Origin of the sequence: Mesorhizobium sp. M0960, assembly GCF_040319055.1 — a bacterium.
Taxonomy (GTDB): domain Bacteria; phylum Pseudomonadota; class Alphaproteobacteria; order Rhizobiales; family Rhizobiaceae; genus Mesorhizobium.
The window spans coordinates 109,280-164,818 of record NZ_JAMYNN010000003.1 but is presented as its reverse complement, the minus strand read 5'-3'; the positions used below and the strand labels follow the sequence as shown (position 1 = coordinate 164,818).

The 55,539-nt window shown below is 62.9% G+C and carries 55 protein-coding genes and 2 tRNA genes (2 of these 57 only partly in view); 23 read left to right on the top strand and 34 right to left on the bottom strand.

The features are described 5' to 3' along the window. From NKH63_RS09080 to NKH63_RS09070, 3 genes are all read right to left on the bottom strand, one after another. Positions 1–1,182: the 5' portion of an undecaprenyl-phosphate glucose phosphotransferase gene (locus NKH63_RS09080; RefSeq protein ID WP_352481219.1), read on the bottom strand. 354 nt of this gene lie to the left of the window's left edge; 1,182 of the gene's 1,536 nt are visible here — the first part of the coding sequence; the start codon lies at positions 1,180–1,182; the stop codon falls past the left edge of the window. Between the two features lie 123 nt (positions 1,183–1,305). Continuing rightward, a complete protein-coding gene (locus NKH63_RS09075; protein ID WP_352481218.1) occupies positions 1,306–2,430 on the bottom strand; it encodes a glycosyltransferase family 4 protein in 1,125 nt (374 codons plus the stop codon). 12 nt (positions 2,431–2,442) lie between these two features. Beyond that, positions 2,443–3,006, bottom strand: coding sequence for a polysaccharide biosynthesis/export family protein (locus tag NKH63_RS09070; protein WP_023717305.1), 564 nt, complete (start codon positions 3,004–3,006; stop codon positions 2,443–2,445). Positions 3,007–3,261: 255 nt separating this feature from the next. Between NKH63_RS09070 and NKH63_RS09065 the strand changes: the two genes are divergently transcribed. After that, a complete protein-coding gene (locus tag NKH63_RS09065; RefSeq protein ID WP_352481217.1) occupies positions 3,262–5,517 on the top strand; it encodes a GumC family protein in 2,256 nt (751 codons plus the stop codon). Positions 5,518–5,538: 21 nt separating this feature from the next. Here the strand turns inward: NKH63_RS09065 and NKH63_RS09060 are convergent, their stop codons facing one another. After that, entirely contained in the window at positions 5,539–6,768 is a 1,230-nt protein-coding gene (locus NKH63_RS09060) for a GNAT family N-acetyltransferase (RefSeq protein WP_352481216.1), read from the bottom strand. Positions 6,769–6,857: 89 nt separating this feature from the next. On the opposite strand from NKH63_RS09060, the gene NKH63_RS09055 reads away from it, so the two are divergent. Continuing rightward, positions 6,858–7,916 (top strand): polysaccharide deacetylase family protein, encoded by a 1,059-nt coding sequence (locus NKH63_RS09055; protein ID WP_352481215.1) that lies wholly within the window; start codon positions 6,858–6,860, stop codon positions 7,914–7,916. Here NKH63_RS09055 and NKH63_RS09050 read toward each other — a convergent pair. Next, entirely contained in the window at positions 7,913–8,140 is a 228-nt protein-coding gene (locus NKH63_RS09050) for a DUF2842 domain-containing protein (RefSeq protein ID WP_023717309.1), read from the bottom strand. The two genes, NKH63_RS09055 and NKH63_RS09050, sit on opposite strands and share 4 nt — an antisense overlap. Positions 8,141–8,291: 151 nt before the next feature. On the opposite strand from NKH63_RS09050, the gene NKH63_RS09045 reads away from it, so the two are divergent. Further along, the gene (locus tag NKH63_RS09045; protein ID WP_352481214.1) at positions 8,292–9,386 is read left to right on the top strand and encodes a COX15/CtaA family protein; all 1,095 of its coding nucleotides are present in this window, start codon (positions 8,292–8,294) and stop codon (positions 9,384–9,386) included. Here the strand turns inward: NKH63_RS09045 and NKH63_RS09040 are convergent. From NKH63_RS09040 to speB, 3 genes are read right to left on the bottom strand one after another with little or no spacing between them, the layout of a single operon-like run. Then, positions 9,376–10,215 carry an aminoglycoside phosphotransferase family protein gene (locus tag NKH63_RS09040; protein WP_352481213.1) on the bottom strand — a complete coding sequence of 280 codons (840 nt, stop codon included), beginning with the start codon at positions 10,213–10,215 and terminating at the stop codon, positions 9,376–9,378. The two genes, NKH63_RS09045 and NKH63_RS09040, sit on opposite strands and share 11 nt — an antisense overlap. Beyond that, positions 10,216–11,142 carry an N-acetyl-gamma-glutamyl-phosphate reductase gene (gene argC / locus NKH63_RS09035; protein ID WP_352481212.1) on the bottom strand — a complete coding sequence of 309 codons (927 nt, stop codon included), beginning with the start codon at positions 11,140–11,142 and terminating at the stop codon, positions 10,216–10,218. A 22-nt stretch (positions 11,143–11,164) separates the two neighbouring features. Further along, entirely contained in the window at positions 11,165–12,172 is a 1,008-nt protein-coding gene (speB, locus tag NKH63_RS09030) for an agmatinase (RefSeq protein ID WP_352481211.1), read from the bottom strand. A gap of 303 nt (positions 12,173–12,475) precedes the next feature. Here speB and NKH63_RS09025 point away from each other — a divergent pair, with 303 nt between their 5' ends. Next, a complete protein-coding gene (locus NKH63_RS09025; protein ID WP_352481210.1) occupies positions 12,476–13,525 on the top strand; it encodes a glycerophosphodiester phosphodiesterase family protein in 1,050 nt (349 codons plus the stop codon). A gap of 108 nt (positions 13,526–13,633) precedes the next feature. On the opposite strand, the gene NKH63_RS09020 is transcribed toward NKH63_RS09025, so the two are convergent. After that, positions 13,634–14,506 carry an aldo/keto reductase family oxidoreductase gene (locus NKH63_RS09020; RefSeq protein WP_352481209.1) on the bottom strand — a complete coding sequence of 291 codons (873 nt, stop codon included), beginning with the start codon at positions 14,504–14,506 and terminating at the stop codon, positions 13,634–13,636. Between the two features lie 95 nt (positions 14,507–14,601). Between NKH63_RS09020 and NKH63_RS09015 the strand changes: the two genes are divergently transcribed. Next, complete coding sequence (locus tag NKH63_RS09015) at positions 14,602–15,558, top strand: LysR family transcriptional regulator (RefSeq protein ID WP_352481208.1); 957 nt, start codon at positions 14,602–14,604, stop codon at positions 15,556–15,558. Between the two features lie 22 nt (positions 15,559–15,580). Here the strand turns inward: NKH63_RS09015 and rpsI are convergent, their stop codons facing one another. The 3 genes from rpsI to NKH63_RS09000 all read right to left on the bottom strand — a co-directional run bounded on the left by rpsI (position 15,581) and on the right by NKH63_RS09000 (position 17,208). Beyond that, positions 15,581–16,063 (bottom strand): 30S ribosomal protein S9, encoded by a 483-nt coding sequence (rpsI, locus tag NKH63_RS09010; RefSeq protein WP_292054385.1) that lies wholly within the window; start codon positions 16,061–16,063, stop codon positions 15,581–15,583. Position 16,064: 1 nt separating this feature from the next. Next, positions 16,065–16,529: a 50S ribosomal protein L13 gene (rplM, locus tag NKH63_RS09005; RefSeq protein ID WP_023717317.1), complete on the bottom strand. Its 465-nt coding sequence runs from the start codon at positions 16,527–16,529 to the stop codon at positions 16,065–16,067. 214 nt (positions 16,530–16,743) lie between these two features. Further along, a complete protein-coding gene (locus NKH63_RS09000) occupies positions 16,744–17,208 on the bottom strand; it encodes a PaaI family thioesterase (protein WP_023717318.1) in 465 nt (154 codons plus the stop codon). Between the two features lie 149 nt (positions 17,209–17,357). On the opposite strand from NKH63_RS09000, the gene NKH63_RS08995 reads away from it, so the two are divergent. Genes NKH63_RS08995 through NKH63_RS08980 form a run of 4 tightly spaced genes read left to right on the top strand, consistent with a single transcriptional unit; the run spans position 17,358 to position 19,918 of the window. Beyond that, entirely contained in the window at positions 17,358–18,179 is an 822-nt protein-coding gene (locus NKH63_RS08995; RefSeq protein WP_023717319.1) for an enoyl-CoA hydratase, read from the top strand. A gap of 9 nt (positions 18,180–18,188) precedes the next feature. After that, positions 18,189–18,611, top strand: a complete 423-nt coding sequence (locus NKH63_RS08990) for a VOC family protein (protein WP_023717320.1) — start codon at positions 18,189–18,191, stop codon at positions 18,609–18,611. Positions 18,612–18,623: 12 nt separating this feature from the next. Then, positions 18,624–19,400 (top strand): AAA family ATPase, encoded by a 777-nt coding sequence (locus NKH63_RS08985; RefSeq protein ID WP_352481312.1) that lies wholly within the window; start codon positions 18,624–18,626, stop codon positions 19,398–19,400. Then, positions 19,397–19,918 (top strand): CoA-binding protein, encoded by a 522-nt coding sequence (locus tag NKH63_RS08980; protein ID WP_023717322.1) that lies wholly within the window; start codon positions 19,397–19,399, stop codon positions 19,916–19,918. The genes NKH63_RS08985 and NKH63_RS08980 overlap by 4 nt, the downstream gene beginning before the upstream one ends. A 55-nt stretch (positions 19,919–19,973) precedes the next feature. Here NKH63_RS08980 and NKH63_RS08975 read toward each other — a convergent pair whose 3' ends face one another. Continuing rightward, the gene (locus NKH63_RS08975; protein ID WP_352481207.1) at positions 19,974–21,446 is read right to left on the bottom strand and encodes a PLL family lectin; all 1,473 of its coding nucleotides are present in this window, start codon (positions 21,444–21,446) and stop codon (positions 19,974–19,976) included. 360 nt (positions 21,447–21,806) lie between these two features. On the opposite strand from NKH63_RS08975, the gene NKH63_RS08970 reads away from it, so the two are divergent. Further along, positions 21,807–23,090 (top strand): O-acetylhomoserine aminocarboxypropyltransferase, encoded by a 1,284-nt coding sequence (locus tag NKH63_RS08970; RefSeq protein WP_352481206.1) that lies wholly within the window; start codon positions 21,807–21,809, stop codon positions 23,088–23,090. Positions 23,091–23,095: 5 nt separating this feature from the next. Further along, a complete protein-coding gene (locus NKH63_RS08965) occupies positions 23,096–23,446 on the top strand; it encodes a cupin domain-containing protein (RefSeq protein WP_352481205.1) in 351 nt (116 codons plus the stop codon). A 34-nt stretch (positions 23,447–23,480) separates the two neighbouring features. On the opposite strand, the gene NKH63_RS08960 is transcribed toward NKH63_RS08965, so the two are convergent. Then, positions 23,481–24,728, bottom strand: coding sequence for a cytochrome P450 (locus NKH63_RS08960; RefSeq protein ID WP_352481204.1), 1,248 nt, complete (start codon positions 24,726–24,728; stop codon positions 23,481–23,483). 195 nt (positions 24,729–24,923) lie between these two features. Between NKH63_RS08960 and NKH63_RS08955 the strand changes: the two genes are divergently transcribed. Further along, a complete protein-coding gene (locus NKH63_RS08955; RefSeq protein WP_352481203.1) occupies positions 24,924–26,027 on the top strand; it encodes an NAD(P)/FAD-dependent oxidoreductase in 1,104 nt (367 codons plus the stop codon). A 4-nt stretch (positions 26,028–26,031) separates the two neighbouring features. On the opposite strand, the gene NKH63_RS08950 is transcribed toward NKH63_RS08955, so the two are convergent. Continuing rightward, the gene (locus NKH63_RS08950) at positions 26,032–26,622 is read right to left on the bottom strand and encodes a hypothetical protein (protein WP_352481202.1); all 591 of its coding nucleotides are present in this window, start codon (positions 26,620–26,622) and stop codon (positions 26,032–26,034) included. A 347-nt stretch (positions 26,623–26,969) separates the two neighbouring features. Here NKH63_RS08950 and NKH63_RS08945 point away from each other — a divergent pair, with 347 nt between their 5' ends. The 4 genes from NKH63_RS08945 (at position 26,970) to NKH63_RS08930 (ending at position 32,339) form a co-directional block, all read left to right on the top strand. Next, positions 26,970–27,599, top strand: a complete 630-nt coding sequence (locus tag NKH63_RS08945; protein ID WP_023674655.1) for an ATP-dependent Clp protease proteolytic subunit — start codon at positions 26,970–26,972, stop codon at positions 27,597–27,599. Positions 27,600–27,904: 305 nt separating this feature from the next. Continuing rightward, positions 27,905–29,179 (top strand): ATP-dependent Clp protease ATP-binding subunit ClpX, encoded by a 1,275-nt coding sequence (clpX, locus tag NKH63_RS08940; protein ID WP_006332719.1) that lies wholly within the window; start codon positions 27,905–27,907, stop codon positions 29,177–29,179. Between the two features lie 280 nt (positions 29,180–29,459). Then, positions 29,460–31,871: an endopeptidase La gene (gene lon, locus NKH63_RS08935; RefSeq protein ID WP_352481201.1), complete on the top strand. Its 2,412-nt coding sequence runs from the start codon at positions 29,460–29,462 to the stop codon at positions 31,869–31,871. A gap of 195 nt (positions 31,872–32,066) precedes the next feature. Then, the gene (locus NKH63_RS08930; RefSeq protein WP_006201846.1) at positions 32,067–32,339 is read left to right on the top strand and encodes an HU family DNA-binding protein; all 273 of its coding nucleotides are present in this window, start codon (positions 32,067–32,069) and stop codon (positions 32,337–32,339) included. 86 nt (positions 32,340–32,425) lie between these two features. Here the strand turns inward: NKH63_RS08930 and NKH63_RS08925 are convergent, their stop codons facing one another. Continuing rightward, entirely contained in the window at positions 32,426–33,448 is a 1,023-nt protein-coding gene (locus tag NKH63_RS08925) for an aldo/keto reductase (protein ID WP_352481200.1), read from the bottom strand. 184 nt (positions 33,449–33,632) lie between these two features. On the opposite strand from NKH63_RS08925, the gene NKH63_RS08920 reads away from it, so the two are divergent. Both NKH63_RS08920 and NKH63_RS08915 read left to right on the top strand, forming a co-directional pair. Next, positions 33,633–34,199 carry an SIS domain-containing protein gene (locus tag NKH63_RS08920; protein ID WP_023717330.1) on the top strand — a complete coding sequence of 189 codons (567 nt, stop codon included), beginning with the start codon at positions 33,633–33,635 and terminating at the stop codon, positions 34,197–34,199. Between the two features lie 5 nt (positions 34,200–34,204). Further along, the gene (locus tag NKH63_RS08915) at positions 34,205–34,948 is read left to right on the top strand and encodes a creatininase family protein (RefSeq protein WP_352481199.1); all 744 of its coding nucleotides are present in this window, start codon (positions 34,205–34,207) and stop codon (positions 34,946–34,948) included. Between the two features lie 7 nt (positions 34,949–34,955). Here NKH63_RS08915 and NKH63_RS08910 read toward each other — a convergent pair whose 3' ends face one another. The 4 genes from NKH63_RS08910 to NKH63_RS08895 all read right to left on the bottom strand — a co-directional run bounded on the left by NKH63_RS08910 (position 34,956) and on the right by NKH63_RS08895 (position 39,113). After that, positions 34,956–35,264: a hypothetical protein gene (locus tag NKH63_RS08910; RefSeq protein WP_352481198.1), complete on the bottom strand. Its 309-nt coding sequence runs from the start codon at positions 35,262–35,264 to the stop codon at positions 34,956–34,958. A 3-nt stretch (positions 35,265–35,267) separates the two neighbouring features. Further along, a complete protein-coding gene (locus NKH63_RS08905; protein WP_352456619.1) occupies positions 35,268–36,185 on the bottom strand; it encodes a carbohydrate ABC transporter permease in 918 nt (305 codons plus the stop codon). A 13-nt stretch (positions 36,186–36,198) separates the two neighbouring features. Beyond that, positions 36,199–37,320, bottom strand: a complete 1,122-nt coding sequence (locus tag NKH63_RS08900) for a carbohydrate ABC transporter permease (RefSeq protein WP_031193505.1) — start codon at positions 37,318–37,320, stop codon at positions 36,199–36,201. Between the two features lie 128 nt (positions 37,321–37,448). Continuing rightward, entirely contained in the window at positions 37,449–39,113 is a 1,665-nt protein-coding gene (locus NKH63_RS08895; RefSeq protein WP_352481197.1) for an ABC transporter substrate-binding protein, read from the bottom strand. A 293-nt stretch (positions 39,114–39,406) separates the two neighbouring features. Between NKH63_RS08895 and NKH63_RS08890 the strand changes: the two genes are divergently transcribed. The 3 genes from NKH63_RS08890 to rbsK are packed head-to-tail and all read left to right on the top strand — an operon-like array spanning position 39,407 to position 41,895. Continuing rightward, entirely contained in the window at positions 39,407–40,465 is a 1,059-nt protein-coding gene (locus NKH63_RS08890) for an ABC transporter ATP-binding protein (protein WP_352456634.1), read from the top strand. Between the two features lie 31 nt (positions 40,466–40,496). Next, on the top strand, positions 40,497–40,949 hold the full coding sequence (locus NKH63_RS08885) for an RbsD/FucU family protein (protein ID WP_352481196.1): 453 nt from the start codon (positions 40,497–40,499) through the stop codon (positions 40,947–40,949). Between the two features lie 4 nt (positions 40,950–40,953). Continuing rightward, a complete protein-coding gene (rbsK, locus tag NKH63_RS08880) occupies positions 40,954–41,895 on the top strand; it encodes a ribokinase (protein WP_352481195.1) in 942 nt (313 codons plus the stop codon). Between the two features lie 187 nt (positions 41,896–42,082). Here the strand turns inward: rbsK and NKH63_RS08875 are convergent. Beyond that, positions 42,083–42,159, bottom strand: a tRNA-Asp gene (locus NKH63_RS08875). 217 nt (positions 42,160–42,376) lie between these two features. Here NKH63_RS08875 and NKH63_RS08870 point away from each other — a divergent pair. Together NKH63_RS08870 and NKH63_RS08865 are read left to right on the top strand one after the other, a co-directional pair. Next, positions 42,377–42,452: transfer RNA gene (locus tag NKH63_RS08870), tRNA-Val, on the top strand. Positions 42,453–42,751: 299 nt separating this feature from the next. Further along, complete coding sequence (locus NKH63_RS08865) at positions 42,752–43,078, top strand: hypothetical protein (protein WP_352481194.1); 327 nt, start codon at positions 42,752–42,754, stop codon at positions 43,076–43,078. Positions 43,079–43,163: 85 nt separating this feature from the next. On the opposite strand, the gene NKH63_RS08860 is transcribed toward NKH63_RS08865, so the two are convergent. The 13 genes from NKH63_RS08860 to NKH63_RS08800 form a co-directional block, all read right to left on the bottom strand. Next, the gene (locus tag NKH63_RS08860) at positions 43,164–43,811 is read right to left on the bottom strand and encodes a GNAT family N-acetyltransferase (RefSeq protein WP_352481193.1); all 648 of its coding nucleotides are present in this window, start codon (positions 43,809–43,811) and stop codon (positions 43,164–43,166) included. Then, positions 43,808–44,578 carry an SDR family oxidoreductase gene (locus NKH63_RS08855; protein ID WP_352481192.1) on the bottom strand — a complete coding sequence of 257 codons (771 nt, stop codon included), beginning with the start codon at positions 44,576–44,578 and terminating at the stop codon, positions 43,808–43,810. Before NKH63_RS08855 ends, NKH63_RS08860 begins: the two co-directional genes overlap by 4 nt. Continuing rightward, positions 44,575–45,570 carry an ABC transporter permease gene (locus tag NKH63_RS08850; protein ID WP_031193507.1) on the bottom strand — a complete coding sequence of 332 codons (996 nt, stop codon included), beginning with the start codon at positions 45,568–45,570 and terminating at the stop codon, positions 44,575–44,577. The genes NKH63_RS08855 and NKH63_RS08850 overlap by 4 nt, the downstream gene beginning before the upstream one ends. 162 nt (positions 45,571–45,732) lie before the next feature. Further along, positions 45,733–46,773: a sugar ABC transporter substrate-binding protein gene (locus tag NKH63_RS08845; RefSeq protein WP_352481191.1), complete on the bottom strand. Its 1,041-nt coding sequence runs from the start codon at positions 46,771–46,773 to the stop codon at positions 45,733–45,735. A 39-nt stretch (positions 46,774–46,812) separates the two neighbouring features. Beyond that, positions 46,813–47,577 (bottom strand): ATP-binding cassette domain-containing protein, encoded by a 765-nt coding sequence (locus NKH63_RS08840; protein WP_023717343.1) that lies wholly within the window; start codon positions 47,575–47,577, stop codon positions 46,813–46,815. After that, positions 47,574–48,740, bottom strand: a complete 1,167-nt coding sequence (locus NKH63_RS08835; protein WP_352481190.1) for an ROK family transcriptional regulator — start codon at positions 48,738–48,740, stop codon at positions 47,574–47,576. Before NKH63_RS08835 ends, NKH63_RS08840 begins: the two co-directional genes overlap by 4 nt. A 120-nt stretch (positions 48,741–48,860) precedes the next feature. Next, positions 48,861–49,616 (bottom strand): ABC transporter permease, encoded by a 756-nt coding sequence (locus NKH63_RS08830; RefSeq protein WP_352481189.1) that lies wholly within the window; start codon positions 49,614–49,616, stop codon positions 48,861–48,863. Beyond that, a complete protein-coding gene (locus tag NKH63_RS08825; protein WP_352481188.1) occupies positions 49,613–50,386 on the bottom strand; it encodes an ABC transporter ATP-binding protein in 774 nt (257 codons plus the stop codon). The genes NKH63_RS08830 and NKH63_RS08825 overlap by 4 nt, the downstream gene beginning before the upstream one ends. Next, entirely contained in the window at positions 50,386–51,414 is a 1,029-nt protein-coding gene (locus NKH63_RS08820; protein WP_352481311.1) for an ABC transporter substrate-binding protein, read from the bottom strand. Before NKH63_RS08820 ends, NKH63_RS08825 begins: the two co-directional genes overlap by 1 nt. Positions 51,415–51,504: 90 nt before the next feature. After that, a complete protein-coding gene (locus NKH63_RS08815; RefSeq protein WP_023717347.1) occupies positions 51,505–51,942 on the bottom strand; it encodes a VOC family protein in 438 nt (145 codons plus the stop codon). Positions 51,943–51,944: 2 nt separating this feature from the next. Further along, positions 51,945–52,685: a FadR/GntR family transcriptional regulator gene (locus tag NKH63_RS08810; RefSeq protein WP_352481187.1), complete on the bottom strand. Its 741-nt coding sequence runs from the start codon at positions 52,683–52,685 to the stop codon at positions 51,945–51,947. Continuing rightward, positions 52,682–54,118: an FAD-binding oxidoreductase gene (locus NKH63_RS08805; protein WP_352481186.1), complete on the bottom strand. Its 1,437-nt coding sequence runs from the start codon at positions 54,116–54,118 to the stop codon at positions 52,682–52,684. Before NKH63_RS08805 ends, NKH63_RS08810 begins: the two co-directional genes overlap by 4 nt. A 224-nt stretch (positions 54,119–54,342) precedes the next feature. After that, on the bottom strand, positions 54,343–55,539 hold the 3' portion of the coding sequence (locus NKH63_RS08800) for a M23 family metallopeptidase (protein WP_352481185.1). It continues 84 nt past the right edge of the window; only the last 1,197 of its 1,281 coding nucleotides appear in the window; its start codon lies beyond the right edge, outside the window; the stop codon is at positions 54,343–54,345.

Genomic DNA, 55,539 nt, shown 5'->3' with positions numbered 1-55,539 from the left:
GGTGACGCGCGGATCGTTCTTGGTCACGGTCTGCTTCGCCGTCGGGTCCGCCTTGTCGGTGTACATCGAACGGAACTTATAGACGTCGATGATTTCGTTGTTGAAGCCGTGCCGCTTCTGGTGGAACAGCACCGGGCCCTTGCTGTCGAGTTTGATCGCGATCGCGGTCGCCAGCATCACCGGCGAGAACACGATGATGCCGATGATCGAAAAGACGATGTCAAAGGCGCGTTTCGCGACCGAATCCCAGTCGTTGATAGGCTTGTCGAAGATATCGAGCATCGGCACCGAGCCGATGTAGGAATAGGCGCGCGGCCTGAACTGCAGCGCATTCGAATGCGCCGACAGCCGGATGTCGACCGGCAGCACCCACAGCTTCTTCAACAGTTGCAGCACGCGCGATTCGGCGGTCAGCGGCAGCGAAACGATCAGCATGTCGATGCGTGCGATGCGGGCAAATTCAATGAGCTCGGAAATCGTGCCGAGCTTGGGATAGCCGGCGACAACCGGCGGCGAACGCTTGTCACCACGATCGTCGAAGATGCCGCAGATGCGGATGTCGTTGTAGGGCTGCTTTTCGACCGAGCGGATCAGCACCTCCGCCGCCTTGCCGCCGCCGACGATGACGGCGCGGCGCTCCATCCGCCCGTCGCGCGCCCAGCGCCGGATCAGCTTCGACATCACCAGCCGGAGACCCAGGATCAGCACGAAGCCAATAACGAACCACGTGCCGAAGAGCAGGCGCGAATAGTCTTCCGACATTTTCATGGTGAAGGCGGTGAGCGCCATCAAGGCGAAGGTTCCAGCCCAGACCAGCAGGAGGCGGCCGAAATTGGCGATCGGCCGCATCAGCGCGACGATCTGGTAGCAGTCGGTGACGTCGAGCAAAACGACCGCGAGGAACGAGGTGGCGGCGATCGTCAGCGAGTATTGCCAGGCAAGATAGCTGAAAAAGCCGACATAGTAGAAATAGACGGCAAGACCCGACACCAACAGCAGCGCGAATTCCGCCATGCGCAGGACGCCGCTGACCATGATCGGCGACATCGTATCGCGCCGGTATTGCGAGGCGACCTGGCGGGCAACGTCGTTCATGCCGCCGGCCGTGTTGTTCTCGGCAGGGGCGTCGAATTTGCGCACCGCGTCTAGCGAAAAACGGCGCGCGGGGTCGATTTCGTTCATGGGGCGTCCGTAGGTTTCCCTCAGGTGAATAGCAAAAGAGAGCTAAGAAACCCTTGAAACAACAGATGGCTTTGGAGACGCTTTCACCGGGGGCCTTTTGCAGCCGAGTGGATATCAGTTGCTCTACTGTTTGAGCGCGGCGAAATAGGCCTTTTCGATTTCGGCGGCCATTACATCCGCGCCGAACCGTGCCTTGAGTTCGGCGGCACCGGGCATCAGGCCTTTGTAGGCGTCGAGATCGGCCAGAGCGGCGCTTATCTTGTCGCCAAGTTCGCGCGGGTCGGGCCGGATCAGGGCAGGGGAGCCGGTGTCGAAGATTTCCGGTATGCCCCCGACCGACGTCGCGATTAGCGGCTTGCCGGCGGCAAGCGTTTCCAGAACGATATAAGGCATGGCTTCCGCGCGCGAGGGAACGACGACCAGCTTGGCCAGCGTGAAGGCGAGCCTGGCTGGCATCGGCGGCAGGAAGCTGACCTCGAGGCCGAGCTGATCTACCTTGGCGCGATAGCGCGGCAGGTCGTCGCCGTCGCCGACCATCAGCGCTTTCAATGGGCGACCGAGCCGTGTTGCGGCTCGCCCCAGCGCATCGATGAAGATGTCCGGGCCCTTGAGGTCGCGCATCATGCCGATATAGAGGAGGTCGACGGCATTGTGCTCGGTCTGCACCGGCTCGAACTCGGCGGCGCGCAGGCCGTTGTGTACGAGAGCGTTCGGAATGGGCGGCTCGCCGACCTTCCTGCGATAAGTCCGCCGCTCATAATCGGAAACAAATAGCAGGCAATCGGTGAAGCGAGCCATGAAGCGTTCGAGCGCGAAGAACAGCTTCCCCATCGCCGTGGTTTCGTCATAGTGCAGTGAGCCGCCATGCGGCGAATAAAGGCGGGCTACGCGAGACCTGGATACCCGCAACAATGAGCCGAACAGACGGGCATAGGCGCCACCTTTGGCGCCATGCCCGTGCAGCACGTCCGGCCGCAATTCTTTTATGATCCTATAGGTGCGTCGGGCCGAAGCGAGATCGCCTGGCCCGACATGCCGCTGCATCGGTGTGCGATGAATGCCGAGCGCCAGGCTGCCTTTCATCTGTTCGAACAGCCGTTCCTCGAAATCGCCGCCAGTCGTCGAATCGCAGACGATGCCGACGGCATGGCCGGCGGCGACCTGAGCCTCGGTCAGGTCGCGCACATGCCGGAAGATGCCTCCGACGGGTGAGCGAAAGCAGTGGACGATCCTGAGTGTGTCCGCCACTTGGTCAGCACATCAAAACAGGCGTTCGCGAACATAGACTGTGTCGCCGGGCAACAGCGGGTCGGAGGTCACCACGCGTCCGGTTATAACCTTGCCGTTGATGTCGCGGGTAATGTCGACGCTTTCCTGGTTGGCGCGTGGCGTGAAGCCGCCGGCGATGGCGATGGCTTTCTGCACGGTCAGGCCCGGAACGTAGGAATATTGGCCCGCCGCGCCCACTTCACCCATGACGAAGATCGGCCGGTAGCGATCGATTTCGACCGAAACGTCAGGATCGCGCAAATAGCCCTGGCGCAGTTTCTCGGCGATCTCGCCCTCGAGTTGCTGGGCGGTGTGGCCGCGCGCCGGCACGTTGCCGACGAGCGGCAGCGAGAGATAGCCGGATTGGTCGACGCTGTAGGTGTTGGTCAATCCTTCCTGCTCGAACACGGTGACGCGGACGCGGTCGCCGGCACCGAGGCGATAGGGCTGGTCGAGCACTTCATGGAAGGCGGCCGGCGTCGGCCGGTAGCTTGAGCAGCCCGAAAGCATCGATACGGCAAGCAGCGCGCGGAAAAGGGGAGCAGTGCTTTTCATGAGCGGACACGTACCTTTGAATAGCCGGCGACTCTGCGGCAAACCTTAACGATCGAGCTCGGTTATCATCCTGTTAGGGTTAATGGCCGGTAAAGGCGCGCGGCCGATGCGGGCCCGATCGACAAATGCAGATGGTTTTCAGCCTCTTGTTTGCGGCTTGTTAGCAGAGCCTAACAGGTGCTTACCGCGTTATTAACGGCTGAGTTACCATAGTTGTTTACGGTGCATGCTGACTCAGTACCGGAGCAGGGATGCATGTCCGTTCAATCCGCGGCCGCAGATGTCGACGTCGATCTCAGGCAGCTTTTCGCCAGCCTGGCGCGAAACTGGCTGCGCATCCTTGTCGTCGCGCTGGCTGTAACCGGCCTGGCCTTTGCGCTCGCCTGGCTTGCAACGCCCGAATACAAGGCGGCAGCCAAGCTGGAGATCGGGCCTCGAGAATCGGAGTTCACGCGGCCAGCCGGTGCCAACGGCAACGAGCGGTCGATTCCCGACGAAGAGGCTGTGGCCACCGAGGTCCAGATCATTTCGTCCCCTGACATCCTCAAACAGGTGGCGGCGAAGCTCAACCTCGCGAAATTGCCCGAATTCGACGAGGCGCTGAAGATGTCGGCGCTGAGCCGCACCCTTGTCCTCGTTGGCTTGAAAAGCGATCCCTTCGAGATTCCGCTGGAAGAGCGCGTGCTGGACGCAATGCATGACAAGCTCAACGTCTATGGCGTTGAAAAAACCCGCGCGATCGCTATCGAGTTCTCGTCAGAGGATCCACAGCTTGCCGCCGCAATCCCGAACGCCATCGCAAACGCCTATATCGCCTCCAAGGGCAACGCCAAGCTCGAATCGAATTCCGCCGCCACCGACTTTCTGGCGCCGGAAATCGCGGACCTGCAGAACCGGGTGAAGGAGGCGGAGGCCAAGGTTGCCGCATTCCGTGCGCAGTCCGATCTTTTGATGGGCGGCAACAATTCGGTGCTTGCCACCCAGCAGCTGTCCGAATTGTCGAGCGAACTGTCACGGGTACGCGCCAACCGCGCTTCGGCGGAAGCGACCGCCGACAGTGTGCGCAGGGCGTTGCGCAATGGCGGCTCGCTGGATGCCGTTCCAGAGGTGTTGTCTTCCGACCTGATCCAGCGCCTGCGCGAGCGGCAAGTCGAACTCAAGAACAACATCGCCGACCTTTCCACCACCTTGCTCGACAATCATCCGCGCATCCGTGCGCTGAAGTCGCAGCTCGCCGATCTCGACCGCCAGATCCGCAACGAAGCGGAAAAGATCATGAAGGGTCTGATGGCGCAGGCCGAGACGGCGAAGGCACGAGAGGCTCAACTCGTGGCCGACGTCAACACCCTGAAGGCGGCGTCCGCCCGCGCCGGCGAAGAGCAGGTGGAACTCGATGCCCTGCAGCGCGATGCCGCGACCAAGCGCCAGCAACTCGATCTCTACTCGTCCAGCTATCTCCAGGCGGCCGCACGCAAGGATCGTAACTACCTGCCTGTCGACGCTCGCCTATTTTCGGAGGCCCGGGCGCCGACCGAACCCTATTTCCCCAAGATTGGTCCGATTGTCGGTGCGGCCTTTGTCGGCTCGTTGCTCCTCATGGCGATCGTCACGTTGCTGCAGGAACTGTTTTCCGGCCGCGCCATGCGTCCGGCCGCCGGTGCCCATTTCGAACGCATCGAGCAGGTTGCGATGCCGGCTGTCCAGGCCGAACGCGTAGTGGCCGAGCCCGGCCCGCCGGTTGCCCGGCCCGAACCGGCAGTCGCCGTGATCGACCAGCTCGGTGAGTCCGACAACAGTGTCACTGAAACCAAACTGGAGCCGGAACCCGTCGCGGTGGCGGAAGCGGCTGCCGAGAAAATCGAACCGGAGTACTCTGAGATGGCTGCTGCAGACATTGAACCGGCACGTTCCACCCTCGGTGAGGTCGACATCGACAAGGCCGCGGAAAAACTGATCGCCACCGGTGCCGCCCGCGCCATATTCGTGTCGCCGGAAGGCGACGAGGCGGCTGCCTCGGCGGTGCTGGTGGCGCGCGCAGTCTCTGACGCCGGGCTACGCGTGCTGCTGCTTGATCTCACCGCTTCGGGTGCTGCCTCGCGGCCGATGCTGGACAGCGGGCTGTTTCCGGGCATCACCGATCTGCTCGCCTCGCAAGCGCAGTTCAGCGATGTGATCCACCCCGATCTCTATTCGGACTGCCACGTGATTCCCGTCGGCACAGCCGATCCGGTCCGTGCCATGCGCGCCGCCGACCGGCTGCCGATCATCATGCAGTCGCTGACCACCGCCTATGACCTGGTCGTTGTCGAATGCGGGCCAGCGGACGCGCAAGGCATCAGCCGCCTAGTGGGCGAGGGCACCGAGGTGCTGCTCTCCATGCTGGAGCCGGACGACGAGGTGACGCAAGCCGCAGTCGCGCTCATCGAGAGCGGCTATCCCGACCTGACGCTGGTCACGCCAATCGGCCATGTGGCGCCGGGGCCAATGCCGGGGCGGCGCTCGGCCGCCTGAGGCAGTTTTCTCAAATCGAAATCAGCTGTCGTCTTCGCCTGCGGCCGGTGCTGTCTGTCCCACAGCCTTGCGGCGCAGCAGCTTGGTCAGCTTCCAGACCATTGGGCTGTGCTTGATGAATGCTTTCAGGCTTGCGCCGTGCCTGAGCGCAAGCGCCAGCGCGCGGCCCTTCAGCGTCAGCGGAACCAGCACCTCGAAATGCTGCGTTTCGACATCGCACCACAATCGCTTATAGGGTTCGTCGCCGACTGAGAAATCATAGATTTCAAAACCCGTCTCGCAGGCTTCCTGGATGTTCTCGAAGAACAGGAAGTCGCCGGGGCTGGTGTGTGCGAGGTCGTCCTCGGCGATCGCCCCGAATTCGCAGATCAGCCGCTTGCCCGAGCGGCTCGACCCGGTGACCGCACGAAGCTTGCCGGCGACTTCCAGCCCATGCAGCACGAAGCACGGGTTTTCCTCTTGAAGCGCTTCGGCAAACAGCGAGCGGAAAAAAGCGCGCACCTCCGCTTCACCGAAAACATTGACGATGCCCATCTTGCGGAAGCGGAATTCCTTCATCTCGAAAAAGGCGTCGAGCAGCCTGTTCACCTCGTCCGCAGTCCTCGCCTCGATGCGACGATAGCTGCCGACGGCCTCGAACTTGCGCGCCTGCGAGCGATGCTTCTTGCGCCTGCGCTTGCCGCTCACGCGGGTGAGCAGTGCATCAAACCCTCCGACAAGACCGGCGGCCAGCGACAGATTGGGGCTCGAAAAATGCGGCAAGGCGGAGAGCGGGTTGGCAACGCCGTCGAGATCAGGCAGCAGCCGCTCTAGCGCGACAAGATCGATGTCGCGCCGCGCCTTGGCAATCGCGGCCAGCATCGAACGGATCGCCGCGATATCGGCATTCGCCAGCCATTGCAGGTCGGCAGCGGCAAAATTGCCGTTGGCATGGCGCCCGCCCATGAAGCGCGCAACGCGGAATGCTCCGCTGCGGGTGACCTCCAGCGCCAGCGAGAAAACCGGCCTGTCGTCGGCGCGCAGCGTCGCAACGACAACGTCGGCGCCGGTATGTGCGGCCCAGTTCAGGATCCAGCCTGCGCTCTGCGCCGGGGCAAAAAGCGCCGAACGGCAGAATTCGGCGTACGCCGCCAGCGCCGCACTATCGGCAACCGAGGTCGACAGGCCGGCTTTGCCGGCCGGCAAGGCACACGGCGACGCCTCGCTGCTTGCCAGCCGATTGCCGTCAAATGACGCGGTGGCGTCAACCATACCTCAATCCTTAGGGCGTATTCGTCGCGATTGGGGGTCCGCGCAGGCGCATTCCATGCTTGATGAGCTTAGGCGCAAAAGGTGAATGAATGATCGACGGGGGCGAGGCAATCCGCAAACTGGCGCTCAATCTCGCCCGCTATTCCGGTCTTGCGCCGCTGGCCAAGCCGTTCATCGGCGGCCTTGGCGCCATCCTGATGCTGCATCGGGTCACCGCGACGCCGGAAAAGCCGAACGGCGTCAACCGCCACTTGAACATCGCGCCTGGGTTCCTCGACATCGTGATCGCCGACATGAAGGCGAACGGCTACACGTTCGTTACTCTGGACGAGGCAATCGAGCGCATCAAGGCTGGCGACAAGGACGGCCAGTTCGCGACGATCACCGCCGACGACGCCTATCGAGACAACATGACCGAGGCGCTGCCCGTGCTGGAGAAGCACGGCGCGCCGATCACCATCTACGTCGCGCCGGGACTGATTGATGGCGCTGCCGATTTGTGGTGGGACGTGGTCGAGGACATCGTCAATGCGCGCGATCGCCTGACGCTGACGACGCCGGACGGCCCGGTGACGATCGATTGCTCGAACCCAGGAAAAAAGGTCCAGGCCAATGCGCGCCTGCACACTCATCTGACGCTGAAGGTGCGCGAGCAGGACCAGCGTGCGGTATTGCGCGATCTGGCGCGTTCGAACGGCATCGAGTTGGGCGGTTCGCGCCCGAACACGCTGATGAACTGGGACGAGCTCCGCACCATGGCCGCGCACCCGCTGGTGACGATCGGAGCGCATAGCGTCAATCATTGCAATCTGAAGCGGCTTTCCGAGAGCGACGCGCGGCATGAGATCGGCGACGTCAAGCGCATATTGCAGGCCAAACTCGGCGAGGAGCCGCGCCATTTCGCCTATCCCTACGGTTATGCCAGCGCCGTCGGCCGTCGCGAAGTGGGCCTTGTCCGCGATGCCGGCTATGCCTCGGCCGTGACGACCCGCCACGGCATACTCCGCGCCGAGCATGCCGGGTTCCTGCATGCCCTGCCGCGCATTTCGGTCAATGGCCGCTATCAGAGCGTCGCCCACATCCGAACAATGTTGTCGGGCGTGACGACGCCGCTGGCCAATGCCGGCAAGACGGTGGTGACGATCTAACTGTTGCCTCGGCCCTTCGGCCGCGGCTCCAGGATCAGCCATTTGATGATGCCCATCGCCGGCAGCACCCACAAAAGCCCGCTCAGCAGGAAGAAGATGAAGTGCGCCAGCGGCCCGGACTGTGACAATTGGGCGACTGCCACGATCGAGGCGACCATCGCATAGACGACGACCAGCAGTACCAGCAGGAAGCTTCCGATCAGCTTTTTCAGGCGAATGGGCATAACGCGATCTCGTTGATCGCTATCGCTTAGGCCGAACAGCCGATGCGCGCAAGCCGCCAGAAACGGCGCGACGGCGTGCCGCGCTGTCCGGTCTTGCAAGCCGGGTTGCGATGGTTCACCAATCCGCGACTTCAACTGCCGGGACAAAGCCATGGCTGCTGCCATATCCGATGCCGCGCCTTTCGCAGCCCGCGATCGCGACCTTCGCAACCGCGCGCTGGTACGTGGTTGGCTCTATGTCGTGCTCCTCGTGCTGTTTGCGCTGGTCGTGGTCGGCGGCGCTACGAGGCTCACCGATTCCGGCCTGTCGATCACCGAATGGCAGCCGATTCACGGCGTCATCCCGCCGCTCAATGATGCCGAGTGGCAGGAGGAGTTCCTGCGCTACCAGCAGATCCCGCAATATGCCGAACTCAACAAGGGCATGAGCATCGAGGCGTTCAAGTCGATCTTCTGGTGGGAGTGGGTGCACCGCGTCCTGGCGCGTAGTGTCGGCGTGGTCTTCGCCCTGCCGTTGCTGTTCTTCTGGGCGACGCGCCGCATCGAGCGCGGCCTCGGCACGAAATTGTCGGGCATCCTCCTTCTCGGCGCCCTGCAGGGCGCGATAGGCTGGTGGATGGTGGCGTCCGGGTTGGCCGACCGGGTTTCGGTCAGCCAATACCGGCTGGCGACGCATCTGACGCTGGCGGCGCTGATCTTCACGGCGACCATGGTGGTCGCACGCGGATTGGCCCCACACTCCGAACCGGCCGCCGACCGATCGACGCAACGTCTGGCCGGCTTTCTGGTGCTACTGGCGCTGGTCCAGATCTATCTCGGCGGGCTGGTCGCAGGGCTCGACGCCGGCTTGAGCTACAACACCTGGCCGCTGATGGACGGCAAACTGGTCCCCGGCGACCTGCTGCTGCTCGAGCCGGCATGGCGCAATTTCTTCGAAAACCCGAAGACGGTGCAGTTCATCCACCGGGTCGGCGCCTACACGATCTTCGCAGTCGCGCTCTGGCACATGATTGCGACACGCCGGCGTCTGCCGGACACGACGCATGCCCGACGCGCGACGCTGCTGTTCCTGATTGTCGTGGTGCAGGCGTCGATCGGCATCGGCACCCTATTGATGCATGTGCCGCTGCACATGGCCCTGACGCATCAGGCATTCGCGCTGTTCCTGCTGGGTTTTGCCGCCGCGCACTGGCGCGGCACCAAGGGCGCTTATCCGCTGCCCCACGAGATTGCTCTCAGAGGCTGAGCCGCTCCGTCCGGATCGCCATGGCGATCGCCACCTCGCGGTCCTCGTCGACCGCATTGCGATCTTCATGGTGCCATGCAGCCGACAGGCAGCCATAGGCGATGGCGTGGTCCAGTATCGCGGGCGGGGACTGGCCGAGCGTTGCGGCAAAGACTTGCGCCATATGGCGGATCCGCCGCGGATCGAGGCAAAGATCGTCTCGGTCAAGTGGGTTGTAGAACATGTTGGCCGCGTCGAAGCCGGGGTCGCCGAGAACGCCCTTCGGGTCGATCGCCAGCCAGCCGCGCGGACCGTGCATGACGTTGTCGTGGTGCAGGTCGCCATGCAGCGGCCGCACGTCATGCGGATTGGACAGCAGCCGTTCCGCGATTTCGGCTGCTTCGACATACAGGCTCTTTTCGCCGGCGGCGCGATCGGCCTTGGCCTTTTTGAACAGGCTGGAGAACCGGGTCCGCAACGGCTGGAGATCCGGCGGGGCAGGGTGCTTCGACGGCGAGACCAGTCTTGCCATTACCTCGGCCGCGATCGCGGTGGCGGCATTGTCGCCTTGTTCGGCAAGATGGTGTGACAGCATCCTGTCGCCGGCGTATTCGAGCAGCATGCGGTGGCCGTCGCGGCCGAGCAGCCGCACCGCGCCTTCGCCGCGTCGCCAGGCGAGGAAATGCTCGCCACGCAACTCGTCCTCGACATCGTCGAAAGGCTTTAGATCCTTGACGATTGCCGGTGAGTCGTCCTCGCGAGCAACCTTCCAGATGCGGCTGCTGAAGGTTTCGGCGATGAGTTCGGGCGCGCCGACCTTCCAGCGCTTCGGAAATGCCGGCGCATCCATTCAGAGGCCGAGCATCAGATCCATGTTCTGCACGGCTGCACCCGAGGCACCCTTGCCGAGATTGTCGTAGACGGCAAGCAGCAGCGCCTGCGCCCTGTCGTCATTGGCAAAGACATAGAGCTTCATCCGGTTGGTGCCGTTGTAGATCTCCGGATCGATGTCAGGCATGCGTTCCTGGTGCAGATACGGCGCCACCTCGACCACGCCACGATCAATGGAAGCAAAATGGTCGGCGATCGCCGCGTGAAGCTCAGCGCCGGTCGGTACATGGTCGAGACCGCCGAGTTGCAGCGGCACTACCGTGATCATGCCTTGCGCGAAATTGCCGACTGCCGGCTGCATGATCGGATCGTGCGAAAGCCTGGCATAGGTCCTGAGCTCCGGCACGTGCTTGTGCTGCAGCGTCAGCCCGTAGGGCAGGAATTCCGACGCATCCTCGCCCTTGGCGACATAATCCTCGATCATCGGCCGGCCGCCGCCGGAATAGCCAGAAATGCCGTTGACGGTGACCGGAAAATCGGCTGGCAACAGCCCCGCCGCAACCAGCGGCCGCAGCGTCGCGATCGGTCCTTGCGGCCAGCAGCCCGGATTGGCGACGCGCTTCGCCGAAGCGATCTTCTTCGCCTGCTCCTTGTCCATTTCGGCGAAACCATATTCCCAGCCCTCGGCGACGCGATGTGCCGTCGAGGCGTCGATCACCTTGGTGGTGTCATTGGCGATCAGCGAAACGCTTTCCTTGGCTGCCGCGTCCGGTAGGCAGAGGATCGCGACATCGGCGGCATTGAGGAACTCGGCGCGCGCTGCCGTTTCCTTGCGGCGCTCAGTCGGGATGGAGATGATTTCCAGGTCGCCGCGCTCGGCAAGCAGCGCCCTGATCTGCAGACCGGTGGTGCCGTGCTCGCCGTCGATGAAGATTTTCGGTTTCATTGCCTGCCAAAATTCCTGTTAGCTATATGCCGCTTGCCTGATTCAATCCGGCAACGCTGTGATTGCCCTGGTTCATTTCCTCGAGCCGGGCCTTTCGTTCCGCCAGCAGCCCGAGATAGTGCATGGCCACCATCGAGCCGGCAATTGCCGTTATATCGGCGTGATCATAGGCTGGCGCAACCTCGACGACGTCGGCGCCGACGATATCGACCTGGTTGATCTGGCGCAGCACCGACAGGATCTTTGCCGAAGACGGGCCTCCCGCTACCGGCGTTCCGGTGCCGGGCGCAAAAGCCGGATCCAGGCAATCGATGTCGAAAGTGACGTAGGTCTTCTTGCCGCCCGTACGGTCGACGATGGCATAGGCGATGTCGGACGCCCGCATTTCCTCCACTTCATGGCCATACAGGATCTTGATGCCGAACGTATCGGGCGCGTGGGTGCGGATGCCGATCTGGATCGACCGGTCGGGGTCGATGATGCCCTCCTTGACCGCACGGCCGACGAAGGAGCCGTGATCGATGCGCTTGCCGTCGTCGGGCCAGGTGTCCTGATGAGCGTCGAACTGCACCAGGGCCAGCGGGCCGTAGATGGCGGCATGCGCCTTGAGCAGCGGCCAGGTGACGAAATGGTCACCGCCGAGCGATAGCAGAAAGGCGCCGGATTTCAGGATCCTCGCCGCTTCGCGTTCGATCGTGGCAGGGGTCTTCTGGTGATTGCCGCTGTCGAGCAGGCAATCGCCAAAATCGACCACGGCAAGCTGTTCGAACAGGTCGCGCGAAAACGGATATTGCGGATCGTTGTCGAGGATGGCCGACGCGCGGCGAATCGCCTGCGGTCCGAAACGCGCGCCCGGCCGATTGGTGACCGCCGCGTCGAAGGGAATGCCCCACACCACCGCATCGGCGCCCTTCACGTCCTTCGAATATTTGCGCCGCATGAACGACAGCGCGCCGGCATAGGTCGGCTCGAACGACGCGCCCGTCCTGGAGCGGGTGGTGAAGGCGTGATCGATGGTCCTTGGCGGCATGAAGCGATCTCCTGTGCGTCGACGCGCAACCTTATTGGCCATAATTCTCAGAATTGCGACCCCTTCGGAAGAACATGGCTATTCGGCCCGGTCACAAATCCTTGCTTGCCAGGAGAGCCCCGCATGGCTGGCCCGGAGATCGCCTAGTTAGCAACCGAAAGTAGCCGCTACGGCCGTTTCGGCCGGCATTAACCTGATTTTCCAGCGTTTGCGAAGCCGGCTTCGTTCACTAGGCTGTCACGAGCGTCGCTTAACCGGGTGTCGATCCGGTACGGAGCGATTCTCATGCGAACGACCTGTCTCATGCGAACGACTTGGCTGAGCCTTCTGCTTTCCGCGGCGCTGGCGGCCTCCCTTGGCCATGCATCGGCAGGCGAAACGCGCGCCAGGCAGATTCTCGACCGGTTCGAGCACGCCAACCAATGGCGCGACCATGTGATGGTGGCCGCGCACCGCGCCGGCGGCATGCAGGCCGGCAAGACGCTCTATCCCGAAAATTCGATCGCCGCCGTCGAGGCGTCGATTGCAATGGGCGCCGAAATCGTCGAGGTCGATATCAGGCGCTCGAAGGACGGACAGTTCGTCGTCATGCATGACAGCTGGCTCGACCGCACCACGAACTGCAAGGGCGAGGTGGTCAAGCGCACGCTGGCCGAACTCAAGACGTGCCGGTTGGTGATCGAAGGCACCGGCGCCTTTACGGGCGAGACAGTCTCGACGTTGCGCGAAATGTTGATGGCGACCAGGGACAGGATCCTCATCAATCTCGACAATAAGCTCGATACCGAAAGCCTCGCCGGCATGGTCGCGGTCGCGCGCGACCTCGGCATGGCCGAACAGGTGATCGTCAAGGAGAACCTGTGGGATGCGGAGAGGATCGCCACGGTTGCGGCCGCCATGGCCGCGATCGACGGCGGCTTCCAGTTCATGCCGATCATTGCCGACGATGCGGTTCACGACGCCATGTTTGCCGAAAAAGTCAGCCGGGCGTTCCCGGTGCGGGCGATCGAACTGATCAATTGGCGGGCTGGCGCCGAGACACTGACCGAGACCGGCGGCCCGCTGTTCAGCCCGCGCATGCGCGCGCTGGCGGTGAGGGGTGACTGGCACATCTGGGCCGACACCTATGCCATCGTCAACAAGCCGGGTGGCTTCCTCGCCGGTGGCCGCGGCGACGAGCTGGCGGTCGCGGCCAGCCTGCCGCGCGAGACTTATGGCTTCTGGGTCGAGCGCGGCGCCACCATCATCCAGACCGACGAACCGAAGGCCGCCATCGATTGGCTGGCGGCGAACGGTTTTCGCGTGCCCTATGCCGGCCCGGCCGAGCCGGCGAATACGGCCAGCATTAACTAGGAGCGGCGGTCGCGCTGCCAATCTCCCCCACGAGGGGGGAGATTGGCTCATCACCGCCTTCGCTAGTCTCCAACACCGGCTGGCGGCACCTCGCGCCTCGTGCGCAGGTCAAGCGGCCATCGCCACGCCCTCCAGCGCCTCGAGCGCATCTTCCGGCAGCGCGAGATCGCCTGCGGCGAGGTTCTCCCTGAGATGCGCAACTGAAGACGTGCCGGGGATCAGAAGAATGTTGGGCGCGCGGCGAAGCAGCCAGGCGAGCGCGACCTGCATGGGCGTGGCGCCGAGGCGTGCGGCGACCTTGGACAAGGTCGACGACTGCAGCGGGTTGAAGCCGCCAAGCGGGAAGAACGGCACATAGGCGATGCCGTCGCGGGCCAGGTCGTTGATCAACGCATCGTCGCCCCGATGCGCCAGATTGTACTGGTTCTGCACGCAGACGATCTTGCAAACTCTGCGGCCTTCGGCGATCTGCGCAGCGGTGACGTTGCTCAGCCCGATGTGACGCACGAGGCCCTGTCGCTGAAGCTCGGCGAGTGCCGCAAGCGGCGCCTCGATCGACCCTTCGGCGGGGCCATGCGCGTCGAACATGACCCGAAGGTTAACCACCTCCAGCACGTCGAGCTCGAGATTGCGCAGATTGTCGTGCACCGCCTTGGTCAGCTCTTCGGCCGAGAAGGCCGGCAGCCATGATCCGTCCCGGCCGCGCCGGGCGCCGATCTTGGTGACGATAACGAGGTCGTCGGGATAGGGTGCGAGCGCTTCGCGGATCAACGAGTTGGTGACGTGCGGGCCATAGAAATCGCTGGTGTCGATGTGATTGACGCCTTGCGCAACGGCTTCGCGCAGCACGGCCAATGCCGCATCGTGGTCCTTTGGTGGGCCGAAGACGCCGGACCCTGCGAGCTGCATGGCGCCGTAGCCGAGCCGTCTGACTTTGCGGTCGCCGAGGATGAATGTGCCGGACTGGTCGACGCTGGACATGGTCTTTCTCCTTCAGGGAATGGTGCACAGATAGACGGTGTCCGATCTCGTGATAATTGGGTACAATTCGCACGGGCTGTGCGGAATGACGAACAATGCAAATTGATCTCGGCGATCTGAACGCCTTTGTGGCCGTGGCGCGCGCCAAAGGTTTTCGGGATGCGGCACGCGCCAGCGGCGGCAGTGCGTCCGGCTTGAGCGAGGCGGTGCGCCGCCTGGAGACGCAGCTCGGTGTCAGGCTGCTCAACCGGACGACCCGCAGCGTCGTCCTGACCGAGGCGGGCGAAGGTCTGCTGGCGCGGCTCGGTCCGGCCTTGACCGAGGTGGAATCAGCGCTGGACGTGGTGAACGGCTTTCGCGACAGGCCGGCCGGCTCGCTGCGCCTCAACGTGCCGGTCAGCGCGGCGCGGCTGGTCCTGCCCAGCATCGTCCCGCGGTTCCTTGCCGCCTATCCCGGTATCCGGCTGGAGGTGATCGCCGAGGAGAGCTTTGTCGACGTGCTGGCGGCCGGCTGCGATGCCGGCATCCGTTACGACGAGCGGCTGGAACAGGACATGATCGCCGTGCCGATCGGGCCGCGCGTGCAGCGCTTCGCCACCGCCGCCAGCCCGGCCTACCTGGATCGTCATGGCCGGCCGCAACACCCGCGCGACCTGCTCGGCCACGCCTGCCTGCGCGGCCGCTTTCCCAGCGGTGCGATAACGCCATGGGAGTTCGAGCGCGACGACGAGGTGGTGCGGGTCGATCCGACGGGGCCACTGATCGTGGGGATCGGCGGAGCAGCCGATTTAGCCGTTGATGCAGCGATCGCCGGCACCGGTATTGTGAAGCTGTTCGAGGATTGGCTTCGCCCGCATTTCGAGAGCGGTGCACTCGAACCCGTCCTCGAACCTTGGTGGCAGAGCTTCTCCGGGCCGTTCCTCTACTATCCCGGCCGGCGCCTCGTGCCGGCGCCGCTGCGGGCGTTTATCGACTTCATCAAGGCATTGCCGATGAACTCTGACATCACGGGCACGGCACAAAGAAAAAGGCCACCCGAAGGCGGCCTTTGAACTCTGTGTAGCTTCGCAGCGCTTAGCGCTTGGAGAACTGGAAGCTCCGGCGGGCCTTCGCCTTGCCGTACTTCTTGCGCTCGACGACGCGGCTGTCACGGGTCAGGAAGCCGCCCTTCTTGAGTACGGCGCGCAGCGCCGGCTCGTAATAGGTCAGCGCCTTGGAGATGCCGTGGCGCACCGCACCGGCCTGGCCGGAAAGGCCGCCGCCGATGACGGTGGCAACGATGTCGTACTGGCCGGCGCGGTTGGCAGCGATGATCGGCTGGTTGAGGATCATCTGCAGGACCGGGCGCGCGAAATATTCGGCGAACACCTTGTCGTTGACGACGATCTTGCCGGACCCGGGCTTCACCCAGACGCGCGCGATGGCGTTCTTGCGCTTGCCGGTGGCATAGGCGCGGCCCGACTTGTCGAGCTTCTGGATATGGACGGGTGCTGCCGGCTGGGTGTTGGTATTGCCGGTGGCAGTTCCGAGTTCTGCGAGCGAGGAAAGCTCAGCCATCTTACGAAACCTTCTTGTTCTTGGCGTTCAGCTTGGCCACGTCGAGGACGACGGGCTGCTGGGCGACATGCGGATGTTCCGTGCCTGCATAGACGCGGAGGTTCTTCATCTGGCGACGGCCGAGCGGGCCACGCGGGATCATGCGTTCGACGGCCTTCTCCACGACACGCTCGGGAAAGCGGCCCTCGAGCAGCTGCCGCGCGGTGCGTTCCTTGACGCCACCGGGGTGACCGGTGTGCCAGTAATAGACCTTGTCGGTGAACTTCTTGCCGGTGAACACCACCTTGTCGGCATTGATGACGATGACGTTGTCGCCGTCGTCGACATGCGGGGTGAAAGTGGGCTTGTGCTTGCCGCGAAGATGATTGGCGATGACAGTGGCGAGACGGCCGACGACGAGACCCTCGGCGTCGATCAGCACCCACTTCTTCACCACATCCGCAGGCTTCTGCGAAAAGGTTGTCATGGATTGTTGCTTTCGGTTCGGACCTTCAAAAGAAGGCGTTTCTTGTTGCTTGGATTGGCGAAAGGCACTTGCCCGCCGCCAATAACAAAACGGCGGCCTTTGCGGGCCGCTGTTCCGTGAGGGCTTATAGGAGAGAGCGGCGACTACGTCAAGGCGCGTGAAAAGCCATCTCTGGGGTAAAATCAAGCAAAAACAATGATTTGAGCACAAGGTATTATTTTACCACATCTCCAATCCGCTTTGGCGGGATCGAATAGGTGCCCGTTGCGTGCGCTACCGTGTGTCCCTCCGGGCCGGCGACGATGTCGATATCGAACACCATCAGGCTCTTGCCGAGCTTGAGGATGCGGCAATGGCCGTCGATCGGCCCGGCCTCGGCCTTGCGGACAAAATTGATGTTGAGACTGGTGGTGACCGAAAGTGCATCCGGTCCGGCATGCGAGAGCACGCAGACATAACCGCCTATGTCGGCCAGCGTGAACAGCGCCGAACCCGAGACGGTGCCGCCGGGACGCAAATGGCGCTCGTCGGCATTGAGCCGCACGACACAGCCGCCTGGAAACACCTCCAACGCCTCGTAGAAGGTGAACTGGTCGTTGAGCTGCGGGAAAACAGTCGCCACAAGCGCGTTGACGTCAGCAGCCGTCAGCACCGGCTTGAGATTGCTTTGAGCAGGCATGTCGGTCTCTCGTTTGCGCCTGCCTGTATGAGCGTAGCGTGCCGTTTCTGGCAACAGCCATTCATTATGGCAGAAGCGGGTGTTGGACGAAGCGAGACCCGCATACTAGATTAGACCATCACCGATCCGGAATCGCGGAGGAATGACCCATGGCCGAAATCGTCGCCATCAAGCCTGCCGTTGCCGAAGGGCCGGTCGCCGCCCGGCTGGATAAGGGCGTGCTGCGCCTGACGCTCGCCAATCCGCCGGCCAATGCTCTTTCGCTTTCAGTGATGGCGGCGCTGATGGCGGAACTCGACCGCGCCAAGGCCGACAAGTCCGTCCGCGTCATCGTCCTTGGGGCGGCCGGCAAAGTGTTCTGCGCCGGGCACGACCTCAAGGAGTTAAGCACGCACCGCGCCGATGCCGATCACGGCAGGGCCTTCTTCGAAAAGACGTTTTCCGCCTGCGCTTCACTGATGCAGGCGATCGTTCGCCATCCCAAGCCGGTGATCGCCGAAGTCGACGGCCTGGCGACGGCGGCCGGATTGCAGCTGGTCGCCAGCTGCGATCTCGCCATCGCTTCGCACGAGGCGACCTTCTGCACGCCGGGCGTCAATATTGGACTGTTCTGCTCGACGCCGATGGTGGCGCTGTCGCGCAATGTCTCGCGCAAGCACGCCATGGAGATGCTTTTGACCGGCGAAACGATCGAAGCGGCAACCGCTAAGGAATTCGGCTTGGTCAACCGCGTCGTGCCGCGCGAATATCTGAATCAGATTGTCACCAAATACGCGCAAACCATTGCGTCCAAATCGTCCTTGGTCGTCAAGATCGGCAAGGAAGCCTTTTATGAGCAAGCGGAAATGGGGCTGGCCGAGGCCTATGATTACACCGGGCGCGTCATGGTCGAGAACATGCTGGCGCGCGATGCGGAAGAGGGCATTGGCGCCTTCATTGGCAAACGCAAGCCGGAATGGCCGGAGGAATAGGAGGCGGATATGGAACCGCGCATCTCCATCATCACCATCGCCACCGACGATCTCGACCGCGCCACGCGCTTTTATGAGGCGATGGGCCTGACCCGCCATGCCGGGATCACCGAGGGCGTTGCTTTCTTCCAGATGGGTGGCGCCATCCTTGCCCTGTTTCCGCGCCCAAGCGCCGAGGAGGATTCAGGCGTGACCTTCGGCAACGCGCCGTCGGCCGTCTACCTCGCCTACAACACCCGCTCCGACGCCGAGGTCGATGCAGTGTTGGCGCTGGCCAAGAAGGCCGGCGGCCGTATCGTCAAGCCGGCGCAACGGGCCTTCTGGGGTGGCTGGTACGGCTATTTCGCCGATGCGGACGGGCATGTCTGGGAAGTGGCGCACAATCCGGCTTTTCCGATCGCGGAAGACGGATCGATTTCGCTGCCGGCCTGACGAGGTTCCCCTCTGGCTCATCGCAAGCAACTGACGCGGCTGAAGGCACCCTATCTGAAGCGTATCCTGATCGAGCCCAGCCGGGTCGTCGATTGGGAAAAATATCCCTGGAACCTGCCGATCTTTCACCGCCATGAATTCGAGCTCGAATTCACCACGCCGATCACCATCATCGTCGGCGAGAACGGCACCGGTAAATCGACGCTGCTCGAAGCGATCGGCGCGCTGGCAGGCTACGATGAAGCCGGCGGCGGCAAGGGCTACATGCCGGTCGATCACTCCCGCGCCGTCGACAAGAGCGGCGCAGCGCTGGCGGCGACGTTGCGCGGCCACTGGCTGCCGAAGGTCACCGCCGGCTGGTTCTTTCGCGCCGAATCCTTCTATTCGGTTGCCCGCTATCTAGATCAGGCTGCCATCGACGCACATGAGGCGCCGCCCGACTTCCTGTCCTGGTCGCATGGCGAGGGTTTCATCAGATTCTTCGAGGAGCGCTGCCGCCGGCAAGGCATTTACATCCTCGACGAGCCCGAAAGCGCCTTGTCGCCGACGCGCCAGATCGAACTTCTCAAGATGCTGCGGCGGATGGACCAGTCCGGCACGGCGCAAGTGATCATGGCGACGCATTCGCCGCTGCTGATGGCCTGTCCCGGCGCGCGGCTGTTCCGCATCAGCCGGTCCGGGCTCGACCCGACCGATTTTCACGACACCGATCATTTCCGCATGATGCGCAATTTTTGCAACGATCCAGATGGTTTTTTCGCCGAAGCGCTGTATGAGGACGAGGCATGAACCACGACGCTTACGACAACGCCTATATCGCCGGCATCCTCAATTCGGTGAAGACCATCGCCATGGTCGGCGCGTCGGCTAATGACGTGCGGCCGAGCTATTTCGTGCTGAAATATCTGCTCGGCAAGGGCTTTTCGGTGTTCCCGATCAATCCCGGCCAGGCCGGCAAGGAGATCCTAGGCCAGATGACCTTTGCCAGGCTCGCCGACGTTCCGGGACCTGTCGACATGGTCGACGTGTTTCGCGCGTCCGCTGCCGTGCCGGGCATTGTCGACGAGGTGCTGCGGCTCGATCCGCTGCCGAAGGTCATCTGGATGCAGCTTGGCATACGCCATGACGAGGCGGCCACACGCGCCGAAGCCGCCGGCATCAAGGTGGTGATGAACCGTTGCCCCAAGATCGAATATGGCAAGCTGTCGGGCGAGATCGGCTGGACCGGCGTCAATTCCGGCGTGCTGTCGTCGAAGAAGCCGCTGATGCGGCCGGGTTTCCAGAGTTTCGGCGTTCGCCAGAAGTAGGTTCCCGCATCCGCATCTGGGAGAGCGGGAACCTCATCGTGCCGCCCGCCGATCGCTAGTACCGGGTCCACTGTCCGCCTTCGTACCAGAAGGCGGCCGAGATCCGTCCGCCGCCGTCGACCCACCACAGCTCCATGCTACTCGGGATACGGGAGACCGCGGCAATACCGCCATTGGTCGCGGCGCTGCCGTCCGGCGCGAGCTGATAACGGGTCCACAGTCCGCCCTCGTACCAGAACGCGGCCTCCATCGACCCATTCGGCCCCGTCCACCACACTTCCATACTGCCAGGGATGCGGGAAACTGCTGCAATGCCGCCATTGATCGCGGCGCTGCCGTTCGGCGCGAGCTGATAGCGGGTGGGCTGGCCGCCTTCATACCAGAAGTTGGCTTCGACCGATCCGTGCGGCCCGATCCACCAGAGCTCGAGGCTGTTCGGGATGCGCGACAGCGTGGCGATGGTGCCGCCGACGGCGGCGCTGCCGTCCGGTGAAAGCTGATACCGCGTCCATTGGCCGCCCTCATACCAGAAGGCGACTTCGATCGAGCCGTTGGGCCCGATCCACCAGACCTCCATGCTGTTCGGGATGCGCGATACCGCTACGATGCCGCCATCGGGAGCGGCGCTGCCGTTCGGCGCCAGCTGATAGCGGGTCGGCTGGCCCCCCTCGTACCAGAAGTTGGCTTCGACCGATCCAGCTGGGCCGATCCACCATTCCTCCATGCTTTGCGGGATACGTGAGACGGCGGCGATGGCGGTGCCAGGCGCGGCACTTCCGTCCGGTGCCAGGCGATAGCGGTTCCAACGGCCACCGTCGTACCAGAAGCCGACCTCGATCGACCCGCTGGGGCTGGTCCACCAGATTTCCATGCTTCCCGGAATGCGGGCCAGCGATGCGATGCCCTTGACGCCGGGCACGTCGCGCAACGTCCCGACGAAGGTGATCCGGAAGATCAGCTCGTAGGTTCCGCCGTCGCCTTCGATGATCATGCGCCGGTCCCTGACGCCGAAATCTATCAGGTCTGCCCCCTCCAGCCTGAGCTCCTGCGTGCCGAGATGGTCGTCGTCGAGCGCGAAGGGGATCGGCAGGTCGATGCCGTTCAACACGCTGCCGATGTCGCTGGTTAGCCGCGCCGCGCGATTGCGCGGGTCGGGGTCACCGAGCGACGCCGTAAGCGAGGCCGCCCCCCTGATGCTCACCAGGTTCCGGTATTGATTTGGCGAGCCGTTGTCCTGCTCCATCAGCGAGACGACAATTGCCACGTCGGCCGGATTCTGGATGGGCTGAGGGGTTCCGTTCGTGCCCCAGAACGGTTGCCCGTTCACGGTGACGGGATGCTCGTCATCGTCGTCCATGTCCTCGAAGATGCCGAAGCTGAAGACCTGGAGGTCCGGCACGGCGGGCAGTCCCGGCGCGGTGGGGCGCATGTTCGCCACGCTCACCAGGACGTAGACTTCGTCGGAAGCCGAAAGCTCGTTGGTCTCGTTGAGGCACTTGATGCTTTGCAGATTGATCAGCAGCGTCATTGAGATACTCCTTGAATAATCGCCTTTGTCCATCAGCGGATGCTTGGGAGTCCCATGGTTGTTGCCATGGTCGGAGGCAATAAATTGCTGCCGACGCGCAGGCTGACAGAGCCGGACTTACGGATGGCTTATGGAAGAAGGCGGCGGCTTCGCGGGGTGGCGAGCCGGCGAAGCAGGCTTGTGGCGGGGAGCCACGCCGGCCCAATCTTTTGCGAGGCGCAAATCCATTCTCCTCAGCCCGCGATGCCCGAGCCGGTTGCACCGAAGGAACAAGTCGGCTGGAATTTTTCTCCTTTGCATTCGCGCCAATGATCGGCCAACAATGCCGGCCGTATCAGTGGGCAGGAGAGGAATATCGACATGGTTCAGCGCACGCCCGGGTTCAACACGCTCGCCGTCCATGCCGGCGCCAAGCCGGATCCGGCGACTGGGGCGCGAGCGACGCCGATCTATCAGACGACCTCCTTTGTCTTCGACGATGCCGACCACGCCGCCTCGCTGTTCGGGCTGAAGGCGTTCGGCAACATCTACACCCGCATCATGAACCCGACACAGGCGGTGCTGGAAGAGCGCATCGCGGCACTCGAAGGCGGCACGGCAGGCCTTGCGGTCGCCTCCGGCCATGCCGCGCAGGTGCTGGTCTTCCACAATCTGATGCAGCCCGGCGACAATTTCGTTTCAGCGACAAAGCTTTACGGCGGCTCGATCAACCAGTTCGGCCACGCCTTCAAGAATTTCGGTTGGCAGGTGCGCTGGGCCGACACCAATGACATCTCGACCTTCGAGAGCCAGATCGACGACAGGACCAAGGCGATCTTCATCGAAAGCCTGGCCAATCCGGGCGGCGTCTTCGTCGATATCGAGAAGATCGGCGACATTGCCCGCAAGCACGGCCTGCCGCTGATCGTCGACAACACACTGGCCTCGCCCTATCTGCTGCGGCCGATCGAACATGGCGCCGACATCGTCGTGCATTCGCTGACCAAGTTCATCGGCGGTCACGGCAATTCCATCGGCGGCGCCATCGTCGATGGCGGCACCTTCGATTGGTCGAAGTCGGGCAAGTATCCGATGCTGTCGGAGCCGCGCCCCGAATATGGCGGCCTCGTCCTCCACGAAACCTTCGGCAATTTCGCCTTTGCCATCGCTGCCCGCGTGCTCGGCCTGCGCGACATCGGCGCGGCGATTTCGCCGTTCAACGCTTTCCTGATCCTGACCGGCCTGGAAACCTTGCCGCTCAGGATGCAGCGCCACTGCGACAATGCGGTGGCGGTCGCCGGGTGGCTCTCCAACCACCCCAAGGTTGCCTGGGTGTCCTATCCCGGCCTGCCCGACGACAAGAACAATGCGTTGCAGAAGAAGTACTCGCCGCTCGGCGCCGGCGCGGTGTTCACCTTCGGGTTGAAGGGCGGCTACGCGGCGGGCATCAAATTCGTCGAAGCGCTCGAACTGTTCTCGCACCTGGCCAATGTCGGCGACACCAAGTCGCTGGTCATCCACCCAGCGTCGACCACGCATCGCCAGCTTTCCGACGAGCAGAAGATCAACGCGGGAGCAGGGCCGGACACGGTCAGGCTTTCGGTCGGCATCGAGGACGTCAACGACATCGTCGCCGATCTGGAACAGGCTCTCGCCAAGGTCTGATCGCCATGACCACGCCGAGATTTCTCTCCGTCGGCGTCGAAACCGTCGCACCGGAACTTGGCGCACCGGCGCCGGATCGCCTGATTTCGGGCGATCCGAAATTCCGCACCTGGAATGTCGAGGAACAGGACGGCGGCCTCTATGCCGGCATTTGGGAAGCGACGCCAGGCAAATGGCGCATCGAATATGATGAATGGGAGTTCTGCCACATCCTGTCAGGGGTCTCGGTGATCGCCGAAGACGGCGGCGATGCGCGCACTGTCGGGGCCGGCGATAGTTTCGTGCTGAGGCCGGGCTTTAAGGGCAGCTGGGAAGTCCTTGAAACGACTCGCAAGGAGTATGTGATCAAGCTTTGATCACCCTTGCGGCTGAGCCTGCCGGACCGAATGCTCAAAAGCGCACGGCGAGCGTTTCCAGCCCATGGAAATGATAGCTGTCTTGGAAGCGCGGCTGTTCGGCAAGATGCAGCTGCGGCAGGCGTTCGAACAAGGTTTTCAGCGACACCTGCAATTCGAGCCGGGCGAGCGGCGCGCCGATGCAGAAATGAATGCCGGCGCCGAACGACAGGTTTTTCTGGTCGGCGCGGTCCGGCCTGAAGGCGAGGGGCTCGGTAAAGGCGACGGGATCGCGATTGGCCATGCCGAGCAGCAGACCGATCGTCTCGCCAGGGCCCACGATGATCCCAGGCCCAGCCTCGACCTCCTGATAGGCATAACGCGTGAACATGTGCAGCGGCGCGTCGAAGCGCAGGCACTCTTCGACCGTCGCGGCTGTTGCTTCCGGTGAGGCGAAGAAGCGGCGCGGGTCGCCGCCTTGCGCAAGGATCGAGCGCACCGCATTGCCTGTCTGGTGAACGGTCGCCTCGTGACCGGCGTTGAGTAGCAGGATGGCCGAGGACACCAGTTCGTCCTCCGACAGTTTTTGGCCGTCCTCCTGTGCCGCAATCAGCAGCGACAGAAGATCCTCGCCCGGCCTCTTTCGCCGCTCGGCCACATAGCCGCGCAAAAAATCCGAAAAGTCGCGCGCGGCGCGATTGGCCGTGTCCTCCGTCTCGCGGGTGCGGCCATGCATGTACATGGCGACCATCCGATGCGACCAGTCGAGCAACTGCGGCCCCATGTCGACCGGTACGCCGAGCATCTCGGCAATGATGGTGATCGGCAAGGGAGCTGCGAACGCCGGCAGCAGGTCGACTTCCCCTGGTTCGAAACGGTCGATCAGTTCGTTGGCCAGCGCCTCGACGCGCGGCCTGAGCCGCTCGACCTGGCGCGAGACGAAGGCGCGGTTGACCAGCGTTCTGAGCCGTGTGTGGACGGGCGGTTCCAGCTCCAGCATCGAATTGGCCTCGATGCCGTCGAAGGCGCTGAGATGCGTGCGATCCTGGCCGATGCCCCGGCTGTCCGGAATGCCGGCCGGGTTCTGCCGGCCGAAGCGGCGATCGCGCAGCAGACGGTTGACGTCGTCGAAGCCGCCAAAGCACCAGAAACCAAATTCTTCCCAGAAGATGGCGCTCGATGCACCGTGCAGGTAAGCGTAGGCTTCGTAAGGGTCCTGAAAAAAAGCCGGCTCGTGCGGATCGAGCCGCAGTCGGCGGGTGGCTGGATCAAAGGCAAGGTAGGGCGGCTTCAATTCGGTCATGCCAGACCATTAGCGCATGACCCCGAAAACCGGAATCGGTTTTCGGAAAGGATCATGCGCAGATTCAAAGTGTTGGAGCGTCCTTTGCGCGTCGAAGGACGCGCGGCGCTCCAAGGCTTGCCAGTCTGGTGCCAGACCGTATGTTGGCCCTCCCGTGAGGTGAGCCACCAAAGCGGTTGTGGAAGGACGGTTTTCATGAATGTGATCGTGGTCGGTGCAGGCATTGCCGGGCTTTCCACGGCGTGGTCGCTGGTCAAGGCCGGTCACCTCGTCTCGATCGTCGAGCAGGGACCGATCCCCAATCCGCTCGCCGCCTCCGGCGACCACCATCGCATCATTCGCCGCGCCTATCGGGCCAGGACGGGCTACGGCCGGCTGATCACCAACGCCTATGAAGCCTGGGACGAAATGTGGGCCGATCTCGGCGAAAGCCATCTCGATCCGCGCGGCTTCATCTGTATTTCGCGCGAGCCGGGAGATGAGGCCGAGGAATACCGCGAAGGCATGGAAGCCGGGAACTACCCGTTCGAATTGTTCGAACCGGACGCCGCGGTCGACCGCTGGCCGTTCCTAGAACCCGGTTCATTCCGCTATGCATATTTTTCACCGGACGGTGGCGCCTTGCACTGCCGCAAGATCGCCTCGGGCCTCACCAGATGGCTGCGCGCGAACGGCGCCAATGTCTACGAAAACAGCAAGGTGGTCGAGATCGACGCCGACGCCGGACATGTCGTGCTTGCGAGGGGCGAAACGATGCAGGCCGACCGGATCGTCGTCGCTGCCGGCGCCTGGGTGCTAAAACTGTTCCCGGAGCTGGATGGCGAGCTGAAAACCTGGCGCACCGCGCTCGCCTATGTCGAGCCGCCGGTGGACCTGAAGGCAGCCTGGCAGGCAGCACCGGTTGTGCTCGACGTCGGTGGCTCCGTCGACGGCTACGTGATCCCGCCCTCCGGCGGCGCCGGCATGAAGTTCGGCTCAGGCCTGCACCGAGTACCGACCAGCGATGCCGACTGGAACCGTCAACCGGTACCGGGCGAGGGTGAGGCGATCCGCAACCTGTTTTCGCCGCCGATTGCCCGTATCGCGGAGTACAAGGTCACCGAGGTGGTCACCTGCGCCTACACCTTCACCGCCGACCAGAAATTTCTGGCCCACCAAAAGGGCAGATGCCTGGTCGTCTCGGCCTGCTCCGGCCACGGCTACAAGTTCGGCGCGGCAGTTGGCAGAAGGGTTGCGGCCTGCGTCGGCAATGGCGATGTCGACGGCCTGAAGAAATGGCTCAGGGCCGAGGCGGCCTGAGCGCCTAGTATCGGCAATGCCTCGGAATATGCACGCGCCGCCAGCTGGATGAGCCCTCCCTGACCACCACGCGGCGCGCCACTGTCTGATAAGACGCTGGAATGTCGATGATGCGCCGTTGCTCCGGCCGCACCTGCACCTCTTCGGCGACGCTCTCGTATTCGGCGGGGAGGACAACGCGCCGCCGGCGTTCCGGCTCAACCACGACGATCTCGGCCACACGTTCATAGCGCGCCTTGTGCCTGACCTTGCACAGGACCTTGCGACCATTGATGATGCGCCATTCCCAGGAATAGCCGCCGTCGTCGACCCTCACGGACCGGTAGATGGTGCGGGTGATGGCGGGCGCGATCTCGTAGCTGACGCGCGCCGGCGCGATCTGCACTACGCGCTCGCGCGTCCCGTAGATTGGCGCCTCGTATTCCACCTGCTGGCCGGCCGGACTGACGAGCACGTCCTCATAGACCGTGTCGTAGACGGCCGGCCGGTTGACCTTCTCGTAGCATTCAACCGCGCGTCCGCTGGCAGCCGTTTCGGATGCCATGCCGAGTACGGCGATGCCGGTAAGAGCCAAGGAAGCAGTTTTCCTGATCATCGCACTCCCCCTGTTTGAACTGCGTGAAGCGGGTTCAACGTTGGATTGTAGGGCAAGCCGCGGCTGGAAAAAGCGGTTTCACCGCTTTTCGTTAAGCGATGCGGTTAAGAAACTGCTAAACAACGGCCAAGCATGAGCGTCCCTTCCGGCGGCAGGAGAGGGCTGCCGGCACGGCGACGGGCGAAACTTGGTTTGGAAACCTTGATTCGACTTAACCGGATGGCTAGGAGAGGCGGCCTTGCGCTAGGGTGAGCCGGCATCCTATTTACACAATAACGATCCAGAACCGATTCTGCCCGATTGCAAATCTCCGGCGCCGGAATCCCATCCTCAAAAAGGGATAGTCCATGAAGAACCCCGTCGAAACCTACATGAACCTCGTTCCGATGGTGGTCGAACAGACCAATCGCGGCGAGCGGGCCTATGACATTTTCTCGCGGCTCCTCAAGGAGCGCATCATTTTCATCACCGGCCCGGTCGAGGACGGCATGGCGACGCTGGTCTGCGCGCAGCTGCTGTTCCTCGAGGCGGAGAATCCGAAGAAGGAAATCAACCTTTATATCAACTCGCCCGGCGGCGTCGTCACCTCCGGCATGGCGATCTACGACACCATGCAGTTCATCAAGCCTGCCGTGTCGACGCTGTGCATCGGCCAGGCCGCATCGATGGGATCGCTGCTCTTGACGGCGGGCCACAAGGACATGCGCTTTGCGACGCCGAACGCCCGCATCATGGTCCACCAGCCGTCCGGCGGCTTCCAGGGCCAGGCCTCCGATATCGAGCGCCATGCCCAGGACATCATCAAGCTGAAGCGCCGCCTCAACGAGGTTTACGTCAAGCACACCGGCAAGAGCTACGATGAGATTGAAAAAACGCTCGACCGTGACCATTTCATGACTGCCGACGAGGCCAGGGATTTCGGCCTCATCGACAAGGTCATTTCGTCACGTGAGCCGGTCGAAGGTATTGCCTTATAGGCACGCGGTGGCCCTGCGGTGGCAGTGAGTGGCGGGGATCACACGCTTTTGGCGCAGCTTGCGGCATTTCGGCCACAATTGGCTGTTCCCTCGACGGGTGCAATTGCCTACGTTAAGGCTATGTTGATTTTCGACGGCTTAGCTTTGCGTGGGGTTGTTCGAATCATTGCCCCGTTTTCCGATTTGTGTTTCGTACGGAATGCGTTGCGGGAGCCGGGGCACTGGCGGCGGCGGATTCCCGCGATAGATTGAATATGCGCCCTTTCAACCAGACCATCGGCGGGCGGCCATGAAAGGACATGAAAATGAGCAAGGTCGGCAACAACAGCGGTGATTCCAAGAACACGCTTTATTGCTCGTTTTGCGGCAAAAGCCAGCACGAAGTGCGCAAGCTGATCGCCGGGCCGACGGTGTTCATCTGCGACGAATGCGTCGAACTGTGCATGGACATCATCCGCGAGGAGAACAAGACCTCGATGGTGAAGTCGCGCGAGGGCGTGCCGACCCCGCAGGAAATCCTAAAGGTTCTCGACGACTATGTCATCGGCCAGCCCTACGCCAAGCGTGTGCTGTCGGTGGCCGTCCACAACCACTACAAGCGCCTCGCCCATGCCGGCAAGAACAACGACGTCGAGCTGGCGAAGTCGAACATCCTGCTGATCGGCCCTACCGGCTGCGGCAAGACGCTGCTGGCGCAGACGCTGGCCCGCATCATCGACGTCCCCTTCACCATGGCCGACGCGACGACGCTGACCGAGGCCGGCTATGTCGGCGAGGACGTCGAGAACATCATCCTGAAGCTGTTGCAGTCGGCCGACTACAATGTCGAGCGCGCCCAGCGCGGCATTGTCTACATCGACGAGATCGACAAGATCTCGCGCAAGTCGGACAATCCCTCGATCACCCGCGATGTGTCGGGCGAGGGCGTGCAGCAGGCACTGCTGAAGATCATGGAAGGCACTGTCGCCTCCGTGCCGCCGCAGGGCGGCCGGAAGCATCCGCAGCAGGAATTCCTGCAGGTCGACACCGCCAACATCCTGTTCATCTGCGGCGGCGCTTTCGCCGGCCTGGACAAGATCATCTCGGATCGTGGCAGGAAGACCTCGATCGGTTTCGGCGCCATCGTCGCTTCGCCCGAGGATCGGCGCACCGGCGATGTTTTCCGCCTGGTCGAGCCTGAGGATCTGTTGAAGTTCGGCCTCATTCCCGAGTTCGTCGGCCGTCTGCCTGTCCTGGCGACGCTGGAGGACCTCGACGAGCCGGCACTGATCCAGATCCTGACCGAGCCGAAGAACGCGCTGGTCAAGCAGTATCAGCGGCTGTTCGAGATGGAGAATGTTGACCTGACCTTCCACGAGAACGCGCTGTCGGCGATCGCCAAGCGCGCCATCGAGCGCAAGACCGGCGCGCGCGGCCTGCGTTCGATCATGGAAGCGATCCTCCTCGACACCATGTTCGAGCTGCCGGCGCTGGAAGGCGTGCGCGAAGTCGTTATTTCGGAAGAGGTGGTGTCAGGCAACGCCAGGCCGCTCTACATCTATTCCGAGCAGAAGGAAAAGAAGGGCAACGTCAGCGCCTGACGTGAGCCGGCAATGGATTTTTGTGAAACGGCGCCGCAGGGCGCCGTTTTGCTGTCGCACACTGCGTACGGCGCCGCGTAATGGCCGCGGATTGGAGGGACGGACCGTGTTGACCCTTGATCTTTACCCCCTGTGCCTCCAACTAATGGCAGAAGGCCGTGGTGCCGAATTCTGTGCTGTAAAACTCCCGTCACAAACGGTGGTAGGCGGAACGATCCCCGGTCGTTAATATGAGATTCGCGGTTGGCCGATTGGCGGCCGCGACATGAAAGGTTGGACAATGGCCAAATTATCCAAGGCTCCCAGCGACGGCGTCTTCGCAGTCCTCCCACTGCGCGACATCGTGGTGTTCCCGCACATGATCGTTCCGCTCTTCGTCGGGCGTGAAAAGTCGATCAAGGCGCTGGAAGAAGTGATGGGTCAGGAAAAGCAGATCCTGCTTGCGACCCAGATGAATGCCGCCGACGACGATCCGGAGCCCGATGCCATCTTTGACATCGGCACGCTCGCCAATGTGCTGCAATTGCTGAAACTGCCGGACGGCACCGTGAAGGTGCTGGTCGAAGGCGCCTCGCGCGCGAAAATCGTCGCGTTCACCGACCGTCCCGACTTCCATGAAGCCCGTGCTGCGGCGCTGGTCGAACCGGAGGAGGAAGAGGTCGAGGTCGAGGCGCTGGCCCGTTCCGTCGTCACCGACTTCGAGAACTACGTCAAGCTGAACAAGAAGATCTCGCCCGAAGTGGTGGGTGCCGCCAGCCAGATCGACGACTATTCCAAGCTCGCCGACACGGTCGCTTCGCATCTTGCCATCAAGATCCCCGAGAAGCAGGAGATGCTCGCCACGCTTTCCGTCAAGGAACGGCTGGAGAAGGCGATGGGCTTCATGGAAGCCGAAATCTCGGTGCTCCAGGTCGAGAAGCGCATCCGCTCGCGCGTCAAGCGCCAGATGGAGAAGACGCAGCGCGAATACTACCTCAACGAGCAGATGAAGGCGATCCAGAAGGAGCTCGGCGAAGGCGAGGACGGCCGCGACGAGGCCGCCGAGATCGAGGCGCGCATCAAGAAGACCAAGCTCTCCAAGGAGGCCCGCGAAAAGGCAGAAGCCGAACTGAAGAAGCTGCGGACGATGTCGCCGATGTCGGCTGAATCGACCGTCGTGCGCAACTATCTCGACTGGCTGCTGTCGATCCCGTGGGGCAGGAACTCCAAGGTCAAGCAGGATCTGGCCTTTGCCCAGAACGTGCTCGATACGGATCATTTCGGCCTCGACAAGGTCAAGGACCGCATCGTCGAATACCTCGCCGTGCAGAGCCGCCAGAAGAAGCTGAAGGGGCCGATCCTGTGCCTCGTCGGACCTCCCGGCGTCGGCAAGACCTCGCTCGGCAAGTCGATCGCCAAGGCGACCGGTCGTGAGTTCATCCGCATGGCGCTGGGCGGCGTGCGCGACGAGGCCGAGATCCGTGGTCACCGCCGCACCTATATCGGCTCGATGCCCGGCAAGGTCATCCAGTCGATGAAGAAGGCGAAGAAATCCAACCCGCTCTTCCTGCTCGACGAGATCGACAAGATGGGCCAGGATTTCCGCGGCGATCCGTCATCGGCTTTGCTCGAGGTGCTCGATCCCGAGCAGAACTCGACGTTCATGGACCATTACCTCGAGGTCGAATACGACCTGTCGAGCGTGATGTTCGTGACGACGGCGAACACGCTGAACATCCCTGCGCCCTTGATGGACCGCATGGAGATCATCCGTATCGCCGGTTACACCGAGGACGAGAAGATCGAAATCGCCAAGCGTCACCTGATGCCAAAGGTGATCCGCGACCACGCGTTGCAGCCGAAGGAGTTCTCCGTCGGCGAGGACGCGATCCGCGGCATCATCCAGACCTACACCCGTGAAGCGGGCGTCAGGAGCCTGGAGCGCGAGCTGATGAAGCTCGGGCGCAAGGCGGTGACCGAGATCCTGAAGACGAAGAAGAAGACGATCAACATCACGGCGGACAATCTTGCCGATTACCTTGGTGTTCCGCGCTACCGCTTCGGCCAGGTCGAGAGCGACGATCAGGTCGGCGTGGTCACCGGGCTCGCCTGGACGGAAGTCGGCGGCGAGCTGTTGACGGTGGAAGGCGTCATGATGCCCGGCAAGGGCCGCATGACGGTGACCGGCAATCTGCGCGACGTGATGAAGGAATCGATCTCGGCGGCGGCGTCTTACGTCCGCTCGCGGGCCATCGATTTCGGCGTCGAGCCGCCGCTGTTCGACAAGCGCGATATCCACGTGCACGTGCCAGAAGGCGCAACGCCTAAGGACGGACCGTCGGCTGGCGTGGCGATGGCGACGGCGATCGTCTCGGTGTTGACCGGTATCCCGGTCAAGGCCGATGTGGCGATGACCGGCGAGATCACGCTGCGCGGCAGGGTGCTGCCGATCGGCGGCCTTAAGGAAAAGCTGCTTGCCGCACTGCGCGGCGGCATCAAGAAGGTGCTGATCCCGGAAGAGAACGCCAAGGATCTGGCGGAGATTCCGGAGAACGTGAAGAGCGGCATGGAGATCATTCCGGTCTCACGCGTTGGCGAAGTGTTGCGCCATGCGCTGGTGCGCATGCCGGAACCGATCCAGTGGGTCGAACCCGTCAATGCGCCGGCCGTGGTCGATGTCGGAGACGAGGCAGGTAAATCGCTGGCGCATTAGTTCTTGCTAAAGTTGCAATGCACAAGAGAGAGCCGGGCCTTGAGCCCGGCTTTTTCATGTGAAGAACCCCGGATTTCCGGGCTTTTTTCGACTTTCTTGGCGCTTTTCGACTTGGTTGGCGGAGCGCTTCTTTCTAAAGTCCGTTTCCTGCCGGATGAGTCGAGTGTTCCGGTTTTCTCATGGAAGGGAATTTTTATGAACAAGAACGAACTGGTGTCCGCTGTCGCCGATGCCGCGAGTATTTCGAAGGGTGACGCGCAGTCGGCGGTTGATGCGGTGTTTTCCGTCATCACCGGCGAACTGAAAAAGGGCGGCGATGTCCGGCTTGTCGGCTTCGGAAATTTCACCGTGTCAAAACGCGCCGCGTCGACCGGCCGCAATCCGCAGACCGGTGCGGAAGTGAAGATCCCGGCGCGCACCGTGCCGAAGTTCTCGGCCGGCAAGGGCCTCAAGGACGCGGTCAACTAAGCGCCTCCTTAAGTCTTTCAGAGAAAAGAAAAGCCGGCATATCCGGTTTTTCTTTTCTGTGCCCGCAGGTCGTTGGAAAGGCGGCGCTATGCCGTCGGCGCATCCGTGCGCATCAAGCCTTCTTTCTTGAGATCGGCCCACAGCGCCGATGGCAGTTTTGTGTCGAGCAGCGAGCGATTGCTTTCGACTTCGCCCGGCCGCTGGCCGCCCGGGACTACCGACACGACCGAAGGATGCAGCAGCGGAAACTGCAGCGCCGCCTCGATCAGGCGCACGCCGTGGCGCTTGCAGACGGCCTCGATGCGGGTGACGCGGTCCATGATATCCTGCGGCGCTTCCGAATAATTGTAGTAGGCGCCGGGCTTCGGCCCGGTTGCCAGAATGCCGGAATTGTACGGCCCGCCGAGAACGATGCCGATGCCGCGTTGCTGGCATAGAGGCAGGAAAGACTGCAGCGCCTCCTGCTCCAGCAGCGTATAGCGCCCGGCAAGCAGAAACAGGTCGAAATCGCCGCGCTCGGCCAGCGTCTGGGCAACCGGCCACTCATTGATGCCGCCGCCGAACGCCTTGATTACGCCCTGGTCGCGCAGTGCCAGCAATCCATAGTAGCCCGAGCTCATGAATTCCTGGATGCGCTGGTCCGAGGCTTCCTTGCTGCCATGAGTGAAGATGTCGACATCGTGCACGAAGAGGATGTCGATGCGGTCGACGCCGAGCCGTTCCAGCGAGGCTTCGAACGAGCGCATGACGCCGTCATAGCTGTAGTCGTAGACCTCGCGGCGCGACGGCGTGTCGAAGAACTTGCCGATGCCGGTGCGCTGTTCCGGCGGGCAGGCGCGCATGATGCGCCCGACCTTGCTCGACAGCACGTAGTCGTCGCGCCTCTTCGAACGCAGGAACGGATTAAGCCGCGTTTCTGCGAGGCCGAGCCCATAGAGCGGTGCTGTGTCGTAGTAGCGGCAGCCGACCCGCCATGCCGCCTCCAGCGTGGCATTGGCATCCTCATCGGACACGGCGCGATAGAGATTGCCGAGCGGCGCGGTGCCGAAGCCGAGCTCGGTGAAGTTGATGCCGCCATTGCCGATGCGGTCGAAATGCCGTGTCTTCATATGCTGTCGTTTCCTCATTTGCGATTTGCCGTGACACTATCACGGCTGTAGCGCATCAAAAGCACTGCGTGCCGTTGGACACCAATTTTCGCGGTGATAGCATGAATGAAAACAAGCTGTTCGGGGCAAATGTGACTGAGATGTTCATGTGGTTCTCCGGTACCTGCAAGCTGGTGCAAATGTCATGACGGACGACGGCGAAAACCTGTTTGGGATTGCGCTGAGCGAGCTTGGCACCGTGCTGGAGCGTATCAACGAAAGCCGCATTGACGCGGCTTGCGCCATCTTGGCCGGCGCGAAAAAGATCGTCACCTATGGCTGCGGCCGCGAGGCGCTGCAGGTCCAGGGTTTTGCCATGCGGCTCTACCATCTCGGTCTGCCGGTGTCGGTCGTCGGCGACATGACCACGCCGCCGCTGGGCGCGGGCGATGTCTTCCTCGCCAGCTCCGGCCCGGGCGAGACATCGACGGTGCTGACCTTGATGCGGGTCGCGCGCGAGGCCGGTGCCGTCGTCCTGCTGCTCACCGCGCAAGCCGACAGCACTGCCGCGAAGCTGGCCGACTTCACGCTGCTTATCCCGGCTCAGACCATGGCCGACGACCAGGGTCCGGAAAAGACATCCGTCCTGCCGATGGGCTCGGTGTTCGAAGGCGCGCTGTTCGTCCTCTTCGAAGTGATGGTGCTGAAGCTCAGGGATCTGACCGGCGTCTCGCCGGAAGCGATGCGCGCCCGCCACACCAATATGGAGTAGGTGTCATGCGCTACGAACTGATGCTGCCGCACCAGATCCGCAAGGCGATCGCCGAGAACCGGCCGGTCGTGTTGCCGCTCGGTGTGCTCGAATATCACGGCGAGCACATGGCCGTCGGCATGGACACGCTGGCCGTGGTCAAGAGCCTGGAACTGTTCGAAACGGAGGCCGAAATCGTCATTCTGCCGCCCTTCTATTACGGCGCGGCAAGCTATGCCGTTGCGGCGCCGGAAGGCAGCGGCTCGGTGCAGGTCGGCGGCAATGTGCTGGCGCCATTTGCGGAAGAATTGTTCTACAGCTTGCTGCGCATTGGCTTCCGCAACATCCACGCCATCATTCACCACCAAACCGAGAATTTTGCTGCCGGCATGCCAACCGATCTCGCCTTCAAGGGCGCCGGCCGACAAGCGATCTTCCGCTTCCTGGAGAAAGAACGCGGCGAAGGCTGGTGGGGCTCTGCGGCGATGGCTGACTATTATGCCGAGCACGCCGAGGGCAGCAATTTCTTCAACTGGGTACAGGTGCATCCGCTGATGCCGGCTTCAATGCACAGCCAGTACCCGTTCGACCATGCCGGCACCGGCGAGACGTCACTGATGCTGGCGCTGTGCCCGGAAGCGGTGGATGCCGGCCGCTTCGCCGACAACACCGGCTGGTACACGGCAAGTGCGCCCGAAGCCTCGGCGGAACTGGGGCAAAAAGGGGTTGCCATGATCCTCGATCATTTGCGGGCAACACTTTTGGGTTAGGTGCTGTCTAGATCCCGGACGACCGGGCTCTTAGCCTTTCCGCCTGATAGTCGGCCATGGTCTTTTCGGGATCGACCTTGGTCGCCGCAGCCCAGATGAACGTGCCGGCGCCGCAGATAGCCAGCAGGACGTAAATCACGATGCCGAGTGCCATCAGGTTCGCGTAGAGGCCGAGAAGCAGCATGATCAAGCCGCCGGCAATGATCGCCATCACAAAACCGGCGACTACGGCCCGGCCTTCCCAACTGATCGGCATCACGCCTTTGGCGTAGCCGCTGCCGCGCCTGTTGCGTGCGAACCAGTATTTGTTGGCCATCGCCTATTTCACCGCGCCCGCCGTCATGCCCATGATCAGGTAACGCTCGAGCGCAATGCCGATGACGGCGAGCGGTGTGATGGCCGCGGTGGCAAGCGCTGCCATCGACCACCAGTTGATGCCTTGTGAGCCGGTCTGGCTCGCCACCATGACAGGAATGGTCTTGGCATCGGTCGAGGTCAAAAGCGCGGCGAAGAAATACTCGTTCCAGCACAGCACCATCGCCAGGATGAAGGCCGCGACCATGCCCGGCAGCGCGATCGGCATGACGATGCGCAAGAAGGCACCCCAGATCGACAGGCCATCGACGAGTGCTGCCTCCTCCAGCTCGACAGGGATCGAATTGAACTGGTCGCGCATGATCCAGATGACGATCGGCAGTACCATCAGCGTGTAGAGCAGGATCAGCCCGACGCGCGTGTCGAGCAGGCCGACTTCCCGGTAGAGCACGAGGAAGGGCAGGGCCAATACCACCGGCGGCAGGATCAACTGCGACAGGAAGAAGAAGGAAATGTCCTCGTTCCTGAACCAGGCGAACTTGTAACGATAGCGGGTCAGCCCATAGGCGGCGAGGCTGCCGATGACGATGGCGAGGGTCGACGCGCCGACCGAAGTGATGACCGAATTCATGAAGCGCTTGATGAATTCGTCGCGCACCGTCGACGTCCGAAAGATCGAGTCCGGCGACAGGCCAAGCGAACGCCAGCCCTTCCAGTCGGGTTTGAAATCGACGAACGGGATCAGATGGCCCTGGGTGACGTCGACCGCGGTCTTGAACGAGGTGGTTATCGTCCAATAGATTGGGAACAGGCAGATGAAGGCCCAGAAGATGAGGGCACCGTAGATGAAGACGCGGTTGGCGAAGAACGCCGCCGGCGAGCGGATTTCGGAGGCGGCAAAGTCGGTGGTTTGAACGCTCATCTTGCCGGCCCGATCAGTTGACGTTGCGCACGAAGCGGCTGGCGAATTTCAGTAGCCAGGTCACAAACACGATGATGATGATCAAATAGGCCATCGCCAGCATCGTGCCGTAGCCGACATTCGAACGGTCGCGATATTCGCGGTAGATGAAGCTCGACACCGAATCAGTCGCGCCGCCCGGGCCGCCGGAGGTAACGGTGATGATGATATCGGCGAGCTTCAGCTTGAAGATGATGCGCAGGATGACCGCCGTCACCGAGACCGGCAGCATCAGCGGGAAGGTGACCTGCCAGAAGGTCTGCCAGGCGGTGGCGCCATCGACACGCGCTGCCTCGAGCACCTCGCGCGACATCGCCTGCAGGCCGGCAAGCAGCATGATCATCATGAACGGGATGAACGTCCAGGCATCGAGCACCATGATCGAGATGCGGGCGGTGATCGGATTGGAGAAGAAGGCCGGGTTTTCCCAGCCGAGATGCCGCGCCAGCGTTGCGGCCGGCCCGAAGCGGTATTCCATCAGCGACTTGCCGATCATCCACGACACAGCCACCGGCGACAGCATCAGGGGCATGAGAAAGACGACGCGGAAGAATTTTCGCGCCCGGATCTGCGCGTTGAGCAGCAGCGCCAGGCCAAAGGCGATGACATATTCGACGAACACGGCCAGCACGTAGAGCACCATGTTGAACAGGGCGTTGCGATAATAGGCGTCGTTCAGCATCTGCCAGAAATTGTCGAGCCCGTTGAACTGCCGGCCGCTGAAGGAACTGAGGTTCCAGTCGGTCAGCGCGATGTAGAAGCCGAACAATGTCGGGAAGATCACCATGGCAATGGTGAACAGCAGCGCCGGCAGCAGGAACAACGCGCGCTGGCCATCCTCGCCGCGCGTCAGCACCTGGCCGATGCCGAGCGCGACACCCCACAGCACATAGGCGTAGACCACCGGCCGCCACGTCTCGAAGCCGATAGTGTCGACATCGCTCTTGTAAAGGATCTGCAGCGCAATCACCGCCAGAAGGCCTAGCGTTGCAGCAGCCATCAGCGCCCAGCCAAGCCGTTTGCGGCTCCGCGGTATCAGGTCGGATGGCACGGCGCCTGCCGGCCATTCACTTGTCGACAGAGTCTGGTCAGCCAGGGTCCGGTCAGCCACGCGTCTTGCCCGTTCACAGGAGGCTCGATGACCGGCCGAGCCGGTCGAGGCCAAGTCGGTCAAGGGGAGGTCCGGCGGCTGTACGCCGCCGGACCAAGTTTCACTATCTCAACCTACATGCCGAGTGAGGCCTTGTAGAGCTTGATCTGGTTGTCGCGGCCGATCTGGTCGGTCAGCTTCTCCCAGGCGGCTGCGATGGCGTCGGCGCCTTCCTGCGCCTTCATCTTGCCGGCAAAGGTGTTGGCCAAAATGTCCTCGGCGGCGCTGTAATACTGGAAGATGCCGGGGATACGCGGCTCGATCGCCGCGTTCGGATGGTTGTAGCTGTCGGCTTCCGACTTCAGATACGAGGTGATGAACGCCTCGTCGTAGCCCGCCGCCACCCATTCCGGAATGTTGAAATGCGAGTTGCGATAGGGCTGGAAACCCGACGGATAGGCCGCGCACCAGAGCGACAGGTCCTTGCCGCCGAGATGGGCGGCGGCAGACCAGGCCGCCTTCTTCTTCTTTTCGTCGCCGTCGACGCGGGCCATGACATAGACGCCCCAGCCGAGATAGGCGCAGTTCGGCGCATGGTTCGGCCCGCTGGCGAGCTTGTCCCACTGGCCGGTCTTGGAGTTGTAGACATCGTCCGAGCCCGGCAGGATCGAGAAGCCGGTGATGTCGCCGACGACCGAGGAATCGTTGGTCTTGACGTTCGAACCGACGTCGCCCCACCAGGTGACCATCGAACCGGTACCTGCCAGGAATTGCTGGAAGGCGGTGGTATTCGGGTCGGCGTTGATCTGGTCGGCAGGTTCGGAGGGCAGGGCATCGATGACGTCCTGGATCGCCCGCACCCATGCCGGATTGTTGACGCGCGGCTTCATCGTGTCGGCATCGAACAGCCAGGCCTTGTCATCGGGATGCTTGGCGTAGGCGCTGGCGCGGCTGCCGAGGAAATAAAAGCCGAAACCGCCCCAGGGCTTGGGCGCATCGAGATAGCCAAAGACATCCTGGCCTTTCACCTGCTTGCCCTTGAGGAACTTCGTCACCGCCTGCACCTGCTGCCAGGTCTTCGGCACGCCCCATTCGCCTTCTCCGCCGCCGTCCTTCCAGGCCTTGGCGAGGTCGGCATCGGCAAACACGTCGGTGCGGTAATTGAAATTATGTGCGTCGCCATCAACGGTCACGCGATATTGCTTGCCGTCCCATGTGCCCACCGGCGGCTGCAGATAGGCCACGACATCCTTCATGTCGATCTGGTCCTTGACCCAGTCCGGCATCTCGGAGGTGAGACCCTTGCCGCAGACGTCGCCTTCGAACGGTGCCCCCATTTCGATGATGTCGAAATCGACGGTGCCGGTCGCGATCGACTGCTGCAGGCGGGCGTTGTAGTCAGCCTGCGCCAGGTCGATCCAGTTGATCTTGGCGCCGGTATAGGTCTCCCACGGCTTCAGGAAGCCGCGAAACAGCACATTGTGCAGGTTCTGGTTGTTGAGGCCCATGAAGGTGAGTTCGACACCGGCGAATTCGCCTTCCTTGACATTGGCCTTGGTGGCGCCAAGGCAAAGCTCGCCGACCTGCTGGAAGTCGGCATCGGTCGGCTGACCCTTGCCCACACCCGGGATCTGCAGGATCTGCGCACGCAGGTCGTCGGCGGCCGCAGCCGTGCGCGTCAGCGCACCAAGTCCGGCGCTTGAGGCCGCCGCGAGGGCGGCCATGCTGGCCGCTCCCTTCAGCACGTCGCGGCGGGTGGCCCCGGCGCGGACAAGTTGGTTATAAAGGCTGACTTTCATTTCGTTCCTCCCAGAAGGTCAATTGTGAATTGGTTCAGATGGTGGAGCGCCGATTATGTTCCCCAACGACAGCGACTCCCGTAAATAGCGGCCCGAATTCTCCCTCCCGCGACGCTTGGCATTCAGTGCCGGACAAGCGTACCGGTGCGCCCGGAACAGGGTCATAAGCCGGACACTGTCACTATTCGCACAACGAAGTGCGGTGTCAACGTGAATGGGTTTTTTATCTATAAGAGACTGACTTGCCCTCGCCGTTTGCGTTGTTTAGCTTCACGGCAACTGAAGGGGGAATGATGGCTCAAGTCGCGATCCGCAATGTGGCCAAGGCGTTCGGTACCGTCAAGGTTCTGCACGATGTCAGCGTCGACATCGCCGACGGGCAGTTCGTGGTGCTGGTCGGGCCTTCCGGCTGCGGCAAGTCCACGCTGCTGAGGATGGTGGCCGGGCTGGAAACGGTCTCCGGCGGCACCATCGCCATCGGCGAGCGCGTCGTCAACCATCTGCCGCCGGCCAAGCGCGACATCGCCATGGTGTTCCAGAACTACGCGCTCTATCCGCACAAGACGGTCGAGCAGAACATGGCCTTTGCTCTCAAGCTGCGCAAAACCGACCCGGCGGTGGTCACTGAGCGGGTCAAGCGCGCCGCCGACATCCTCGACCTCAATCCCTACCTCAAGCGCTATCCGCGCCAGCTCTCCGGCGGCCAGCGCCAGCGCGTCGCCATGGGCCGCGCCATCGTGCGCAACCCGCAGGTGTTCCTCTTCGACGAGCCGCTCTCCAATCTCGACGCCAAGCTGCGTGTCCAGATGCGCACCGAGATCAAGGAACTGCACCAGCGGCTGAAGACCACCACCATTTACGTCACCCACGACCAGATCGAGGCGATGACCATGGCCGACAAGATCGTGGTGATGCGCGACGGTCGCATCGAACAGGTCGGCGCGCCGCTGGAATTATTCGACCGGCCGGCCAACCTGTTTGTCGCCGGCTTCATCGGCTCGCCCTCGATGAACCTGCTCAAGGGCGTCGTGCGCAAGGGCGACAAGCCCGTCGTCGAGATCGCCGGGACGCCCTTCCCAATTGCGGCGACCAGTGCCGTCGAGGATGGCCGTAATGTCGTCTACGGCGTGCGGCCCGAGCATCTCGAAATCCATCCCGATGGTGTTCCGGCGAAGATTTCGGTGGTCGAGCCGACCGGTTCCGAGACTTTGGTGTTCCTGCGCTTCGGCGAGGGCGAGATGGTGGCGCTGTTCCGTGAGCGCCACGACTTCAAGCCGGGCGACACACTGCACCTGAAACCGCGGCTCGACCAGGTGCATCTCTTCGACGCAGAGACCGGCAAGCGTCTCTGATTTCGCCCCAGCAAACTTCGCGAGGAATACCATGCTCAAAGGAATCAATCCGCTGCTCAATGCCGATGTGCTGCAGGCGCTGCGGGCGATGGGTCACGGTGACGATCTGATCATCGCCGACACCAATTTCCCGTCCGATTCGGTGGCGCGGCAGACTGTGCTTGGCAAGCTGCTGCGCATCGACGCATCGGCAGCGGAGGTCGTCAAGGCGGTGCTGTCGCTTTATCCGCTGGACACCTTCGTCGACGATGCCGCCGCGCGCATGGAGATCGTCGGCAAGCCGGACGAGATTCCCGCCGTGCAGCAGGAAGTGCAAAAAGAGATCGATGCCGCCGAGGGCAAGGCCTGGCCGATGATCTCGGTCGAGCGCTATGCCTTCTACGAACGCGCCAAGAAGGCCTATTGCGTCATCCAGACCGGCGAGCGCCGCTTCTATGGCTGCTTCGCATTCCGCAAGGGCGTCGTGCCGCCGGATGCGGAGTAGCGACATGCCGGGCAGACCGATCGTTATGAAGCCTGTTGTCATATTGGGCGTCTTCGTCGCCGACACGGCCTACCGCGCCGCCCGCCAGCCGCGCATCGGCGAGACGATCCTGGGCACGTCCTTCACGCTCGGCCCCGGCGGCAAGGGCTCGAACCAGGCGGTGGCGGCCGGCCGGCTCGGCGCCGACGTCACCTTTCTGACCCGCCTCGGCGTCGATCCCTTTGCCGAGATGGCGAGACAGACCTGGAACGCGGCCGGCGTGAAGAGCGCTGTCATCGACACACCGGAAAGCTACACCGGTGCCGCCTATATCTTCATCGAGGAGACGAGCGGCAACAACGCCATTATCGTCAGTCCCGGCGCGGCCATGCTGATTTCGCCCGCCGATATCGAGGCAAATGCCGAACTGATCCGCGCGGCCGGGGTCTTCGTCACCCAGCTCGAACAGCCGATCGAGGCGGCGATGCGGGCGCTGGAGATCGCGCGTGGGGCAGGGGTGACCACCATCCTCAACCCGGCGCCGGCGGCAAAGCTTCCAGACCGCATCTATACGCTTTGCGACTATGTCACGCCGAACGAAACCGAGGCCGAGGAACTGACCGGCATCAAGGTGTCCTCGATCGACGATGCCCGCCGTGCCGCCGACAGCCTGCTCGAGAAGGGCGTTGGCACGGTCATCGTGACGCTCGGCGAAAAGGGTGCGCTGCTGCACACGGCCGATCGATCCGAACATGTCGCAGCGGTCGCTGCCGGCCCGGTCATCGAGACCACCGGCGCGGGCGACGCCTTCAATGGCGGCTTGGCGGCGGCGCTGTCGAGGGGGATCGAACCCCTGCAGGCGGTGCGCTTCGCCTGCGCCGTCGCCGGCATCTCGGTGACGCGTCCAGGCACCGCGCCGTCCATGCCGGCGTTGCAGGAGGTCGAGGCGCTGCTCGCCAAGGGGTGAGTCCGTAGCTGAGGGACCAGACTGTGGGCAGGAAGCTCTTGTCTTGTGGCTCGGCGCGCTAGCAAGCAGGGCTGGTGGGTCGATGTTTCAAAACCAATGAATCGGGATTACCTGACGAAGAAGACGGTTTTTGACAAATCAACGTCGACATTTCTCCGACACCAAGGGCCGTGGCCCGAAGGAGAAATGGCGCGAGTGACGGGGCTCGAACCCGCGACCTCCGGCGTGACAGGCCGGCACTCTAACCAACTGAGCTACACCCGCGCATGGACGAGCACGTGTCAGCCGTGTTCGTCGTTGGGGCGGTGGATAAGGGGTAAGCCACCGGGTGTCAAGCGGACCCGGACAGCATAACAGCAAACAGCAGAAGGTTTTTTGACAAGCAGAACCTTGTCGCCGAAAGCTGCTCTCGGCCAAGCCGCTGGCCGCTCATTTGGCCTTGCGAAGCCGGTCCTAACTGCTTAAAGGTCCGGCCCGGAGCGGGCGATTAGCTCAGTTGGTAGAGCGCTTCGTTTACACCGAAGATGTCGGCGGTTCGAGCCCGTCATCGCCCACCATTTTCCTCAATGTGCTCAATCAGGGGCTACACCGCCCAAGCTGACCCGCCCGGCGCAACCTCTGATCGCAACCAATGGCTTCGCTGTTGTGCCGTATTTTCCGCCTGCAAATGCTCCGCGGCCCAGGCGAGACACATGTGACCACTACGCCACTAGGACTTTGGTCCGATCAAAGCGCCTTTCCGTAGGGACTTAAGTCTGATCTGGCGCTTCCCCATAAGGCAAACGATTGCCGAAAGATAAAACATGCAGTAATTTAGGGAGAACAGAAGAAAGCTGAATCATACTTGCACATGAGCATGGGCGGGAGCGAAAATATTCCTGGATGGCTTACGAGTCATCTTCCGGATGATGCCGTGATCGCAGGAGATCTCGCGGATAAGATATCGAAGGAGGCTGAAAAAAACCGGCTTCCAGGCGAACAGGTTGTGAAGACAACCCGCAGCGAAGAAGATATCCTTAAGAAGGCAACAGTTGAACCTTATCGCAGCACCACGGTTGCAGGAATTTTCGCCAATGGCTCATTCCTCGCGCTATTGGTATTAGCTATCTATCTGCTCTATGTGTTCTCGATTGTGGCGGGAGAAACGGTTGCGCATGTTCCTCTGCCGCCCACACCGAACTAGTAGGCACTCCGCCAAGACTGGAACTAGCCTGCACTGTGTTGAAACCTCCCGGTTCGATGCAACTTGAGCGATTGCTTGCCGCAGCTCAGCCTGCAATCGCCGGAGCCCGAGCAAGCCGTTTCGCCACATAAACACAACGCTTCGGCACCTGCACCACCTCAAACCCGATCGCCTTGTAGAACCTTAGCGCATCATCATTCTGCGGCATGACCTCGAGGTGAATGCCGGTTGAGCCGCTCGCGGCAAGGAACTGCTCGAGGAAAGCCATGGCGCGCCTGCCGATGCCTCTTCCGCGCGCCTGCGGCAAAAGGTCGATGTGGCCGTGCGACGGATAGGCCGCCAGTGCAGGCGGAACAGCGAAATCGGGGTGGTGGATCCGGTGCCGCGCCCAGTCGCTGCCGCGCCAGCGTGAGCTGTCGGGTTCGGGGTCGGTCACACGCCGCTGAATCTCCGGGTACCATTTTGATGCCAGGCCGGCGTTGAAAGCAACGGTGTCGGCTGCGCCAAGCAGATAGCCGGCGGCACCTGAGGGGCCGTCGACTATGAAGGCCAGTTCGGGTTCGAGCACCTGGTAGGGAATGGTGAAGAGCAGGCCGAGCAGGTCCGGGTCGTCCTCGCGGCCGCTGGCGTCCTTGCCGGCGTCGCCGGTCTTGAGACAGATTGCGGCAAGCGCTGCACGATCGGCGGCGGTCGCCCGGCGCAGGAAGAAACCGCCGCCGAAATCGACGATCATGGCGGCAGCAGCCGGAAATCCTTGCCCTCGGGCAAAAGCTGCCCGCCGTCGACGATAATGGTCGTGCCGGTGATGTAGCTGGCGTCGTCGGAGGCCAGGAACAGGAAGGCATTGGCCACGTCGCGCGGGCTGCCGAGGCGGCCGAGCGGGATGGCGTCTTCCATGTTCTTGATGAAGGCCGCACCGCGATGCCGCTCTATGCCTTCGGTGAGGATGTTGCCGGGCTCGACGCCGTTGACGGTGATGCCGTAGCCGGAGAATTCGAGCGCAGCCGAACGGATCAGCCCGTTGATGCCGGCCTTGGTCGCCGAATAATGGCCGTGGCCGGGACTGGTGACATGCGGGCCGGTGATCGAGGAGGTGAACAGCATGCGGCCAAAACGCTGTGCCTTCATCGGCACCAGCGCCGCGCGTGCGGCGACAAAGCTGCCGCGCAAATTCACCGCCATGACCCGGTCCCAATCGTCGGGACTGGTGTTTTCCAGCAATTGCCACGGATAGATGCCGGCATTCTGGACCATGATGTCGAGCCGGCCGTGATGCGCTAGCGCCAGCGCCACGGCGGCTTGCGCATCGGCCATCTGTGAAATGTCGGTGTGTATGAAGGCGGCGCCGAGCTCGTCCGCAGTCGCTTGCCCGGCCTCAACCTCGGTATCGGCCAGGACAAGCGTCGCGCCCTCTTCGGCAAAGCGTTGTGCGATGCCCTTGCCGATGCCGCGCGCACTTCCGACGATCAGCGCGACCTTACCTTCCAGACGGCCGGTCATGCGAGCCTCTGGCGGATGGTTTGCTTGAAGGCGTCGAGCAGCACGGCGGCGAGGACGAGCAGGCCGTGGATCACCTGGGTGAAGTTGGCCGGCAGGCCCATCAAATTAATCGCCGTATTGATGGCGGAGAGCAGCAGCACGCCGGCATAGACACCGGGCAAGGTGCCGACGCCGCCCTTCAGGCTGACGCCACCGATGACGACCGCGGCGAAGGCGTTGAACAACAGGCCGACGCCCAGATTGGCGGTGGCGCCGGAGGTACGGATTGCCAGCAGCCAGCCGGCAAGGCCGGCGATGGCACCGGCGAGAACAAAGGCTATGACCAGGTTGCGATTGACGCGGATGCCGGCGCGGAACGTCGCCGTCTCGTTGCCGCCGATCATGACCAGGTGCCTGCCAAAGGGCGTCTTGGCCATGATCAGCGAGAACACCACGAAGCACGCAATGGCGATCCAGGCCGTCAACGGCAGGCCGCCCAGGCGCTGGATGCCGAACCAGCGGATTGCCGGCGCAAGGTCTTGTGCCGAGCGGCCACCGGAGATGACCAGCACCAGGCCGCGTACCCAGATGTAGGAGGCCAGCGTGATGATGAAGGCGCTCATCTTCACCCTGACCACCAGATAGCCGTTGAAAGCGCCGATGAGGCCGCCGACGGCAAGCGCGATGAGCAGCGAAACCGGAACCATCAGCCATTGCGGCTGCAACTGGATGCCAAGGCCGATGCCCGACGAGCAGAACAGGATGCCGACCGCCATGGCGCTGAGCGCCGCCACCGATTCGACCGACAGGTCCATATGGCCGGCGATGATGACCAGCGCCAAGCCGATCGACATGACGCCGAGCACGCTCGAGGCCTCGATGATGTTGGCGAAGATGCCGAGCTGAAAATAGTTCGGGATGAGGATGGAAAAGACCACCAGCACGAAGACCAGCATGAACCAGACAAGATTGTCGAGGATGAACTCGAGGGTTTGGCGCGTGCGAGGGTTCATCTGCGGATCCGGTTGGCGCATGACCCGAAGAACCACTCGGTCGTCGGAAAGATCAGGCGCGGTTGAAAATTGCTGCAGCATTCCCGTGCGCGTCCGTTTGAACGCACCGGGCTGCAGGGCTGGGCTCCGGGCCTGCGTGGCCCGGAGCTTCTGGCGAGTTCGCTATTCGACCGGCTTTATGGTTTCGGCCGGCGGCTTCATGTTGCCCCAGAAGGCTGGGTTATCGACATTTTCCTTGGTGATCGCAGCGCCGGGGATCTTGATGTTCGGCCCCCACGCTTCCTTGGTCAGGGTCGATTTCAGGCCAAGCACATCATATTCGCCGGGCTTGATCTCCTGCTTGTTGACCACCTTGTCCATGAACATGGCGACCGCCGCGGCCTGGGCGTAGAGCGGCTGCTCGACTTCGACATTGAGCCAGCCCTTGCGGATCAGGTCGAGGCCGACCGGAGCGCCGTTCGAACTCATCAGCATGACGTCGCCCGGTTTCTTGCCGGCGGCCTCGAGCGAGGCGACGGCAGCGACCGAAAGATGCGCGGCGTGGCTGAAGATCAGGTCGATGTCGGGGTTGGCGAGCAGCTGGTCGTTGACGATGGTCCCGGCTGCATCCGCCGCCCATTGCATGGCCGGCAGCGAGATGATCTTGACGTCCGGGAACGCCTTCATCTTCTCCTCGAAACCCTTCTGGATATCGAGCGTATAGGGATCGCCCGGATCGCCGAGCACCTGCAGGATCTTGCCTTTCACCGAGCCGTTCTTCGCGGTCAGGAGTTTTTGCGCCTGGTCGGCGGCGACGTAGCCGATCTCGACGGTTCCGGCCACCGAGGTGAAGTCGGACGGCGTCGAGGTGATCTGGCGGTCGAACTCGACGACCGGGATGCCGGCGGCACGGGCGGCCTCGATCGACGGTTTCAGCGCATTGAAATCGACGGCGGCAAGGATGATCGCCGCCGGCTTGAGCGCGATGACGTCGTTCATCTGCGATTGCTGAGCGTCGGTCTTATTGTCGGCGTTCAGCGTCTTCATCTCGTAGCCGACCTGCTTCAGGAACAATTCCAGCGCGCTCACCGAGCCGGTCTGGAACTCATCGAGCAGTGTCGGCACCATGTAGTAGACGGTGCCCTTGGACTGAGCGAATGCCGGCGTGAGCGTGGCAAAGGCCAGTGCCAGGATACCGAAGACGGAAAGAAGTATTTTCTTCATGTCGTTCGCTCCTCTTGCGCCGGACCCCTCAGTTGTCCCTCAGCTCGCCGGTCCGGCACCGGCAAGCGTCTCTCCGGTGATCATGTTGATCACCGCGTCGGGACTTGTTTTGTTGCGTGCGACATCGCCAGCCACGACGCCTTGCCGGATCACCACGATCCGGTCGGCGACCTGGAAGGCCTGTTGCATGATATGGGTGATGATGACGACGCCGATACCCTGGCTCGCCACCTGGCGGATCATGTCGAGGCCGCGCCGCGTCTGCTCGACGCCGAGCGCTGCGAACGGCTCGTCGAGAAGCACCAACTTGCCGCCAAAATGCACGAACCGGTTGAGCTCGATGGCCTGCCGCTGACCGCCGGAGAGGTGCTCGACATTGGTGCGAAGCGAGGGAATGCGGGTGCCGGCGCTGGCCAACGCCTTTTGCACCACCTGCTCCATGGCGCGCTCGTCGAGCACCGGAATGCCGAGAACCTTCCTGGTGATCTCGCGGCCCATGAAGAAATTGGCGACCACGTCGACATTGGTGCAAAGCGACAGGTCCTGGTAGACGGTCTCGATCCCCGCGGCCTTGGCCTCGGCGGGGGATTTGGCGAGGAATTCCTTGCCTTCGAACAGCATGCGGCCGGAGGTCGGCTCGAGCCCGCCGGCAATGATCTTGACCAGCGTCGATTTGCCGGCGCCGTTGTCGCCGAGCAGCGCCACCACTTCGCCCTTGCCGATAGAAAAGCTGATGCCTTTCAGTGCTTCGATGGCACCGTAATTCTTGGCAACGTTATCGAGCACCAGCAGGGGTTCGCTCATGCCGCGATCCCCTTGTTATGCAAGAGATCCCGCCCGCGTTCGCGTTCGGCGGTGAAGATCTGGCCGAAGCGTGGCGAAAGCACCCCTGAGACGGCAAGCGCTGCGGCGCCGCGCAACACCGCATGCTGGCCGCCGCGCGCGACGCTGACGCGGGGCGTCGTGCGGTCGCTTCGCGCCGAGACCGAGTTGGGCAGGTGCGCAGCTGCGCCGGCCAGTCTTTCGAGCAGGTCGGTGGACGCCAGCCCGCCAAGGATGATGGTTTCGGGGTCGAACAGGTTTTCGATGATGGTGATGGCGTTGCGGAAGATCGGCGCGATCTCGCTCACCCAGTCGGCGTCGGCGACGTTGCGGCGCCGCAGCGCCTCGAGCGAAAGATACCGTTCGAGGCAGCCGCGATTGCCGCACGGGCAGGGCTCGCCGCCCGGCACCACGGGAATGTGGCCGATTTCGCCGGCATTGCCCCAGGCGCCGCGCAATGCGGCTCCGTCATGCACCATGACGCCGCCGAGGCCGACACCGAAATAGAGATAGTAATATTCGGAATATGCCGTGCCGAGGCCATAGAGGCGCTCGCCGACGGCAGCCGCTGCCATGTCGGTTTCGAAAAAGGCCGGCAGTCCGGTCGAGGCGGCCAGCCGCTCGCGCAGCGCCACATCCTTCCAGCCGGTCATGGTGGTCGGACCGACAAAGCTCATGGACTCCACGCCAAACGGCCCGGGCAACGCCATGCCGATGCCGAGGACGCGGCCACCGGGCCGCAGTGCTGTCAATTCGAGCACCATGGCGCCGATCAGCTCGAAGGCGTGGTCGGGCGTTGCATTTGGGGCCTCGCGGTAGCTGCTCTCGATGACATCGCCGCTGAGGTTGATCAGCGCGGCATTGATGCCGAGCGGGGTGACGTGAATGCCGACGGCATAGCCGCCTTCCGGATTGATCCGCAGCGTTGCCGGGGGCAGTCCGCGCCCCTTGGGCTCTTCGCGCAGCGACAACACGTAACCGTGCTCTTCCAGCTCGCGAACGATGGTCGACACCGTCTGCACGGTGAGCCCGACCCGCCTGGCAATGTCGCCGCGGGCGATCGGCCCGTGAAGGCGAATGGATTCGAGCACGATGCGCCGGTTGTACGGCCGCCCGAACTCCTGATTGGTTCCCCGCAGTGCCATGCCTTGCGCCCTCGAGAGAGGCCAGACTGGCACCGAAGATTTATTCAGTCAAATGGAATTCAAAAATAAATTTACAGCCCGCGCACAGCGAACCTGGCGGATGGCCGCTCGACGGAATGGTCAATAGCGGATGGCACGTCGCTCCAGCAGAACCACGATTGAGAACATCGCGATCGACAAGGACGACGACAGCACGATTGCCGCATAGAGCCGGTCCGACTGATAGTTAAAGGTCGCCTGGATGATGAGCGCGCCGAGGCCCTTATCCGACCCGATCCACTCGCCGACAATAGCGCCGATCACGGCCGTGGCCGAAGCAATTCTCAGCGAGGAGAACAGCATCGGCAATGCTCTTGGCAGGCGCAGGCTCCAGAAGATCTCCCAGCGCGTAGCCGATAGCACCCGGAACAGTTCGTGCTCGTTGTCGCTGGCCGAGTCCAGCCCGCGGATCATGTTGACCAGCGTCGGGAAGAAGCAGATCACCGCCGCGATCACGATCTTCGGCGTCATGCCGAGCCCGAAGATCAGGATGATAATCGGCGACAGCGCCAGGATGGGAATGGTGTTGAAGAACAGCACGACCGGAAAATAGGCCGCCTGCAGGATGCGGCTGTGCACGAACAGCACCGCCAGCAGCACACCGGCAAGATTGCCGATGACAAATCCCGCCAGCGCCTCGATCAGCGTCGGCCAGAGATTGCTGAGCAGCAAAGCAAGACTCTTCCGGAACACGCCTGATATGGCCGTCGGCGTCGGTACGATATAGGCCGGCACGCCGAGCCATGGCAGCAGGAACTGCCAGGCGAGCAGGATCGAGGCCGCGCCAAAAACGGGCAGGGCGACGGCCAGCGCCGATGGCAAGGGCGCCTGCCTCATGAGGCCTGTTCCAGCGCGCCGCGCAGTTCGGCCATCGCGGCAACGATCGCCGGATCCTCGCGCGAACAGCGGTTGCCTGCCTGCTTGAACGGCCGCATGTCGAGGTCTCTCGCCAGGCGGCCCGGATTGGCGGCGAGAACGATGACCCGTTCTCCGAGATAGGCGGCTTCGGCGATCGAATGAGTAACGAAAAGGATGGTCGCGCCGGTGCGCCGCCACAACGACAAAAGCTCGTCGTTGAGGCGGTCGCGGGTGATCTCGTCCAGCGCACCGAAGGGCTCGTCCATCAAAAGCAGCCTGGGTTGCCCGAGCAGTGACCGGGCGATCGCCACGCGCTGGCGCTGGCCGCCGGACAATTGGTGCGGCAGACGCTCACCGAACCCGGCAAGCCCCATCAGATCAAGCAGCTCGTCGGTTCGATCGTCTATTGTCCGGGTAAGCCGGCCTTGTCCGACATCGAGCGGCAGGCGGACGTTGTCGCGCACGGTGCGCCAGGGCAGCAGGGTCGAGTCCTGGAAGACGAAACCGACATCGCGCCGCGAACGGACAGCATGCGGTGTGTCGCCAAGCACGGTGATCGAGCCGCCGAGCGGATCGAGCAAGTCGGCCACCACCCTGAGGAACGTCGACTTGCCGCATCCCGAAGGTCCAAGGATCGACAGGAAGGAGCCGGCCTCGACCGACAGGTCGAGACCGGAGAGCACTTTCACCACCGGCTGCCGGCCGCTATAGCCGACATCCAGCCTGCGGGCCTCGATCGCCTTCGCCATCAAGCGGCGGGCGCGTCGAGCTTGGGTCGGTCGGCGGCCGACAATTCGAGTATCTTGGTGGTGTAGACATCGGCTGCCGCGGGCCGGCCGTTCGGGTATTGGCCGACCTTGTCCAGCAGCGCCAGCTGCTCCTCGATCGAGGCGGGATCGAAGGTTCCCCATCCGTCCTTGGCGGTTGCACCGTCAAAGGAGAGTTTCAGCACCAGATTGATCGTCTTCTGCTCCCAGCCAAGGTCCATTTCCGGATAGGCTTCGACCATCTTCTTGACGGCTTCCTGCGGATTGGCGTGCACCCAGCCCCAGCCCTTGGCGACGGCGCCGATGAATTTCGCCAGCATTTCCGCATCCTGTTCGATCGCTGTGTCGGTAGCGAAATAGACGTCGGCATAGGAGTTCAGCCCGAGGTCGCGCACCAGAAGATCGATCCTGTCGTCGCCGACGACGCTCAGCGCCTGGGTGTTGGTGATCCATCCGCCAATCGCGTCGACGTCGCCGCGCACCAGCGGCGCCTTGTCGAAGCCGACATTGACGACGGTGACCTCGGACGGATCAATGCCGTTCTTGGCCAGGATCTCATCGATGACGAAGCGCGCCGTCGGCTGGATGCCGATCTTTTTGCCCTTGAGGTCGGCCACGCCGCGGATCGGCTTGGCAGGCTTCGAGGTGAAGGCATAGGGACCGGTGCGGAAGCCACAGGCGATGATCTTCACCGGCACGCCGCTGGCACGCGCCGCGTAGAGCTGCGGCGTTTCGGAAAACTGGCCGAGTTGTGCGGCGCCCGAAATCACCGGCGGCACCGTCGCCGCATTGGGACCGCCCGGGCTGAATTCCACCTCGAGGCCCACCTCCTTGAAATAGCCGTTGGCGACCGCGGCGATGTCGCCAATCTGTCCGTTGGACATCAGCCAATCATACTGGATGACGACCTTTCCGGCAGCCTTGGCGCCCGGCGTCAGCACGAGCTGCATTCCGGCCGAAGCTGCCGCGACAGCGGCGAAGCCGGCTTTCACGAAGCTGCGGCGGTTCATGTCGTAGTCTCTGTTCCCACTCATTTTTTGCTCCTGTTGCAAGACGTTCTCGTCTCTTCATTGCGCGCCGTTCCCGTGGCGCGGCGTCGTCTACGGCTGTTCGTCGTGATAGTCGCCGGGGCCGCCGTCGAGCCAGGCGTATAGTTCCCAAAGCGTGTCGTCGGGATCGGTGAAATATGCGCAGCGCGCGTTCCAGACATAATCCTCCGGCGGGCCGTAGAAGGGCACGCCCTTGGCTGCCAGTTCGCCATGGAGCCGGTCGATCTCGCCGGGCGCGTCTAGCCTGACCGCCACGCAGACCTTGTGCGCCTGGCGCGGCGACCTCAACTTCGAGACGCCGGTGTGCCGGTTGATGTGATCGATCTCCCACGCCGCCAGCGTGACGCCCTCGCCATGAAAGTCGGCAAAGCCCTCGGCGCGACGCCGCAGGCGGAAGCCGAGTTTTTCGACATAGAATTCAACCGTCCGCTCGATATTTTCGACGAGCAGGCAGACGTCCGAAATCGCATATGCGCCTCCGACCGGCATGGCTACCTCCCTGTGCTGTGCGCGGCGCGCGATGCTGGCAGTTTGACGCCGACGCGGTCGGCGGCGCCGACGATGTGGGCGCGCATCGCCGCCTCGGCGGCCGTGGGATCGCCCGCGACCAGCGCCTCGTAGATGCGCACATGCTCCCCGACATTGACTTCGACCAGGTCGTGCAGCGGATTGGTGAGGCGCGCGTAGTGGATCGAGCGGCGGATCTGCTCGCAAACGAAGGAGATAAAGGTGTGGATGTAATTGTTGCCGGTCGCCCGTGCGATCTCGCGATGGAACAAAAGGTCGGCGTCGATGCTGCCTTCTTCCCAGCGCTCCTCGCCGCTCATCCGGTCTAGCGCCGCCTTGATTGCGTCGAGGTGCTCCTGCCCGCGCCGTTCGGCGGCGAGCGCAGCTGACTCGGCTTCCAGTATGCAACGCAGCTCGAACAGCCGCTCCATATTCCCGGTCGCTTTCAGCGCCTCGCCATCGATCCGGATCGAGGCGCGCTGCTCCGGCGCCAGCACGAAGGCGCCGACGCCTTGCCGGGCTTCGATCATGCCATCGGCCCTGAGTTGAGCGATCGCCTCGCGCACCACATTGCGACTGACGCCGAATTTTTCCGAGAGCTGCTGCTCGGTCGGCAGCCGCGTGCCCGGATTGAGGTCGCCGGATTCGATCTCGCGGCTGAGGAATGCGGCGACGCGATGCGGCAGCGCCTCGACCGTGCCGATAGCGGCCAGTCTTTGCTTCATGGAAAGGTCTCCGTCGATGGCAGAAGGCAGCCGGGATTCATCAATCCCTGAGGGTCGATCGTTGTTTTGAGCGCCGTGACGAGCCGGCGATGGGCAGGCGCCAGGCCGGCCCAGAAAGTGCGATGACGGGTGCGGCCGATGCCGTGCTCGGCGCTGATCGACCCGCCAAGCGCGCCGACGATCTGGTAGAGTCCGGCAGTGATCTCCGCGCCCTGGGCACGAGCTTCCCCCTCGGCGAGCCCAAGCGGTGGCAGGACGTTGAAATGGACGTTGCCGTCGCCGGCATGGCCATAGGCCTGCGGCAGCCAGCCTGGATGTTCCAGCGCCACGAATTGGCGGGCCTGATCGATGAGGGCAGGGATGTCCGATATCCTGACCGCAAGGTCGGTGCGCACATGGTAGCCGCGTCTTACCTGGCCCTCGACCAGCCCTTCGCGGATCGCCCAGAAGGCCCTGGCCTGTGCGACGCTTTCAGCAAGGACGGCCTCGGCGACCAGACCGCTCTCAATGGCTCCGGCCAGGAAATCGACCAGCATGGAGCGCAGATCGACCGTAGCACTTGCGGAGAGTTCGATCAGCACGTGGACGGGAGCTTCGACCGGCGAAACGATGTTGGCATCGATCAAGCGCGCGAGCGCGATGCACTCCGATCCAATGATCTCGAAGGCCGAAATCAGATCGGATGAGGCCCGGCGAGCCTGCCGGAACAGGGTGATGGCCGCTTCGAACGAAACGAGACCGAGATAAGCGGTCTCGACCCGGGCCGGTTTCGGAAACAGCTTGAGCTCGACGCCGGTGATGATGCCGAGCGTTCCTTCGCTGCCGATGAAGAGCTGCTTCAGGTCGTAGCCTCGATTGTCCTTGCGCAGGCCGGAAAAGCCGCTCCACAACTCGCCATCGGGCAGGACGACTTCGAGGCCGAGGATGATATCGCGCGCCATGCCATAGCGCAGCACGTTGGTGCCGCCGGCATTGCTGGCCGCATTGCCGCCGATCTGGCAGCTTCCCTGCGCGCCGAGCGCCAGCGGAAACAGGCAATCCTCTGCTTCTGCCGCATCCTTGATGTGCTGCAGGATGCAGCCGGCATCGGCCTGCAGGACGAAATTGTCGGCGTCGACGAGACGGATGCCGTTCAACCGCTCCAGATTGACGACCACCGCGCCACGGGAGTCGATGTCGATTGCACCCGCCACCAGCCCCGTGTTCCCGCCCTGTGGGATGATTCCGAGCCCGAGCGTGCCGCAGAGCCGCGCCACAGCCTGGACTTCGCTGACGGAAGCAGGCTTCAGCACCGCAAGGGCTCCGCCGCGATGATCCCCGGACCAGTCCAAAAGGTATTTCGCCATGCCGGCAGCGTCGGCGGTCACGCCGCTTTGTCCGACAGCGCCCTCCAGAGCATTCAGAATTTCAGGCGGGATACCATGAACGGTCATTACAAGCCTGCTGGACTGAGGCATAGGCTTATACATATCATCCTATAACTGCGTCGGAGTCAACGCTGTGGGGCAGAGGCCCTCAAGGGCTGGAGCCGAATGTTTGCTGGGGAGAATAGAGCGAAGGGCGATCGCCCGAGGATACTTAGGTGAGGCCGCCTTGGCCTGGCTGCGCCGGCCCGATGCCGCTCAATTGCTGGGTCGTCTGAGGAGCAGCCCGGCTCCTAGAGATACCGCTCGACCTTCTTGCCGACGGTCAAAAACCGCAGCGGGTCGATCGCCTCGCCATTGTGGCGAACCTCGTAGTGCAGATGCGGGCCGGTCGAGCGGCCGCTGTTGCCGGTCTTGCCGATGATGTCCCCGGCATCGAGCTTCTGGCCGACGGCGACGTCGATTTTGCTGAGATGTCCGTAACGCGTCACAAAACCGTTGCCGTGGTCGACCTCGACCATGCGGCCGTAGCCGCCGTTCCAGCCGGCCTTGACGACGACGCCGGCTGCCGTGACCTTGGCCGGCATGCCGACCGGCGCCCTGAAATCCATGCCGGAATGCAAGGCGGCCGTGCCGAGGATGGGGTCGGTGCGCACGCCGAACGGGCTGGTGACGCTATGGCCGGGGGCGGGGTTGGCGAGCGGCAGCCGGCGCGCCTCCTTTTTCAGATGATCCAGCGCGTCAAGCGCCTCGTCCAACTCCTTGACCTTGCTGTCAAAGACCAACGAACTGTCGAGCGGTATCAGCGGGCCGCCGACATCGCTCTTTTCGAATTCGCTGTCGACCGGCAGGCCGGCGGCCTCGAGCGCCTGCGAGATCGCGTCGGCGCTCTTGTAGGCATTGTCGGCAAGTGCCGCGATGCGGGTGAGTTGCTGGCTCTCGATGGTCTTCAGCGAGTTGTTGATCGAAACGAAGAGCTTGTCTGCCCGGTCGGCCGCGCTTTCGCTCGGCAGCGGATTGGCGCGGGTCGACCACAGCGAGAACGGCCTCGTGTCGTTGCTGGCAAGGGGGGCAGCAAGGCTGGCGACGGAATAGGCCATCGGCTGGATGCTGCCGGTCGCGTCGGCGTGTTCGTCCGGCTTTGCCGTCGGCACGGGCGGCGTTGCGACCTCATTTTCGGCTCGTTCGAGGATCGGGCCGAGGCGGCCGTGACGCAGGCTGAGCTGGCTCTGCCGTTCCAGCAACTCGCTGACCTTGGTTTCCATCAGCTGCTGATCGAGAAGCTGGCGGCTGGTGATGCGGTCGACCTGGCCGCGCAATGCCGAGATGCGGTCTTCATAGGCCTGCTGCATGCGCGCCTGCCGCGCCGTCGTGGCGCCGATCAGGTCGTCGCGCAGCACCAGATAAGAGGTCGCCAGCAGGTAGCCAATGACGATCGCCGCCAGCGCCGAGCCGCAAAATGCGGCCAGCCACGGACGTATGGTGAAATG

Bases quoted from the DNA above. Each gene is read 5' to 3' on its own strand.
- NKH63_RS09070 (WP_023717305.1), bottom strand. From the start codon at position 3,006: ATGAAAAGCACTGCTCCCCTTTTCCGCGCGCTGCTTGCCGTATCGATG.
- NKH63_RS09065 (WP_352481217.1), top strand. From the start codon at position 3,262: ATGTCCGTTCAATCCGCGGCCGCAGATGTCGACGTCGATCTCAGGCAG.
- NKH63_RS09060 (WP_352481216.1), bottom strand. From the start codon at position 6,768: ATGGTTGACGCCACCGCGTCATTTGACGGCAATCGGCTGGCAAGCAGC.
- NKH63_RS09055 (WP_352481215.1), top strand. From the start codon at position 6,858: ATGATCGACGGGGGCGAGGCAATCCGCAAACTGGCGCTCAATCTCGCC.
- NKH63_RS09050 (WP_023717309.1), bottom strand. From the start codon at position 8,140: ATGCCCATTCGCCTGAAAAAGCTGATCGGAAGCTTCCTGCTGGTACTG.
- NKH63_RS09045 (WP_352481214.1), top strand. From the start codon at position 8,292: ATGGCTGCTGCCATATCCGATGCCGCGCCTTTCGCAGCCCGCGATCGC.
- NKH63_RS09040 (WP_352481213.1), bottom strand. From the start codon at position 10,215: ATGGATGCGCCGGCATTTCCGAAGCGCTGGAAGGTCGGCGCGCCCGAA.
- argC (WP_352481212.1), bottom strand. From the start codon at position 11,142: ATGAAACCGAAAATCTTCATCGACGGCGAGCACGGCACCACCGGTCTG.
- speB (WP_352481211.1), bottom strand. From the start codon at position 12,172: ATGCCGCCAAGGACCATCGATCACGCCTTCACCACCCGCTCCAGGACG.
- NKH63_RS09025 (WP_352481210.1), top strand. From the start codon at position 12,476: ATGCGAACGACTTGGCTGAGCCTTCTGCTTTCCGCGGCGCTGGCGGCC.
- NKH63_RS09020 (WP_352481209.1), bottom strand. From the start codon at position 14,506: ATGTCCAGCGTCGACCAGTCCGGCACATTCATCCTCGGCGACCGCAAA.
- NKH63_RS09015 (WP_352481208.1), top strand. From the start codon at position 14,602: ATGCAAATTGATCTCGGCGATCTGAACGCCTTTGTGGCCGTGGCGCGC.
- rpsI (WP_292054385.1), bottom strand. From the start codon at position 16,063: ATGGCTGAGCTTTCCTCGCTCGCAGAACTCGGAACTGCCACCGGCAAT.
- rplM (WP_023717317.1), bottom strand. From the start codon at position 16,529: ATGACAACCTTTTCGCAGAAGCCTGCGGATGTGGTGAAGAAGTGGGTG.
- NKH63_RS09000 (WP_023717318.1), bottom strand. From the start codon at position 17,208: ATGCCTGCTCAAAGCAATCTCAAGCCGGTGCTGACGGCTGCTGACGTC.
- NKH63_RS08995 (WP_023717319.1), top strand. From the start codon at position 17,358: ATGGCCGAAATCGTCGCCATCAAGCCTGCCGTTGCCGAAGGGCCGGTC.
- NKH63_RS08990 (WP_023717320.1), top strand. From the start codon at position 18,189: ATGGAACCGCGCATCTCCATCATCACCATCGCCACCGACGATCTCGAC.
- NKH63_RS08980 (WP_023717322.1), top strand. From the start codon at position 19,397: ATGAACCACGACGCTTACGACAACGCCTATATCGCCGGCATCCTCAAT.
- NKH63_RS08975 (WP_352481207.1), bottom strand. From the start codon at position 21,446: ATGACGCTGCTGATCAATCTGCAAAGCATCAAGTGCCTCAACGAGACC.
- NKH63_RS08970 (WP_352481206.1), top strand. From the start codon at position 21,807: ATGGTTCAGCGCACGCCCGGGTTCAACACGCTCGCCGTCCATGCCGGC.
- NKH63_RS08965 (WP_352481205.1), top strand. From the start codon at position 23,096: ATGACCACGCCGAGATTTCTCTCCGTCGGCGTCGAAACCGTCGCACCG.
- NKH63_RS08960 (WP_352481204.1), bottom strand. From the start codon at position 24,728: ATGACCGAATTGAAGCCGCCCTACCTTGCCTTTGATCCAGCCACCCGC.
- NKH63_RS08955 (WP_352481203.1), top strand. From the start codon at position 24,924: ATGAATGTGATCGTGGTCGGTGCAGGCATTGCCGGGCTTTCCACGGCG.
- NKH63_RS08950 (WP_352481202.1), bottom strand. From the start codon at position 26,622: ATGATCAGGAAAACTGCTTCCTTGGCTCTTACCGGCATCGCCGTACTC.
- NKH63_RS08945 (WP_023674655.1), top strand. From the start codon at position 26,970: ATGAAGAACCCCGTCGAAACCTACATGAACCTCGTTCCGATGGTGGTC.
- clpX (WP_006332719.1), top strand. From the start codon at position 27,905: ATGAGCAAGGTCGGCAACAACAGCGGTGATTCCAAGAACACGCTTTAT.
- lon (WP_352481201.1), top strand. From the start codon at position 29,460: ATGGCCAAATTATCCAAGGCTCCCAGCGACGGCGTCTTCGCAGTCCTC.
- NKH63_RS08930 (WP_006201846.1), top strand. From the start codon at position 32,067: ATGAACAAGAACGAACTGGTGTCCGCTGTCGCCGATGCCGCGAGTATT.
- NKH63_RS08925 (WP_352481200.1), bottom strand. From the start codon at position 33,448: ATGAAGACACGGCATTTCGACCGCATCGGCAATGGCGGCATCAACTTC.
- NKH63_RS08920 (WP_023717330.1), top strand. From the start codon at position 33,633: ATGACGGACGACGGCGAAAACCTGTTTGGGATTGCGCTGAGCGAGCTT.
- NKH63_RS08915 (WP_352481199.1), top strand. From the start codon at position 34,205: ATGCGCTACGAACTGATGCTGCCGCACCAGATCCGCAAGGCGATCGCC.
- NKH63_RS08910 (WP_352481198.1), bottom strand. From the start codon at position 35,264: ATGGCCAACAAATACTGGTTCGCACGCAACAGGCGCGGCAGCGGCTAC.
- NKH63_RS08905 (WP_352456619.1), bottom strand. From the start codon at position 36,185: ATGAGCGTTCAAACCACCGACTTTGCCGCCTCCGAAATCCGCTCGCCG.
- NKH63_RS08895 (WP_352481197.1), bottom strand. From the start codon at position 39,113: ATGAAAGTCAGCCTTTATAACCAACTTGTCCGCGCCGGGGCCACCCGC.
- NKH63_RS08890 (WP_352456634.1), top strand. From the start codon at position 39,407: ATGGCTCAAGTCGCGATCCGCAATGTGGCCAAGGCGTTCGGTACCGTC.
- NKH63_RS08885 (WP_352481196.1), top strand. From the start codon at position 40,497: ATGCTCAAAGGAATCAATCCGCTGCTCAATGCCGATGTGCTGCAGGCG.
- rbsK (WP_352481195.1), top strand. From the start codon at position 40,954: ATGCCGGGCAGACCGATCGTTATGAAGCCTGTTGTCATATTGGGCGTC.
- NKH63_RS08865 (WP_352481194.1), top strand. From the start codon at position 42,752: ATGGGCGGGAGCGAAAATATTCCTGGATGGCTTACGAGTCATCTTCCG.
- NKH63_RS08860 (WP_352481193.1), bottom strand. From the start codon at position 43,811: ATGATCGTCGATTTCGGCGGCGGTTTCTTCCTGCGCCGGGCGACCGCC.
- NKH63_RS08855 (WP_352481192.1), bottom strand. From the start codon at position 44,578: ATGACCGGCCGTCTGGAAGGTAAGGTCGCGCTGATCGTCGGAAGTGCG.
- NKH63_RS08850 (WP_031193507.1), bottom strand. From the start codon at position 45,570: ATGAACCCTCGCACGCGCCAAACCCTCGAGTTCATCCTCGACAATCTT.
- NKH63_RS08845 (WP_352481191.1), bottom strand. From the start codon at position 46,773: ATGAAGAAAATACTTCTTTCCGTCTTCGGTATCCTGGCACTGGCCTTT.
- NKH63_RS08840 (WP_023717343.1), bottom strand. From the start codon at position 47,577: ATGAGCGAACCCCTGCTGGTGCTCGATAACGTTGCCAAGAATTACGGT.
- NKH63_RS08835 (WP_352481190.1), bottom strand. From the start codon at position 48,740: ATGGCACTGCGGGGAACCAATCAGGAGTTCGGGCGGCCGTACAACCGG.
- NKH63_RS08830 (WP_352481189.1), bottom strand. From the start codon at position 49,616: ATGAGGCAGGCGCCCTTGCCATCGGCGCTGGCCGTCGCCCTGCCCGTT.
- NKH63_RS08825 (WP_352481188.1), bottom strand. From the start codon at position 50,386: ATGGCGAAGGCGATCGAGGCCCGCAGGCTGGATGTCGGCTATAGCGGC.
- NKH63_RS08820 (WP_352481311.1), bottom strand. From the start codon at position 51,414: ATGAACCGCCGCAGCTTCGTGAAAGCCGGCTTCGCCGCTGTCGCGGCA.
- NKH63_RS08815 (WP_023717347.1), bottom strand. From the start codon at position 51,942: ATGCCGGTCGGAGGCGCATATGCGATTTCGGACGTCTGCCTGCTCGTC.
- NKH63_RS08810 (WP_352481187.1), bottom strand. From the start codon at position 52,685: ATGAAGCAAAGACTGGCCGCTATCGGCACGGTCGAGGCGCTGCCGCAT.
- NKH63_RS08805 (WP_352481186.1), bottom strand. From the start codon at position 54,118: ATGACCGTTCATGGTATCCCGCCTGAAATTCTGAATGCTCTGGAGGGC.